Origin of the sequence: Tundrisphaera macrotermitis (assembly GCF_051175315.1) — a bacterium.
Classification (GTDB): domain Bacteria; phylum Planctomycetota; class Planctomycetia; order Isosphaerales; family Isosphaeraceae; genus Tundrisphaera.
In genome coordinates, this window is record NZ_CP195100.1 from 1147427 (window position 1) to 1205097 (window position 57671).

Annotated in this window: 42 protein-coding genes (2 of these 42 running past the window's edge); 22 read left to right on the top strand and 20 right to left on the bottom strand. The window is 69.1% G+C overall.

Going from position 1 to position 57671, the window contains the following annotated elements; genetic code table 11:
* Nucleotides 1-679: the 3' end of a M1 family aminopeptidase gene (locus TA3x_RS04960; RefSeq protein ID WP_435018999.1), read on the top strand. 2234 nt of this gene lie to the left of the window's left edge; 679 of the gene's 2913 nt are visible here — the last part of the coding sequence; its start codon lies beyond the left edge, outside the window; it ends in the stop codon at nucleotides 677-679.
* 2 nt (nucleotides 680-681) lie between these two features.
* On the opposite strand, the gene TA3x_RS04965 is transcribed toward TA3x_RS04960, so the two are convergent.
* The gene (locus TA3x_RS04965; protein ID WP_435019000.1) at nucleotides 682-1263 is read right to left on the bottom strand and encodes an RNA polymerase sigma factor; all 582 of its coding nucleotides are present in this window, start codon (nucleotides 1261-1263) and stop codon (nucleotides 682-684) included.
* Nucleotides 1264-1539: 276 nt separating this feature from the next.
* On the opposite strand from TA3x_RS04965, the gene TA3x_RS04970 reads away from it, so the two are divergent.
* From TA3x_RS04970 to TA3x_RS05005, 8 genes are all read left to right on the top strand, one after another.
* Nucleotides 1540-2001: a response regulator gene (locus TA3x_RS04970; protein WP_435019001.1), complete on the top strand. Its 462-nt coding sequence runs from the start codon at nucleotides 1540-1542 to the stop codon at nucleotides 1999-2001.
* A gap of 38 nt (nucleotides 2002-2039) precedes the next feature.
* The gene (locus TA3x_RS04975; protein ID WP_435019002.1) at nucleotides 2040-3233 is read left to right on the top strand and encodes a class I SAM-dependent rRNA methyltransferase; all 1194 of its coding nucleotides are present in this window, start codon (nucleotides 2040-2042) and stop codon (nucleotides 3231-3233) included.
* A gap of 30 nt (nucleotides 3234-3263) precedes the next feature.
* The gene (locus TA3x_RS04980; RefSeq protein WP_435019003.1) at nucleotides 3264-4271 is read left to right on the top strand and encodes an MBL fold metallo-hydrolase; all 1008 of its coding nucleotides are present in this window, start codon (nucleotides 3264-3266) and stop codon (nucleotides 4269-4271) included.
* An 87-nt stretch (nucleotides 4272-4358) separates the two neighbouring features.
* On the top strand, nucleotides 4359-5678 hold the full coding sequence (locus tag TA3x_RS04985) for a hypothetical protein (RefSeq protein ID WP_435019004.1): 1320 nt from the start codon (nucleotides 4359-4361) through the stop codon (nucleotides 5676-5678).
* Between the two features lie 88 nt (nucleotides 5679-5766).
* Nucleotides 5767-8184, top strand: coding sequence for a hypothetical protein (locus TA3x_RS04990; protein ID WP_435019005.1), 2418 nt, complete (start codon nucleotides 5767-5769; stop codon nucleotides 8182-8184).
* Nucleotides 8185-8191: 7 nt separating this feature from the next.
* The gene (locus TA3x_RS04995) at nucleotides 8192-8500 is read left to right on the top strand and encodes a hypothetical protein (RefSeq protein ID WP_435019006.1); all 309 of its coding nucleotides are present in this window, start codon (nucleotides 8192-8194) and stop codon (nucleotides 8498-8500) included.
* A gap of 43 nt (nucleotides 8501-8543) precedes the next feature.
* Complete coding sequence (locus TA3x_RS05000) at nucleotides 8544-8777, top strand: hypothetical protein (protein WP_435019007.1); 234 nt, start codon at nucleotides 8544-8546, stop codon at nucleotides 8775-8777.
* A 2-nt stretch (nucleotides 8778-8779) separates the two neighbouring features.
* Complete coding sequence (locus TA3x_RS05005) at nucleotides 8780-9241, top strand: type II toxin-antitoxin system VapC family toxin (protein ID WP_435019008.1); 462 nt, start codon at nucleotides 8780-8782, stop codon at nucleotides 9239-9241.
* 116 nt (nucleotides 9242-9357) lie between these two features.
* On the opposite strand, the gene TA3x_RS05010 is transcribed toward TA3x_RS05005, so the two are convergent.
* Both TA3x_RS05010 and TA3x_RS05015 read right to left on the bottom strand, forming a co-directional pair.
* Nucleotides 9358-9660 carry a hypothetical protein gene (locus tag TA3x_RS05010; RefSeq protein ID WP_435019009.1) on the bottom strand — a complete coding sequence of 101 codons (303 nt, stop codon included), beginning with the start codon at nucleotides 9658-9660 and terminating at the stop codon, nucleotides 9358-9360.
* Complete coding sequence (locus tag TA3x_RS05015) at nucleotides 9657-10955, bottom strand: serine/threonine protein kinase (RefSeq protein WP_435019010.1); 1299 nt, start codon at nucleotides 10953-10955, stop codon at nucleotides 9657-9659. The genes TA3x_RS05010 and TA3x_RS05015 overlap by 4 nt, the downstream gene beginning before the upstream one ends.
* Before the next feature lie 504 nt (nucleotides 10956-11459).
* Here TA3x_RS05015 and TA3x_RS05020 point away from each other — a divergent pair.
* From TA3x_RS05020 to TA3x_RS05030, 3 genes are all read left to right on the top strand, one after another.
* Entirely contained in the window at nucleotides 11460-12575 is a 1116-nt protein-coding gene (locus TA3x_RS05020) for a 3-isopropylmalate dehydrogenase (RefSeq protein ID WP_435019011.1), read from the top strand.
* Nucleotides 12576-12725: 150 nt separating this feature from the next.
* Nucleotides 12726-13358, top strand: a complete 633-nt coding sequence (locus TA3x_RS05025) for an HNH endonuclease (RefSeq protein ID WP_435019012.1) — start codon at nucleotides 12726-12728, stop codon at nucleotides 13356-13358.
* Nucleotides 13359-13504: 146 nt separating this feature from the next.
* Complete coding sequence (locus TA3x_RS05030; protein WP_435019013.1) at nucleotides 13505-14461, top strand: DUF1559 domain-containing protein; 957 nt, start codon at nucleotides 13505-13507, stop codon at nucleotides 14459-14461.
* A 100-nt stretch (nucleotides 14462-14561) separates the two neighbouring features.
* On the opposite strand, the gene TA3x_RS05035 is transcribed toward TA3x_RS05030, so the two are convergent.
* From TA3x_RS05035 to TA3x_RS05060, 6 genes are all read right to left on the bottom strand, one after another.
* On the bottom strand, nucleotides 14562-14858 hold the full coding sequence (locus TA3x_RS05035) for a 4Fe-4S binding protein (RefSeq protein WP_435019014.1): 297 nt from the start codon (nucleotides 14856-14858) through the stop codon (nucleotides 14562-14564).
* Nucleotides 14859-15008: 150 nt separating this feature from the next.
* Nucleotides 15009-15623 (bottom strand): peptidylprolyl isomerase, encoded by a 615-nt coding sequence (locus TA3x_RS05040; protein ID WP_435019015.1) that lies wholly within the window; start codon nucleotides 15621-15623, stop codon nucleotides 15009-15011.
* Nucleotides 15624-15801: 178 nt separating this feature from the next.
* Nucleotides 15802-20421, bottom strand: coding sequence for a tetratricopeptide repeat protein (locus tag TA3x_RS05045; RefSeq protein WP_435019016.1), 4620 nt, complete (start codon nucleotides 20419-20421; stop codon nucleotides 15802-15804).
* A 367-nt stretch (nucleotides 20422-20788) separates the two neighbouring features.
* On the bottom strand, nucleotides 20789-22987 hold the full coding sequence (locus tag TA3x_RS05050) for a hypothetical protein (protein ID WP_435019017.1): 2199 nt from the start codon (nucleotides 22985-22987) through the stop codon (nucleotides 20789-20791).
* 104 nt (nucleotides 22988-23091) lie between these two features.
* Nucleotides 23092-24261 (bottom strand): potassium channel family protein, encoded by a 1170-nt coding sequence (locus TA3x_RS05055; protein WP_435019018.1) that lies wholly within the window; start codon nucleotides 24259-24261, stop codon nucleotides 23092-23094.
* 238 nt (nucleotides 24262-24499) lie between these two features.
* Complete coding sequence (locus tag TA3x_RS05060; protein WP_435019019.1) at nucleotides 24500-26071, bottom strand: trypsin-like peptidase domain-containing protein; 1572 nt, start codon at nucleotides 26069-26071, stop codon at nucleotides 24500-24502.
* Between the two features lie 257 nt (nucleotides 26072-26328).
* On the opposite strand from TA3x_RS05060, the gene TA3x_RS05065 reads away from it, so the two are divergent.
* Nucleotides 26329-27360, top strand: coding sequence for a radical SAM protein (locus tag TA3x_RS05065; RefSeq protein ID WP_435019020.1), 1032 nt, complete (start codon nucleotides 26329-26331; stop codon nucleotides 27358-27360).
* On the opposite strand, the gene TA3x_RS05070 is transcribed toward TA3x_RS05065, so the two are convergent.
* The 3 genes from TA3x_RS05070 to TA3x_RS05080 form a co-directional block, all read right to left on the bottom strand.
* Complete coding sequence (locus tag TA3x_RS05070) at nucleotides 27306-28508, bottom strand: alpha/beta hydrolase (RefSeq protein ID WP_435019021.1); 1203 nt, start codon at nucleotides 28506-28508, stop codon at nucleotides 27306-27308. The two genes, TA3x_RS05065 and TA3x_RS05070, sit on opposite strands and share 55 nt — an antisense overlap.
* 214 nt (nucleotides 28509-28722) lie before the next feature.
* Nucleotides 28723-29253 (bottom strand): thiol peroxidase, encoded by a 531-nt coding sequence (tpx, locus tag TA3x_RS05075; protein WP_435019022.1) that lies wholly within the window; start codon nucleotides 29251-29253, stop codon nucleotides 28723-28725.
* Between the two features lie 109 nt (nucleotides 29254-29362).
* Nucleotides 29363-30400: an SMP-30/gluconolactonase/LRE family protein gene (locus TA3x_RS05080; protein WP_435019023.1), complete on the bottom strand. Its 1038-nt coding sequence runs from the start codon at nucleotides 30398-30400 to the stop codon at nucleotides 29363-29365.
* Nucleotides 30401-30680: 280 nt separating this feature from the next.
* Here TA3x_RS05080 and TA3x_RS05085 point away from each other — a divergent pair, with 280 nt between their 5' ends.
* Genes TA3x_RS05085 through TA3x_RS05095 form a run of 3 tightly spaced genes read left to right on the top strand, consistent with a single transcriptional unit; the run spans nucleotide 30681 to nucleotide 33895 of the window.
* Nucleotides 30681-32480: an ATP-binding cassette domain-containing protein gene (locus TA3x_RS05085; RefSeq protein WP_435019024.1), complete on the top strand. Its 1800-nt coding sequence runs from the start codon at nucleotides 30681-30683 to the stop codon at nucleotides 32478-32480.
* A gap of 54 nt (nucleotides 32481-32534) precedes the next feature.
* Nucleotides 32535-32858 (top strand): Rieske (2Fe-2S) protein, encoded by a 324-nt coding sequence (locus TA3x_RS05090; protein ID WP_435019025.1) that lies wholly within the window; start codon nucleotides 32535-32537, stop codon nucleotides 32856-32858.
* 41 nt (nucleotides 32859-32899) lie between these two features.
* Nucleotides 32900-33895: an NADPH:quinone reductase gene (locus TA3x_RS05095; protein ID WP_435019026.1), complete on the top strand. Its 996-nt coding sequence runs from the start codon at nucleotides 32900-32902 to the stop codon at nucleotides 33893-33895.
* 15 nt (nucleotides 33896-33910) lie between these two features.
* Here the strand turns inward: TA3x_RS05095 and TA3x_RS05100 are convergent, their stop codons facing one another.
* Nucleotides 33911-34522 carry a hypothetical protein gene (locus tag TA3x_RS05100; protein ID WP_435019027.1) on the bottom strand — a complete coding sequence of 204 codons (612 nt, stop codon included), beginning with the start codon at nucleotides 34520-34522 and terminating at the stop codon, nucleotides 33911-33913.
* A gap of 149 nt (nucleotides 34523-34671) precedes the next feature.
* Here TA3x_RS05100 and TA3x_RS05105 point away from each other — a divergent pair, with 149 nt between their 5' ends.
* Nucleotides 34672-35622, top strand: a complete 951-nt coding sequence (locus TA3x_RS05105) for a 6-phosphogluconolactonase (RefSeq protein WP_435019028.1) — start codon at nucleotides 34672-34674, stop codon at nucleotides 35620-35622.
* Between the two features lie 735 nt (nucleotides 35623-36357).
* Here the strand turns inward: TA3x_RS05105 and TA3x_RS05110 are convergent.
* Entirely contained in the window at nucleotides 36358-37065 is a 708-nt protein-coding gene (locus TA3x_RS05110; protein WP_435019029.1) for a hypothetical protein, read from the bottom strand.
* A gap of 166 nt (nucleotides 37066-37231) precedes the next feature.
* On the opposite strand from TA3x_RS05110, the gene TA3x_RS05115 reads away from it, so the two are divergent.
* Nucleotides 37232-38080 carry an IS5 family transposase gene (locus TA3x_RS05115; protein ID WP_435022289.1) on the top strand — a complete coding sequence of 283 codons (849 nt, stop codon included), beginning with the start codon at nucleotides 37232-37234 and terminating at the stop codon, nucleotides 38078-38080.
* A gap of 326 nt (nucleotides 38081-38406) precedes the next feature.
* Here the strand turns inward: TA3x_RS05115 and TA3x_RS05120 are convergent, their stop codons facing one another.
* From TA3x_RS05120 to TA3x_RS05135, 4 genes are all read right to left on the bottom strand, one after another.
* The gene (locus TA3x_RS05120; protein ID WP_435019030.1) at nucleotides 38407-40368 is read right to left on the bottom strand and encodes a redoxin family protein; all 1962 of its coding nucleotides are present in this window, start codon (nucleotides 40366-40368) and stop codon (nucleotides 38407-38409) included.
* A 90-nt stretch (nucleotides 40369-40458) separates the two neighbouring features.
* The gene (locus tag TA3x_RS05125) at nucleotides 40459-42246 is read right to left on the bottom strand and encodes an OprO/OprP family phosphate-selective porin (RefSeq protein ID WP_435019031.1); all 1788 of its coding nucleotides are present in this window, start codon (nucleotides 42244-42246) and stop codon (nucleotides 40459-40461) included.
* A 163-nt stretch (nucleotides 42247-42409) separates the two neighbouring features.
* Entirely contained in the window at nucleotides 42410-43273 is an 864-nt protein-coding gene (locus TA3x_RS05130; protein ID WP_435019032.1) for a ZIP family metal transporter, read from the bottom strand.
* 188 nt (nucleotides 43274-43461) lie between these two features.
* Nucleotides 43462-43665, bottom strand: coding sequence for a small basic protein (locus TA3x_RS05135; RefSeq protein ID WP_435019033.1), 204 nt, complete (start codon nucleotides 43663-43665; stop codon nucleotides 43462-43464).
* 216 nt (nucleotides 43666-43881) lie between these two features.
* Here TA3x_RS05135 and TA3x_RS05140 point away from each other — a divergent pair, with 216 nt between their 5' ends.
* Together TA3x_RS05140 and aroC are read left to right on the top strand one after the other, a co-directional pair.
* Nucleotides 43882-44769: a phosphoribosylaminoimidazolesuccinocarboxamide synthase gene (locus TA3x_RS05140; protein WP_435019034.1), complete on the top strand. Its 888-nt coding sequence runs from the start codon at nucleotides 43882-43884 to the stop codon at nucleotides 44767-44769.
* Nucleotides 44770-44774: 5 nt separating this feature from the next.
* A complete protein-coding gene (gene aroC, locus TA3x_RS05145) occupies nucleotides 44775-45944 on the top strand; it encodes a chorismate synthase (RefSeq protein WP_435019035.1) in 1170 nt (389 codons plus the stop codon).
* A gap of 17 nt (nucleotides 45945-45961) precedes the next feature.
* Here aroC and TA3x_RS05150 read toward each other — a convergent pair whose 3' ends face one another.
* Together TA3x_RS05150 and TA3x_RS05155 are read right to left on the bottom strand one after the other, a co-directional pair.
* Nucleotides 45962-47077, bottom strand: a complete 1116-nt coding sequence (locus TA3x_RS05150) for an AAA family ATPase (protein WP_435019036.1) — start codon at nucleotides 47075-47077, stop codon at nucleotides 45962-45964.
* Between the two features lie 10 nt (nucleotides 47078-47087).
* Entirely contained in the window at nucleotides 47088-47699 is a 612-nt protein-coding gene (locus TA3x_RS05155) for a hypothetical protein (RefSeq protein WP_435019037.1), read from the bottom strand.
* A 207-nt stretch (nucleotides 47700-47906) separates the two neighbouring features.
* Between TA3x_RS05155 and TA3x_RS05160 the strand changes: the two genes are divergently transcribed.
* Both TA3x_RS05160 and TA3x_RS05165 read left to right on the top strand, forming a co-directional pair.
* Entirely contained in the window at nucleotides 47907-56075 is an 8169-nt protein-coding gene (locus TA3x_RS05160) for an MG2 domain-containing protein (protein WP_435019038.1), read from the top strand.
* A gap of 162 nt (nucleotides 56076-56237) precedes the next feature.
* Nucleotides 56238-57671, top strand: partial view of an MFS transporter gene (locus TA3x_RS05165; protein ID WP_435019039.1) — the 5' portion only. Its footprint extends 132 nt past the window's final position; the window shows 1434 of its 1566 coding nt (coding positions 1-1434); it begins with the start codon at nucleotides 56238-56240; the stop codon falls past the right edge of the window.

Here is a 57671-nt window from a genome sequence, read left to right on the forward strand (position 1 = left end):
GTTCTACGAGTTCTACTACGGCTTCGGCAATGAATTCTGGCAGGGAGATGACGGCCGCCCGGTCGACAAGCCGTTCGCGGCGGTCGGGGCCCGGTTCCGGCTCAATACCCTCTATCCGGTCTGGAACCCGGAGGGGGGCCGTTTGATCGACGCGACCGTGGAGTACGGCGACCGCGCGATCGGATCGACCTTCGACTACGTCCGGATGTCGCTCGAATATGGGATCGTCCGCTCCCTGCCCGCGAACTGGGGCTACCTGTCGCGGACCCGGATCGCGGTACGCGGCTACGGCGGGCTCGGGTTCCCGGACAACGTGCCCTACTTCCGGCTGGGCGGCGGCCGGAGGCTGCGGGCCCTGGACCTCCAGCAGAATATCGGCAGTTCGGTCTGGCTGGGGACCGTCGAGTGGCGATTCCCGCTCTGCTCCGACCTCGAATATCGCGCCCTGGACCGGTTCGTCGGCCTCCGGAATGTGCTGGGGACGGTGTTCTACGACGTGGGCCAGTCCTACCTCCAGGGGGAGTTCAGCCCGGTGGTCCACGGCGTCGGGTTCGGGATCGGCGTGGACGTGGCCCTGTTCTCGTTCATCGAGCGGGCCGTGGCCCGGATCGACATCGCGCAGCCGATCGGGACCGGCAATGGCCCGGTCCTCTGGTTCGGCCTGAATCAATCATTCTGAGGTCAGACGGCGTTGCGCGACTCGCCGATCCGCTTGAGGTGGCGTCGGGCCTTGGCCAGGATCGGGCCGACCGAGTTCTCGGGGATGCCGAGTTGCTTGCCGATCTGGCGGTAGTTCAGGTACTTGAGGTGGTAGAGCCGGACCACGTCGGCCTCGCGCTCGGGGAGGTGGGCCAGCATCCGCTCGACCTCTTCGGCGGCGATGATCGGCTCGGCCTCGCCCCCCTGGTCGTCGTCGACGCTGGAGCGGTGCGCCGTGGAATGGCCGAGCTCGGCCTCGCGGAATCGCTTGATGACCTCGCGGACGCAGACCCGTCGCGCGACCACCGTCAGGTAGGTGGGCAGCGAGCTGACCCCCTTGAACTGGCGGAGCACCTGATAATCGTCGTCGACAATCGCCAGGAAGATCTCGGCGGCCAGGTCCTCCACGTCGGCCTCGGATAGTTCCACGCTGCGGGCGTGGCCGACATGCCGGATCACGTGGTAGATCAGGCCCATGTAGCGGTCGACGAAATCGTTCCAGGCGCGCGGCTGATGGCGCAGGCAACGGTCGAGCAATTGTCGATCGATCTCGCGCAACGGCACGGACGGGCCTCCTCATCCGGGCGACGCGACGGGTCCAGGTGATCCGCCGAGGGGGACTCGGGTCGATTGTCGACGCCGGTTTAACGATTTTATCCCATCGAACTCAAGGAGCAAGAAAACCCCGGCGAGGATGATGGTTCGTCGGACGATCGCCCGGGGATGGGTCTCGCCCCGATTCCGGTTCCGACAATCCCCCCGGCCGGTTAGAATCGGCTGGATCGAAAGGGACGGGCCGGCGCGATGGGACCTGTCCCCACTCGTTTGGGAGGTGTCGCCTTGGATCTTCCGCAAAATCCCCCGAAAATCCTGATCGCCGACGACAACGTCCAGAACGTCGAGCTGCTGGAAGCGTACCTCAGCGGGATCGATTGCGAGATCCGGACCGCCATCGACGGCGAGGACACGCTCCGCGTGGTCGAGGAGTTCCGCCCCGACCTGCTCCTGCTCGACATCATGATGCCGCGGCTGTCCGGCTTCGAGGTCTGCATCAAGCTACGGGCCAACCCCGCCACGCGTGACCTCCTGATTTTGATGGTCACCGCGCTGGACGAACCGGCCGACTTCGAGCGCGGCGTCCAGGCCGGCACCGACGACTTCTTGACCAAGCCGGTCAACAAGGTGGAACTGCTGTGCCGGGTCAGGAGCCTGCTCCGGGTCCGCCACCTCAAGAGCCAGCTCGAACGGACCCTGGCGTACCTCTCCGAGGTCGAGACCGCGAGCCGCGTCGCGGCCCCGTGATCGTTGTCCCCTCCGCCTTGACCGAAAGATCGCACCCGATGCCCAGTCCGCCCCGCGTCGTGATCAAGCCCCGACGCGCCCGCCCGTTCTTCGCCCGCCATCCCTGGGTCTTCGCCAACTCGATCGAATCGGTCGAGGGGGCACCCGAACCCGGGGACGAGGTCGCCGTCGTCAGCCATGAAGGGAAATTCATCGCCCGGGGCCTGTTCAACCCCCGGAGCGCCATCCGGGTCCGCCTCTACCGCTGGGAAGACGCGCCGATCGACGATGCGTACCTGGCCGGGCTGATCGACGACGCGCTCCGGCTCCGCACCGACATCCTCAAGCTCGAAGGCCCCGGGACGGCCGCCCGCCTGGTGTTCAGCGAGTCGGACGGCCTGTCCGGGCTGATCGTCGATCGCTTCGACCGCCATTTGGTGGTCCAGTTCACCAGCCTGGCCCTGCACGCCCGCCGCGACTTCCTCCTGGCCCGCCTGGTCGAGCGGACCGGGGCGGAGAGCGTGACCCTCCGGGGGGAGAAGGGGATTCCGTCCCAGGAAGGGCTCAAGATCGAGGACGGCGTGGCCTTCGGCACCGCCCCCGACGGTCCGATCGAGATCGTCGAGAACGGCGTGACCTACGCCGTCGGACTCGGCACCGGCCAGAAGACCGGGTTCTACCTGGACCAGCGCGACAACCGCCGCGCCGCGTCGGCCCACGCCGCCGGCAAGAACGTCCTGGACCTGTTCTGCTATACCGGGGGCTTCTCGCTCCATGCCCTGCTGCAAGGCGGGGCGGCCTCGACGCTTGGGTTCGATTCGTCCAGCAACGCCATCGAGCTGGCCCGGGCCAACGCCGTCCGCAACCACGCCGGGTCGGCCCGGTTCGAGGTGGCCGATGTCTTCGATGCTTTGGAAACGCTCAAAACCTCCGAGCAGACCTTCGGGCTCGTCATCTGCGACCCGCCCAAGTTCGCCCGCCACGCCCGAGACGTCGAGGACGCCGTGCGCGGCTACCTCCGGCTGAACCGGGCGGCGATCCACGCGGTCGAGCCGGGCGGGATCTTCGTGACCTGCTCGTGCTCCGGGCTGGTGGGCCGCGACCTGTTCCTGGACATGCTTGGGCAGGTCGCCGAGCTGTCGGGCCGGCGGATCCAGATCCTCGAACAGCGCGGGCCGGCGGCCGACCACCCGGTCTCCGCGTCCTGCCTGGAGTCCGACTACCTGAAGTGCGTGATCGCCCGCGTGCTCTGATCGGCGGCGGGCCCGGGGGATGTTTCGAGCATGGCGAAGTCGTGGACCGCGTCGGAGATCGCCCTGGTGAACGGGTCGACGGGTGATCCCGGCCTGTTCATCGACTACCCCGGGCGCGACGACGCCATCCTGTTCGATGCGGGCGACAACGCCCGGCTCGACGCGGACCGGCTCGGCGACCTCGGGGCCGTGTTCATCACCCACCACCACGTCGACCACTTCATCGGACTCGACCGGATCGTCCGCGCGAACCTGGACCGGGACAAGACGCTCCGGATCTACGGGCCGACCGGGACGATCCGCCGGGTTTTCGACCGGATCAAGAGCTACCTCTATCCCGACTTCGGGTCGATGAAGTTGGTGCTCGAACTCCACGACGTCGAGGCCGGCCAGATCAAGGCCGCCACCTTCGGCGACTGGAAGCGGTTCCCCGAGCCCGAGCCGACCCTGATCGAGTGGGAAGGGCCGACGCTCCTGGAGATCCCCGAGTATCGGGTCGAGGCGGCCTTCGCCGACCACACGGTCCCCTGCCTGGCGTTCGCGCTGGTCGAGATGTCGGGCTTCCACCCGGACCGAGCCCGCATGCAGTCCGGGCCGCTCCGCCCGGGGCCCTGGGTGGGCCGGGTCCTGGCCGGGCTCCGCGCCGAGGAGCCGGCCGACACCCCGATCGAGATCGACGGCGGCCGCTGGACCCTGGGCGACCTGGCCGCCCGCTACTTCGGTCGGACCCCCGGGGCGCGGATCGCCTACATCACCGACACCTGGATGAGCCCGATCGTCCGGCCCGACCTCCTCCGCCTGGCCCACAAGGCGACCCGGCTCTATTGCGACGCCTACTACGCCTCGAAGCACCTCAAGCAGGCCGAGAAGTACCGCCACATGACGGCGGCCGGAGCCGCCGAACTGGCCCGCGACGCCCGGGCCGAGTCCCTGGTCCTGATCCACTTCGCGGCCCGCTATCAGGGGGCCTATGAGACGCTGCTCGACGAGGCCCGGGCCATCTACCCGGCCGCCTCGGCCGAGATCCCGGCCCGCTGAATTCCGGGAGCATCGGCCAAGATTCCGGGCGAGACGGCGAATCATGAGGGTGTGACGCCGGGGACCGAAACGCCAGAAGGTGAGGCCATGAGCATCGAGCTGACCGGGGACGCTACAACCGAAGAACCGACCCGGGATGATGAGGCCGCGACCGGGGACGATCCGGGCGATCGCAAGCCGGCGGCCGAGATCACCGCCAGGGACGCCTGCGAGCGCCTCCGCCGGGGCGAACCGATCAGCAACGCGCGGATCGTCGGCCTCCACCTCCGGGGCGACTTCGACCTCCCGATCAAGCTGAGCCGGGTCGAGCTGATCAAGCCCCGGTTCGAGAAGGCGCGCTTCGCTGGGTGCGTGGAGCTGGATCGGTGCAAGCTGATCCGGCCGGTCTTCGGCAAGAAGGCGGTGTTCGCCCAGGGGCTCGACCTCCGCGGCTGCCTGCTGGTCGCGGCGATGTTCCGCGAGACGACCGTGGCCGGCAAGGCCCTCCGGTGCGACGGGATGCGGACGCTGGGGACGTTCACGGCGGTGGCCTGCCGGTTCGAGTCCGAGGTCCGGTTCTGGGATGCCCGGTTCGACGGCTGGGCCGAATTCACCAAGTGCCACTTCCTGGCGAGCGCCGACTTCCGGAGCCTCCACGCCGAGCAGGGGTTCAAGCTCCTCGAATGCCAGTTCGCCGGCGACGCCCTGTTCCGTGGGGCCTCGTTCCCCAAACGCTGGGACGCCGAGAAGTCGCGGTTCGAAGGGCTCCTGGACCTGTCCCGGGCCAAGTTCCACGACTTCGCCTATCTGGAGGCGATCGAGCAGGGTCCGGGCCACCGGATCGCGTTCCACAACGCCCTGGCCGAGCGGATCCTGATCCGCCCCGAGCAGGTCGAGGGCCGCCTGGCCAGCGAGCAGGCCGGCGAGTACGAGACGGCCATGCACGAGTATGGACTCCTGAAGAAGAACTACGAGAACCTCCATCGCTACGAGCAGGAAGACTGGGCCTTCTACCGCTTCAAGGTCAATCAGCGCCGCTGCTGCCAGCGGTCGTGGCGACGCCCGTGGAGCAAGTGCTCGCAGGGGGCCGACTTCCTGTTCCTGGACCACGGCTGCGGTTACGGGACCAACCCGGCGAGGGCGGTGCGTGCGGCATTGCTGATCATCGCCGCATTCGCGGTGATCTACATGATCGGCGTCGAAGGGCTGAACGTCGAGAAGCCGCCGTTCGGCGACGATCCGAAGACCCTGCCCAACCGCGTCATGATCGGGTTGCTGACCAGCGTGTCGGTGTTCACCTCGGGGTTCGGGAGCCTGAAGGATGCGGCGCGAGGCTGGATCAACCTGCCCCTGATCGCCGAGTCCCTGCTCGGGACCCTGCTCTGGGGCCTGTTCATCGTCGCGTTCAGCCGCAAGGTGATCCGCTGAGGCAGGGCGCAAGATCGGGGGATGACCGGACGCGGGGGATCGGTTAGGGTGCGGCCCGGACCCGACCCCCGCGATGGAGCCCCCGGCGATGACGCCAAGACGCGAGTTTTACGCCTTCATGATCGCCCTCGCCGCGATCGTGGTCGGCTTCTTCCACGAATCGCTGCTGCTGGGACGCGTCCTGAGCCCGGCGGACGTCCTGTTCGCTTCCGCCAGCTTCCGCGAGATCAAGGGCCCCGGGTACGAGCCGGCCAACCGGCTGCTGATGGACCCGGTGTTGCAGTTCCAGCCCTGGATCGAGTTCAACCGGGAGTTGGTCCGGTCGGAGCGGCTCCCGCTGTGGAATGACCGGGCGGGGTGCGGGGCCCCGCACCTGGCGAACGGGCAGGCGGCGGTGTTCGACCCGTTCCAGCTGTTCGCCTACCTCGGGAGCCTGCCCGAGGCGTATGGCCGGATGGCGGCGGCGCGGCTGTGGTTCGCCGGGCTGGGGATGTTCCTGCTGGCCCGGGCGTGGGGGCTGGGGGCGTGGGGCCGGTGGTTCGCCGGGCTCACGTTCCCGTTTTGCGGGTTCCTGGTCGGGTGGCTGCTGTACCCGGTCACCAACGCGGCGATCTGGCTCCCCTGGTGCCTGCTGGCGACCGACGGGGCCTGGGATCGGCCGTCGTGGCGGTCGGCCGGGCGGATCGCCCTGGCGACGGGCGGGACCTTGTTGGGCGGGCACGTCCAGACCGCGGCGCACGTCCTGCTGGCGATGGGTGTTTATGCCGCCTGGCGGGCGTTCAGGCCGGGCGGGTCGTGGCGGCCGGCCCGGTGGTGGGTGGTGGGCGTGGCGTTGGGAATCGGGATCGCGGCGGTCGAGATCGTCCCGCTAGGGGCCTACCTGGCCCGGAGCCCGGTCTGGGGGGATCGCGACCGCGAGCGGGTGCCGGCCTGGGCGCTCGCGCGGCCTCGCCCCCTGGATGCGCTCCGCACCGCCCTGCCCTACCTGTATGGGAGCCATCGTCGCGGGCAGCCCAACCTGGCCAAGGCGGTCGGGGTCCACAACCTCAACGAGACGGCGGGCGGGTTCGCCGGGCTGGCGACCTTGATCTGGCTCGCCCCCCTCGCCTGGTCGGCCCGCCGCGACAACCCCCGGGTCCGGTTCCTGGCCGGGCTGACCCTGTTCGGCCTGCTGGCGGCGTTCCAGTTCCCGCCGGCCGACAACCTGCTGCGGGCCCTGCCCGTCCTGAAAGTGACCGACAATCGCCGGCTGACCCTCTGGGTCGCCTTCGGATTGGCGCTGCTGGGCGGGATCGGGCTCGACCGCCTGTCCGAGGTCCGGCGCGGGGGGCTCTGGAGGAAGGCGGCGATCGCCTGGCTGGCGGCGTCGGCCGTCCTGCTGTGTGCGGCGCTGGCGATCGGCGGCTTCGCCCCGACGATCCGCGCGCGGGCCGAGGCCCACTACCTCCGCGCCGCCGAGGAGACGCCGGGGGCCGACCCCGCCGCCTATCGGGCGATGGCCCGACTCCGGGCCGACGAGACGCTTCGGTTCGTGCCGGTCTACCTCGGCCTGGCTGCGGCGCAGGGGATCACCCTGACCGTCCTGATGGCCGCGCTCCGGCGTCGATCGATCTCCGACGACGCCGGTCGTGCGATCCTGCTGGGGATCACCGTGGTCGACCTGTTCGGCTTCGGCTTCGGGCTGAATCCGGCGATCGACCCGGCCGACGACCGACCGGTGCCCCCGGTGATCGCCGACCTTCAACGGACCGTGGGGCGATCCGGGCGGATCATCGGCGTCGGGGCCGAACTCCCGCCCAACGTCCTGATGCGTTACGGGCTGGCCGACGCCCGGAACTACGACTCGGTGGAGATGGCGCGGAGCCTAGACTGGCTGGCCCCGCTCTACCCGCCCGGCCCGACGGCCCGGACCAGCCGCAGGACGATCACCTGGGCGCGGGTCGCCGGGGCCCGCGACCGCCTCCGCGAGGCCGGGGTGGTCGCGGCGGTGGGGGCCGACGAGCCGCCCCCGGGGCTGTTCGCGCGGGTCGATCGGGTGGGGTCGACGTGGGTGGCCCGGCTCGATGCCGAGCCCCTGGTGGGCACGATCGGCGATGCCACGCTGGGCGAGGTGGCGGGCGGGGACGGGCGTTGGCGGATCGCCGTCGACGTCGGCGAGGCGGGGCCGGCGCGGGTCGTGGTGCGTCAAACATTCGACCCCGGATGGCGGGCCGAACTGGACGGCGAACCCGCGTTGGTGGAGGCGCATCGCGGGGCGTTCCTGGCGATCGAAGCCCCGCCCGGCAAGCATGCCATCTTGCTCACCTATGAGCCCGTTGAGGTGAAAATCGGCGTGATTTTCTCGGCATTGTCGCTGGCGATGGGGGTTTTCGCCTTGACGCGTTCCGGCCCCTTCCGATCTAGTGGAATCGTTGTCCAACCGCTTGGACGGACCCAGGCGAGCGGGTTAGAATCGGACTCTCCCCACATCCCGGACGACCCGACCGGCGAACGCAACGAAGGATGAGACGCTGATGGTCCACTTCACGTGTGATCTTTGCGGCAAGGATCTGACCGGCTCGGCCGATCCCCGCTACGTGGTCAAGATCGAGGCCTACGCCGGCTTCGACCCGACCGAGATCACGGGGGCCGACCTCGACGACGACCACATGGAGGCGATCTCCGAGATCCTCTCCCGCGACGAGGGCCTCAGCGCCGAAGAGCTCGACGCCAAGGCCCGCAAGGGCTTCCGCTTCGACCTCTGCCCCTGCTGCCACGAGAAGTTCCTCAAAGACCCCCTCGGGCGCGAATATGCCCGCCCGTTTGATTTCAGCAAGAATTGATCCCAGATTTCTTCATGGCGAGATTCAAATGGGAGGCGGAGCGATGGGTCAGGCCACGAAGAAGTCGAATCGCCTCCAGACCGACGAGAAAGGGCGGATCATCTGGCCGGCCGAGACCGAGGAAGAACGGCTGGCCCGGATCAAGTCGGCGTTGGAAAGCATCGAGGCGATCAAACTCATGACTGACGATGATCCTCCCGGCGCCTCCGACCTCGTATTCTGGAAGGCCATGGATGAAGACCGGCCCGATCGCCCCCTCTTCAAGGATCTCTACTGACGGTGGCCCGATTCATCCTCCAGGACGCCGGGGTCGTCGGGCTCCTTTGCTCGGCACCAAGCCTTCCCAATGTCGCATCCGCGCTGGAATGGCTCTCCCGCCGGGTGGCCCGCGACGCGAAGATCGTGCTCACGGACCTCACCGACTACGAGGTGCGTCGGGAACTCGATCGACTCGGGGCGATCAAGAAATTGGGCCGTCTCGAAAGACTTCGCGATGAGTCCCTCACGATCGGGGTCTCCCACGAAGCCTGGGTCAAAGCGTCCGAGTTCTGGGCCATCACCCGACGAGAGGGGAGGCCGACCGCCGACCCGCACTCCCTGGATGGCGACACGATCCTGGCCGGGGTCGCGGCGACAGTGGGCCCACCAGGCGACTCGGTGACGATCGCGACGACCAACGTCGGCCATCTGTCGCGATTCCCCGGGATCGACGCCCGCTCGTGGGAATCGATCGAGGCCTGATCAGGGGGTAAAGTCGGGTGGACTTCGCCTGCCATCCTGGGCCCGAGCGGTGGGCGCTGCCCACCCGACATCGATCGCGGGCATCGGTAGAGGTGTGATCGCTTGCAGGTCGCAATTCACCCGCTGAGCCGCCACATGATGCAGCCGCAGGGGGGCGGGGCCCGGAAGGCCGCCTGGTCGATCCGGTTCAAGGGCCAGTAGAAGCCGGCCAATGCCTGGTGGAGCGAGAGGTCCTGGGATGCGGCGGCCTCCGCGGACGGGACGTAGAGGAAGCCGTCGAGGCCGAACTCGGGGGCCTCGGCCATCCCCCGGCGCGAGAGCCAGCCGTAGCTGGCGACATAGGCCAGGAGGAGTGCGGCCGACAATCCGCGCACGATGAGCCGCCGCGTGCCGACGCGGAGCCAGGCTTGCCGCATCATCGAGTCAGCAGGACGAGGATGTTGGTCAGGATCGACAGGCCGAGGAAGCCGGCGAGGGCGGCGATGATGGTGTTTCGGCTGTTGACGTATCCGGCCATCTGAACGCGCTCGGATTCGGAGACCGGGACGTCGACGACGGTGTCCTCGGAGAAGTCCCCCTCGGCGAGCCCGGCGAGCGAGTCGCTCTTCTGCCCGGCGATCATCGGGCTCTCGCCCTGGAGCAGGCACTTGAGGTCGAGGATCAGGTCGTCGGGGCTGCGGTAGCGGTTGTCGCGGTTGCGGGCCATCATCGTCTCGACCACCACGCCGACGCCGCTGGACAGGCGAGTGTTGATGTGGTCGGGCGGGACGAGGTGAGCGTTCTTGTCGACGTGCTTCCGCATGACCTCCTGCGGCGTGTCGCCCGGGTAGGGGACGCGGCCGGTGACCATGTGGTAGAGGGTGGCCCCGAGGCTGTAGATGTCGCCCCGGATGTCGACGTCGACCTGCCCGCGGACCTGCTCGGGGCTGATGTAGTAGGGGGTGCCGATGGCCATGCCGGCCTCGGCCATCGCCCACTTCTCGTCGGCCGTGAGCCGGGCCAGCCCGAGGTCGGCGAGCTTGACGTCGCCCCCCTTGGTCAGGATCACGTTCTCGGGCTTGATGTCGCGATGGATCAGCCCGCGCTCCTGGGCGTGCTTCATCGCCTCGGCCACGGCCAGGACGATCTTGATGGCGACCTTCTCGTCGAAGACCTTGTTCTTGTCCAACTCGTCCTTGATCGTCGGCCCCTCGACGTACTCCATCACGAAGTAGTGGTGGCCGTCGACCTCGCCGGCGTCGATCGCGTTGACGATGTTGTTGTGCTGGAGCTTGGCGGCGATCTTGGCCTCGCGCTCGAACCTTTTGATGAACTCCTTGTTCACCGCGAGCGCATCCAGCAGGACCTTGACGGCGACGATGCGGTCGACGCTGGTCTGCTTGGCCTTGAAGACCAGGCCCATCGAGCCCTTGCCCAGCCGTTCGATGATCTGATAGCCGGGGATCTCCAGCTTCCGCCCGCCCTCGCTGCCGACCTCCTTGAGGAGGCGCTGCATCTGGTTCCGGGTGAGGACCTTGGCGTCGACCATGATGTCCATCAGGCCGCGCTGATCGTCCTTGGCGGCGAGCTTGGCGCGGAGGGCCTTGCAGGCCTCGACCTCCTGGGGCGTGGCCAGCCCGCGGCGGAGGATCGACTTCTCCATGTTGAGTTCGCTGACGCCCGACAGGCCCCGGGCGTCCTTCGCGGGCGGATTGCTCTCGGTGGATGTCGCCATCGGGGCGTCTCCCGGGGGGCTGCGATTGACTGGCTACGGAATCGGAAAGGCAAGCGGCCGGACGCCGCTCGATGCGAGAGATGGATCGGAGCGGGCGAGGGGCCGGGATCGGGCCGGGAGATGACCCCGGCTTCCCTTCGCGCATCCGCGAAATCTAGTATGCGGCGGCGGCCCGCATTGTCAACGGATTTCCCCCCGCGGCGTGACGACGGGCCGACGCGTCACGCGGGGGGCGGGCCGTCGGCGATGATCCCACGCCGCAAGGACTTCCGGCCAGATTAGGCGATTCGGAGACTTGCTCGCCACAGCATCGCATGGCCGGACGGCGATTGTTTCTCCTCGCCTGGCCCGCGGCGGGGCGCCCGGTTTGCATGCGGCCGGGCCGCCTTGACGCTTGACACACGATTCCTGGCGGATACAGTCGGGTCCGGTGATGGGAGGCGGCGGCCCGCCGATGCGCGGGCCGCGGGCAGATCGTTGTTCGATTCGGGTGCGGAGGCGGACTTGGCGACGATTGGCGTGATCGCTGGCGATGGTGTCGGGCCGGAGGTGGTCCGCGAAGGGTTGGCGATCCTGGAGGACGTCAAGGGGCTCGACGGGCTCAGCTTCGACCTGCCGACCTTCGACATCGGCGGGGAGCGATATCTGAAGACGGGCGAGGTTCTGCCCGACTCCGTGCTGGAAGACCTCCGCAAGTGCGATGCCCTCTACCTGGGGGCGGTGGGCCACCCCGGCGTGGCCCCGGGGATCCTGGAGAAGGGGATCCTTCTCCGGCTCCGGTTCGCGTTCCACCAGTACATCAACCTCCGCCCGGTCCGCCTGTTCCCCGGGGTCGAGACCCCGATCAAGGGCAAGGGCCCCGAAGACATCGACATGGTGGTGGTCCGCGAGAACAACGAGGACCTCTACGTCGGCGCCGGCGGGTTCACCCGCAAGGGGACGCCCGAGGAGGTCGCCATCCAGACCTCGATCAACACCCGCGCCGGGGTCGAGCGCTGCCTCCGCTATGCCTTCGACCTGGCCCGCACGCGCGGCAAGTCCCGCACGTTCCCCGGGCTGGCGGCCGGCAAGACCGGGCTGGTGACCATGGTCGCCAAGACCAATGTCCTGACGTTCGCCCATGACCTGTGGGCCAGGACGTTCGCCGAGGTCGCGGGGGACTACCCGGAAATCCAGACCGACTACAATCACGTCGACGCCTGCTGCATGAGGATGGTCGTCTCGCCGGAGCGGTACGACGTGATCGCCACCACCAACATGTTCGGCGACATCATCACCGACCTCGGGGCCGTGCTCCAGGGCGGGATGGGGCTGGCCGCCTCGGGCAACCTCAACCCCGACCGCACCGCCCCCAGCATGTTCGAGCCGGTCCACGGCTCGGCCCCGGACATCGCCGGCAAGGGGATCGCCAACCCGATCGCCGCGATCCTCTCCCTGTCGATGCTCCTAGAGCACGTCGGCGCGCCGAAGGGTGCCGCCGCCGTCCGCGCCGCGGTCTCCCAGGTGCTGGCCGCCGGGACGCCGAAGACCCCCGACCTGAAGGGCACCGCGACCACCGCCGAGGTGGGCCGCGCCGTCCGCGATGCCTTGGCCGCGCCCCAGGAGGGCCGAGCGACCTGATCGCCCGAGCGAGTTCGCGGCCGACGCCCGCCCGGGCCCGGCCGCCGATCTCCCGAGGGCACCGGCGGGATCCACCGATCCCGCCCCGACGACCGTTCGCGTGCGACCCACCCCGAACAACCGTCCCCGCCCCTCGGGAGAGCCTCGTTCATGAGCCTCGCCGCCTGCCCTCCCCTCGAAGCCAGCGTCCTGGTGCTCAACCGGGGCTACCTGGCCATCCACGTGATCCCGGTCCGTCGCGCGTTCTGCCTGCTGTTCAAGGAGTTGGCCGAGGTCGTCCTCCTGGACGACGGCCGCTACCAGACGCACGACTTCCACAGCTGGCGCGAGGTCTCCGAGGCTCGGGCCCGTTTCAAGGACCCCGACGACGACTTCATCCGGACGATGAGCTTCGAGATCCAGGTACCCCGGGTCATCCGCCTGCTGACCTACGATCGGCTGCCCCGGACCCGGGTCAAGTTCAACCGCCGCAACCTGTTCGCCCGCGACGGCAATCGCTGCCAATACTGCGGCAAACGGTTCCCCGCCGCCGAGCTGAGCCTCGACCACGTCATGCCCCGGAGTCGGGGCGGCGGCATGGACTGGGAGAACATCGTCTGCGCCTGCCTTCGCTGCAACGTCCGCAAGGGGGGCCGAACCCCCGCCGAGGCGGGGATGAGGCTGATCAAGGCCCCGGTCCGCCCCAAGACCAGCCCCTCCCTCAGCCTGAAGCTGGCCCATCGCAAATATCAAAGCTGGAAGATGTTCCTGGACGAGGCATACTGGACCGTCGAGCTGAAATAACGCTCCGCCGGGCGAGGTGCGGCGGCCACAGGGCCGCAATCCGCGCGGGGAGATGTTGGCAGGCTTGCATGCGATGGAGTACCCTGAAGGGGAGTCGTCCTACGTTCGTACGCTCCCCCCCTCCCACCGTGCGTGAGGATCGTCCCATGCGTCGAAGGTTCAGCGAAGGTCCGAGGTCGGGGTTCACCCTGATCGAACTGCTGGTCGTGATCGCGATCATCGGCGTTTTGGTCGCCCTCATCATGCCCGCGGTCCAGTCCGCGCGCGAGGCGGCCAACCGGACCCAGTGCATCAACAACCTCAAGCAGCTCGGGCTCGCCTCGCAGGAATACCACGACTCGTTCGGCAATTTCCCGGCCGGGTGGTATTGCGACAGCGTCAATGACACGTTGAACTGCGTGCCGACCGGTGCCACGCCCGCCATGTGGAACGGGATGACCGGGCTGTTCCTCAAGATGGAGCAGGGCAACCTCTTCAACGAGCTGAACTTCTCCCTGCCGCCCAACGAGATCAGCAACGTCACCGGCGTCCGCCGCACGATGAACGTGTATGTCTGCCCGTCGAATCGCCATGCCCAGGCCACCACCGGGACCACCGCGAACTCGACCACGACCGCCTCCAAGGCGTTCGGCCCCTCGGACTATCGCGGCAATCTGGCGGCGGGCTACAACCCGGACATCGTCCCCGCCTATGCGGCGGGCAGCACCGACCCGACCAACACCACCGACAACGCCACCCCGGCGCTCCCGGTGCTGGGGATCTACGACAACGGGACGACCTACCAGAATTCGACGACCAGCATCGCCGACATCACCGACGGGACGACCAACACCATCCTGATGGGCGAGACGATCATCGGCACCTGGGCCCAGGGAACCGACTGCTGCGTCCGGACCACCGTCGACCGCACGATCAACAAGCCGATCGTGAGCAACGGCAAGAATTCCTACACCTACTGGTCGAGCAAGCACCCCGGCCTGGTCAACTTCCTCAAGTGCGACGGCAGCGTCAGCACCGTCACCAATCAGATCAACAAGACCGTGCTCGTGAAGATGATGACCCGCGCCGGCGGCGAGGCCCTCTCGGACGACCAGATCCGCTGAGCCCGGCCGGCCCATCCCGATTCGAAACGAAAAAGCCCCGATCAACCTCGGGGCTTTTTTCGTGCGATGGATCGTCGCCGCCCGGCCGGGAGGGCCGGGGTCAATCCTTCTTCTTGCAGCCCGGGCCTTCGAGGGCGGCCTTCTGGTCGGTGATGACCGGCCACTTGGGGGCTTCCTCGGCGTTCAGGGCGATGCAATCCTTCCACTCGTCGGGGACGTTATCTTCCAGGAAGATCGCCTCGACGGGGCATTCCGGCACGCACGCCTCGCAGTCGATGCACTCATCGGGATTGATGTAGAGCATCGTGGGCCCCTCGTAGAAGCAATCCACGGGGCAGACGACGACGCAGTCGGTATATTTGCAATCGTTGCACGGATCGGCGACGACGTGGGCCATTCCCTGCTCTCTCCTGTTCAATGACCGTCGTTCGAGGGACGGTCGGGGGATCGGCCTCGATCGGCCCGGCGGCCGAGCCGTTATCTTAGGGCATTTATCGAGGGAGGGTCAAGGGCGCGGACCCCCTCCCCTCCATCGGCCGGGATCGGGTCAGGACTTGACCTTCCGCTTGATGCTCTTGATCGTCACGACCTTGACCGGGACGTCGCCGTTGGGCAGGCCGCGGGCGTCGAGCTTGGTGGTCGTTTGGACCTTGGCGATGGCGTCAACCACCTCCATCCCGTCGGTCACCTTGCCGAAGGCGGCATAGCCCCCGCCGTAGTTGTCGAGGTTGGCGTTGTTGCCGTGGTTGATGAAGAACTGAGAGGTCGCCGAGTTGGGGTCGCTGGTCCGGGCCATGGCGATCGTGCCCCGGGCGTTGCTGATCCCGTTGCCCGACTCGTTCTTGATCGGCGGCATCGCCCCTTCGGTCTTCTCCTGGAGTCGGCCGTTCACCTCGGTCATCCCGCCGCCCTGGATCATGAACCCGGGGATCACCCGGTGGAAGATCAGGCCGTCGAAGAAGCCCTTGTCGACGTACTGGAGGAAGTTGGCCACGGTGGTCGGCGCCTTGGCGCGGTCGAGTTCCACGGTGATCGGGCCGGCCGAGGTGTCGATGACGACCACCGGGTTCGGGTCGGTGTCCTGGGCCGGGGCGGGCGTCGCGGCGGCCCCGGCGAGGGCGGCCAGGGTCAGGACGTTGGCGATCATCGAGCGTCGTCGCATGGCGTGGGGTGAACCTCAAATGGGGAGAGGGACGAGATCCCGTCTCGTCGGGGCGGACCGGAGCCCGAATCTAGCACGACGCCCTCGGCGATGTCGAGCCGTGACGACGCACGGCCGGCCCACCCCGTAGGATGGCCGGCCGTGCATCGAGATCCGGTCGCGGGCCGCGGGGCCCGGCTTACTGGACGGGGTTGGCGAGCAGGGTGTTCAGCTCGGCGACCATCGGGGCGGGGAGCCGGTCGCTGCCCGCCTGGGCCACCCGCAGGTGGTCGGCGGCCTTGCGGGCCTTGCTCTTGTCCGAGGCCATCAGCCGGCCCATGTGGAAGTTCAGGACCGGGTGGTCGGGCGACTTGCCCAGCCCCTTCCGGTACGACTCCTCGGCGTCCTTGGCCCGGCCCATCTTCTCCTGGATCGAGCCCAGGGTGTCGAAGAACTCGCCGGGCAGGCCGTTCGGGTCGACCCGCTTGAGCAGACCCTGGGCCAGCTCCAGCGCCTCCTGGCTCTTGCCCAGGTAGCTGTGCAGGATCCACGCCTTGTTGTTGACCGCCTCGACGGCGTTGGGCTGGGCGGCCAGCACCTTGTCATACTCGGCCAGGGCCCGGCCCAGGAGGTTGCGCGACTCGGACTGGTCGGCCTGGGCCTCGGACAGCGAGAGCAGGAGGTCGCCGAGGCCCAGGTGGGCGACCGGCGTGTCGAGCTTCGCGGCGGCCTTCTCGGCCCAGGGCAAGGCATCGGCCAGGCGGTTGGCCTGGTGCAGGCCGGAGGCGATGGCCAGCATCCGTTCCCCATTGGCATCGGGCTCGCCATACTCCTTGGCCAGGGCCCGGGCCTCGGCCAGGTCGGCGGCGGGGGGCTCGACCCCCTTGCCCCGGGGCTCGCCGAGCAGCTGCACGGCCAGCTTCAGGGCGGTGGTGTCGTCCGGGTTGGCCTTGAGGGCCTGCTTGAGCACGGCCACCGCCTGGGGGCGGGCCTGGCCCATCATCTGGATCTCGGCCGAGAGCCAGTAGGCGTCGGCGAAGGCGGGGGTGGCCTTGATGGCGGCGGCGAGCATCGCCAGGGCCCGGGCGCGGTCGGCCTGGACCTGGGCGGGCGACCCGCCGCGGGTGGCCAGGGCCCGGGCCTCGATCAGGAGGGCGGCCTTGCCGGTGCGCCCCTCGGGCTCGCCCTCGGAGACGATGTGGGCCTGCTGCACGGCCTCGTCGATCTTGCCGGTCTGGAGGTTGAGCTTGGCGAGCTGGAGCCGGGCCTCGGTCAGCCGGGGGTTGCGTTCCAGGGCCTCGGCCAGGGCGGCGGCGGCCTCGCGGGGCTGTCCCTTGGCCTGGAAGACCTGCGACCGGAGCATCGGGCCGGCGGGCGACCCCTTGGCCAGGCCATCGACCTCCTGGGTCAGGGCCAGCGACCGGGTGTAGTCGCCCCGGCGGAGTTCCAGCTCGCCTTCCAGCTGCGGGAAGTTGGGGTCGGACTTGAACCGGGGGCGTGCCTCGCGGATCAGCGACGCCTCGCGTTCGTTGAGCCGATTCTCGGCCTCCTTGTCGCCGGCCCGGCCGGCCTCGATCGCCTGGGCGGCGACCAGGCGGACCTGGGCGATCGCCAGCGAGGCGTCGTCCGGGGACTCCTTGAGCAGCTCGGCGGCCAGCCGCTCGGCGTCCTCGAAGTCGCCCCGCTCGCGGTGGAACGACATCAGCATCCGGCGATAGGGACCCTTGGGCTCCTCCTTGGCCTTCTCCTCCAGGAAGGTGGCCGCGGCCTTGACCCCCTGGGTCTTGGCCAGGAGCTGGCACTTGGCCTGCACCAGCTCGGCGGCATCGGGGTCGACCGCCAGCCCCTGGTCGAGGACGGCGATGGCCCGGGCGTAGCTCTGCTCGGTGGTCGGGGCCACCGTCTCGACGGCGGCCAGCATCAGGTAGAACACGGCCGGCGACTTGTCCCCCTTGGCGGCCGTGGCGTCGATCCCCTTGCGGATCGTGGCGATGGCCTCGGGCGTCTTGCCGGTCCGGGTCTGGATCTCGGCCTGGGTGACGACGGCCCCCGGGTTGCCCGGGTCGGCCTTGAGGACCGGCTCGATCAGCGCCAGGGCGGCGGCGTCATCCTTGTGGATCCGGTGATAGGTGGCGGCGCGGACCCGTTCCTCGGGGGTGGGCGGGGACTTGGGGTCGTTCACCAGGGACGCGATCTCGGCCTTGGCCGCCGCCCAATCCTTCTTGGCCTCGTGGGCGGCGATCAGCTGCCAGCGGACGTCGCGGGCGATTGAGCCGGCCTTGCCGTCCTTGAGCATCCCGCGGAACCGGGTGATCGCCGCGTCGAGGTTGCCGCTCTCCATCGCCAGGTTGGCCAGGGCCGACTGCGACGCGGCCACCAGCGGCAGGCCGTCGTCGACCTCCTTGATCGAGTCCTCGCCGGCCAGGGCCTCGAACACCTGGGCGGCCGCCTTGGGGTCGGCCCGGCCGTCGAGCTGGGCCTTCCAGAACTGGACGATCTTGTTGTTGGGGTCCTTCTTCAGGGCGGCGTCGAAGTGGGCCGAGGCGGCGGCGAGGTCCTGCTTGGCCAGGGCGAGCTGGGCGTCCAGCAGGTCGGCCGCGGCGGCGTCCTTCCACCGGGCCCGGATCTTGGCGATCCCGGCGGCAACGGCGTCATAGTCGCGGAGCTGGAGGTCGAGCAGGGCGAGCTGGACCAAGGGGGCGGAGTTCTGGCCCCGGTCGGCCACGGCGTTGAGCAGCTTGCGGGCGTCGCCCGAACGCTTGAGTTCCTTGGCCAGGATCTGGGCCCGCTGCTGGATGGCACCGACGTGGTCGGGGACGCGGGCCAGGAAGTCGGCCAGGACCTTGTCGGCCTGCTCCGCCTGCTTGGCCTTGACCAGCAGCCCGGCCTCCAGGACGGCCAGTTCGCCGCTGTCGGGGTACTTGTCGCGGGCCTTCGCCAGGCGATCCCGGGCGTCCTGCTCGCGGCCCATCTCGCCGAGGGTCAGGATCGCGAGCTGCTCGGCGGCGGGGCCGGCCTTGCCGCGTTCGACCAGCCAGTCGATCCGCTTGAGGGCGTCGGCGGCCCGCCCGAGCATGACCTCGATCTGGGCCAGCCGCAGTTCGACGGCGGGGGTGGCGTCCTGCCCCTCGGTGAACGCCTTGCCGTATTCCTCGATCGCCTTCTTGAGGTCCTCGGGCGACCGGCGGGTCTGGTGGATCTCGCCGCTCAGCAGGTGGAGCGTGCCGGCCATCGACTTGGGCAGGCGGCCCTGCTCGACGGCCTGGAGCATCCGGGCGACGATCGGCTCGGCGTCCTCGGGGTAGCCGGCCTGGACGACCGACCACGCGGCCCAGATCTGGTACTGCGGCTCGAGGTTGCCCAGCCTCTGGGCGAGCTGGAGGTACTGCCGGCCCATCGCCGGCTCCTGCGAGAGGATCAGGGCCACGCCGTAGCGGGCCTGGGCCTCGGCCAGGTGGGGGAGCTGGCCGGCGGCGACCTTGAGGTGGCCCAGGGCGGAGGCCCGGAGCTTGGCCTGCTCGATGCGGGACGACTCCTTGGTCTGGACGTCGGCGACGAGGCCGGCCTTCTCCAGGTCGATCGCCCCCTGGAACAGGTGGCCGAGGGCCTGGAACCGCTCGTGCTTGCACTCCAGCAGGGCCTTGATGTGGGGGGCGGCGTCGTCATAGCGGCTCGTGCTGGCGACGTTGCCCAGGATCGACTCGACGGCCAGGGCGTGCAGGCCCATCGCCGTCTCGGTGCCGGCCTGCTTGGCCGCCGCCGGGGACTTCAGGCCCTGGGTCACGACTTCCATGCACTGCTCGCGACGCTCGCGGAAGCGGAGGTGATCCGCATAGGCGAGGTAGACGCTCAGCTCGGCACCGCCGGGGATGGCCAGCGACTTCTGGAAGATCTTCTCCGCCGCTTCGTCGATCGAGCCGGCCAGTTCGGTCAGGTGATCCCGGGCCGACGGCTCGGTGATCCCCAGGCCGAGCAGCGACCGCTGGGTCTGCTCCAGCAGGACGCTGATCCGGGGGATGCGGGTGTGCGGGATCTCGCGGTCGGAGGCGGCGGCGATCGCCTCGGCGATCAGGGCGTCGACGCGGGGCCGGAGGTCGGCCGTCGCGGTCGTGGCATCGACGTCCATGGCCCGGAGCCGGAGCAGGGCCAGGCGGTCGGTCGGATCGGCGTCGGCCGGCAGCGTCGCGGCGCGGGACCTCTCCAGGATCGGGGCGAGCTGGGCCTGGTCCTTCGACAGTTCGGCCACCCGGGCGGCCACCCAGTCGGTGCGGATCCGGCGGGGCTTCTCGGCCTCCAGGGCCGTCAGGTGGCGGCGGATCTCGGCGATGTTGGGCACGCCGTCATCCAGGGTCAACGCGGCGAGGGTGAAGTGGGCCTCGGCGTTGTTCGGCTCGATCGAGAGGATCTCCTTGGCCCGGATCCCCTGCTGCACGACGTCGTCCCGGCGGATCGCCTCGGCCAGCAGCTTGCGTCGCGGCGCGGCCCGCCGCGAGTCGTGCTTGGCGGCGCCGGCCAGGTAGCCGAGGTAGAGGTCGCGGAGGGCGGCCTTCTTCTCCTCGGGGGCCGTCTTCAGCTGCTCCTCGTACATGCCGGCGACTTCCTCGTGGATCGCGGCGTTGCGGCCGTCGAGCTGGAGGGCGCGGTCGTAGTCGGTCTTCGCCTTGTCATATTCCTTGGCCTGGCGCTCGGCGCGGGCTCGTGCGAGGATGTCGCCGGGGCCCTTCCCGCCCATGACCATCGCCATCGCCATCAACCCGAGCACGGCCACTGCTACGAACAGGCCGGAGAGGATCAAGAGGGGTTTCCAGCGGACCGTCATCGGGCTCTACTCCTTGGCTCGGGGGGCCGGGTGCCGCGTCGCGCGGTGGTTCCCCGGGGGCGACCATCCCGGTCGCGGCCCGGGGCCGTCGCCATGCGTCATGGATGTCTATCAATCGGCGGGGAGGGGTTCTTCGGGCCGACCCTCGAGGACCTGCGATCCTTCGCGAAGGGGCCGGAGAGCTGTCGACCGGCCGAGCGCCCGTGCGGGCGTCGACGTCGGCACGACCCGGCCTGACACGCCTCCCAGGTGGACAGTCGAAATTGCGGAACGCCGTCCGACAGGAGACGCCCCCCTTCGCCGGGACATCACGGGACGGGGCGGCCCCCTCGCTCCATCCGACGCCGCCGGCCAGCCCCAACCCTCTCTAGGTGCGAGGGTTCCGACCCGGCAGGGGCAACATCACCAGCGCAACCAGGGCCGCGAGCCCGAGGGCCGAAAGCGCCAGGCCGTCGCGGAGGCTGGACGGCCGGAAGGTGAACTCCGCCCGATGTTCCCCCGGCCCGACCATGGCCCCGAGGAAGTCGCCGTAGGCCCGGAGCACGGGCGCCTCGCGGCCGTCGATCGCCAGACGCCAGCCCGGGTGGAACGACTCGGCCAGGACCAGGCAGCGTCGGCCGTCCGACCGGGTGGCGACCCGGATCGAGCCCGGCCGGTCGGAGAGGATCCGGGCCTCGCCCGGCGCACCGCCGTCCAGTTCCGGCCGGGGCGGCTCGTCGAGGACGACCACCTCGGCCGGATCGATCCGGCCGACGGCCGCCCCCGGGTCGTCTGAGACGACCGATCGGGCGACGAGCCGGGCCCTCGGCAATGGGTCGGCGACAGAGGTCCACCGGCCCGCCTCGTCCTGGACCCAGGAGGCTCCCGCGATCCGGAGGGGGCCCGCTCGGTCGTAGTCGAGCGAGCGTCGGGGGGTCAGGGCCATGTAGCCGCCGACGACGCGATGGCCGGACATCAGCCCGAGGTTGGGCCGGCGGTCGGTCGCGATCCGCCCGGGGGCGAGATCGGGCGGGTGCGGGGCCATCGTGGCGACGACCGCCGGGACGCCCATCGTGGTGTTGATCCCGAGGTAATCGCGGGCGAACACGAGCTGATCGGCCGCCGCGAACAGGACGAGCGCCGGCAGGGCTGCCCTCACGCTTCGCGCGGCGGCCACCACCCCGGCCGTGGCCGTCCCGATCAGGATCGGCCCGAGCAGGATCCCCTTGGACGACGACACCCACGCCATCGCCCCGGGATCGGCCCGGGCCCCATACCACAGGCCGATCGTGACCGCCGTCGAGGCCGCCAGAGGGATCAGGATCGGCCAGAGCCGCCGCCAGCGCGGGGCCTCGCGGAGGTCGGCGAGGTCGGCGAACCCGACCGCGGCCACCGCGGCGAGGGCGAAGTGGGCGATCCCGACGAATCGGGTCGGGCCCCGGAACAGGTCGCCGAACGGGATGAGTTTCAGGTAGAGCCCGTAGAGCGGCGTGTAGCGCCCGAACGCCAGCGCCAGGGCCACCCCGCCCACGACCGCCGACCAGGCGATCAGCCCCTTCCGATCCTCCCTGCCCCCCCGACGGACCAGCAGCCAGGCCATGAGGACCCACGGGAGCGACCCGGTATAGAGGCAAAACTCCTGCCGGAGGCTGTCGTCGTCCCCCTGCCAGCGGCGCCCGGTGCCGTCGCGGTCGCCGAGCGAGCGGGCCTTGAAGAAGTAGGGGGCGACGAACTGGGAGGCGTTCGCGGGGTGGAGCGAGAACGTCATCGAGAACGCATCCGACCCGACGGCCCGGACCGAGCCCGACTTCACATCCAGCGTCGGCAGCAATTGCACGCCCGCGATCATCACCCCCACCAGCTTCGCCACGGCCCACCCGGCGACGCGAGGCCCTCGCCCCCGAGGCGACCGGCCGACCCGCCAACCGAGGTAGGCCAGTTCGACCAGCCCCGCGAAAAAGACGATCTGCGGCTGGCCGCACAGGAACGCCGAGGCCGTCAGCAGCGCGAGGGCGGCAAACCCCCGGCGGACCTTACGTAAGTCGGCATCCAGGCCCACGTCGGCCGACGCGAGGAGCCAGGGAAGGTGGACGAACGGCTCCAGGTAGTTGAGATGGAGGTAGCGGATCAGGTTGAAGCCGCAGAAGGCGAACAGGAGCCCGCCGAACGCCGCCCCGGCACCGTCGAGCCCGCGGCGGCGGAGGAACCAGGCCATCCCCGCGAAGGCGATCGGGTAGTTGAGCAGCCACTCGGCGTTCAGGCCGACGTCGACCGGGAGGGTGGCGTAGAGCAGGAGGTGGAGCGGGTGGGCCATCCCCGCCTGCCCCTCGCCGTGGAGGTAGAACCCGCAGAACACGCCGGGGCACCAGGCCGGATTCTCCCACGCGGCCAGGCACCGGCCGTAGAAGTCGCGCAACGGGAGGTGGAAGTCCGCGAGGTCGGCCGTCGTGAAGACTTCCCGCCGCATCATGGGCAGGGCCAGATAGGCCAGCACGATCAGGGCCGCGCCCACGCAGAGGCCCGGCAGGTACGGCCGGGGTCGTCGGTCGGTGGCATCGGGGGCGGTCGGCGGGTCCGGGGCGGGCATGGCGATCGGCCGTTGGTCGGGGACGGGAGGCCGGGATCCGGCGGACGAGGTAATCTACATCGTCCGCCCTCCCCACGCGAGCCGGTCGCGAGCGGCCGGGCACCTCAGTCCGCGACCTTCTCCAGCCCGACCGTCGGCAGGGGGAGGGACTGGCTGGGGAAGACGCGGCTCAGCAGGATCAACTGGTCATCGGCCCGGAGTGGGCCGGCCTCGCCGCCGATGGGATTGATCATCATCTCCTCGCCGCGCTGGATACCGATGATCAGGCACGACCGCTTGTCCTCGCGATAGCGGGCGAACAGGCCGGAAAGCTCGGAAAAGACGGTGCCCACCAGGGCCTCCGGGGCGGGGAGCAGGTAGATTTCGTTGGCGTCGCGGCCGACGGTCAGGAGTTCCTGGTAGAAGCGCGTCATCCCGTGGAACAACGAGGCCCGGGCCAGCATGCGCAGGCCGAGGTCGTCGGAGGAGATGATCTCGTCGGCCCCGGCCCGCTTCAGGTGGCTCCGGTTCGCGAGGTTGCGGCACTCGACGGCGATGTTGGGCTGGTGGTCCCCCTTGCAGATCGCCCGGATGGCGACGCAGGTGATCAGCGTCTTGCCGTCGGCGTGCTTCCCCTCGCGATCATCGGCGAGGACCACGACCGAATAGGCGTCGGCGACCTTGGCCCGGCGGAGGATCACGTCGTTGCTGGGCTCCCCCTTCACGATGTAGACGTCGCTGAAGGCGGCCTCATCCTGCTTGTCGGGCAGCTCGATCTCCTCGGGCCGGTCGTGGATGATGACCACCGGCCGCTTCTGCTGGATGATCCGGCTGTGGACCTCGCGGATCCAGTCGAGGCCGCGCGGGGCCCAGTTGCACAGGACCAGGTGGTCGCTCATCTGGAACTCGGTCACTTCGCGCCTCCGGAGGTATTTCTCGACGAGCAGCGATGCCACCACCGCGGTGAAGAAGCTGACCAGGCCCACGCCCACGATCGACAGGACCATCGCGAGCAGCCGACCGGGCACGGTCGTCGGGGCGTCCTCCAGCCCGCTGAAGAGCAGCAGCCAGACGTTCCACAGGGCGTCGAACGGCGTCTCGTAGCCCGGGTTGACGTGCCGTTCCGTGAGGAAGAGGGCCAGCGCCCCGGAGAACCAGATCAGCAGGGCCACCAGGGTCAGCAGCCCGAGCTGATTGCGGCTCCACGCGGCCATGGATCGCACCAGCGGGCGGAGCGTCCGCGATTCCAGGATCTTGGTGATCTGGTGGAGGAGTTGCCGGGTGGATTTCGCCATGTCGACCGGCCGTCGGGCGGGCCGGGCCTGCTGGATTGGGAGGACATCGGGTCGGGGCCGGCGATCTGGGCCCGGAAGCAGTCTACGCGATTCCCGGGCCGACTGAGGTCGGGGCGCACCGAATCCCGATCCGGGGCCGGCCCGCCAACGAAAAAAGGCCCGATGGCGCGGGGCCATCGGGCCGGGGCGATCGTCGGAGGCCGGCGGGGGGAGAGGACCTGCCGGTCCGATCGAAGGCTTATTTGCTGGGCTTGGCCAGCGGGATGAAGGTGGCGGCCCCGTCCGGCGTCTGGACGTGGACGGTCAGCTCGTTGGCGTTGGCCGCGATCTCCTCGAACTGCTTGGGCGATTCGATCGGGGTGAGCTTCTTGTCCTTGAGGACGCTGGTGATCAGCAGGCCGGCCTTCAGGCCGTTCGAGTCGGCCGGGCTGTCTTCCTTGACGTCGCTGATGACGACGCCCTTGGCCCCCTCGGGGTAGCCGAACTGCTTGGACAGGTCGGCGGTCAGCTCCTGGACGGTCAGGCCGAAGCCGTCGACGGCGGCCTTGGCGGGCTCGGGCTTGCGGGCTTCCGGACGGTTGCCGCGGCCGGCACGCTCGGCACGGGCGGACAGCAGGGTCTCGGCGGGGGCCAGGGTGACCTTGGCGGTCATCTCCTTACCTTCGCGGAGATAGGTCAGGGTGAACTCCTTGTTCGGCTCGCTGGTGGAGACCAGGTTGCGGAACGAGGGGACGGCCACGGCGGGGGTGCCATCGAAGCCGGTGATCACGTCGCCCACCTTCAGTCCGGCCTTGGCGGCGGGGCTATCGGGCAGGACCGAGGCGACCAGGACGCCCTTGAGCTTGGAGTCGTAGCCGAACTGCTTGGCCAACGCCGGGGTCAGCTGACCGAGGCCGATGCCCAGCAGCACGCGGTTGACCTTGCCGTCCTTGATCAGGCGTTCGGCCAGGTTAGCGGCCATGTCGATGGGGATGGCGAAGCCCACGCCGGCGCTGGAGCGGGTCGAGGTGGCGATGACCGAGTTGATCCCGATCACGCGGCCTTCGAGGTCGACCAGCGGGCCGCCCGAGTTGCCGGGGTTGATCGCCGCGTCGGTCTGGAGGAAATCCTCGTAGGCGTCATCGCCCAGCATGTGCGAGTCGCCGCGGCCGATCGCCGAGATGATGCCGGAGGTCACCGACTGGTCGAAGCCGAATGGCGAGCCTACCGCCAGGACCCAGTCGCCGACGCGGACCTTGGAGCTCTTGCCCCGGGGCAGCGGGCGATAGTCGGTCGCTTCCACCTTGATGACCGCGACGTCGGACTTGGGGTCCGTCCCCACGACCTTGGCCGAATATTCTTCGCCGTCGGAGAAGGTGACGGTGATCTTCTCCGCCCCTTCGACGACGTGGTTATTGGTGACGATATGGCCCTTGTCGTCGTAGACGAATCCGGAGCCGGTGCCGTTGGAGCGGCCTCCGCCGCCGAACTGCTGCTTCTCCAGCCGGCCTTCGGGGCCGAAGAACTGGCGGAGCATGTCCTCCAATTCCTTGGGGCCCATGTTCGGGTTCATGTTGCCGTGCGGGTCGACCGGGCCGCGGCCATTCGGGAGCCGGGCCGAACGGTTGCCGTGCACGACGCTGATCTGGACCACCGACGGCTTGACGAACTCGGCGACGGCGTTAAACGCATCACTCAGGGCCCGGGCCTGCTGCTGCCCCTCGGGGGAGATCTGCGGGGCGGCGGGCACGGCGCGGGTCACGCCCCGCGAGCTGACGAGGGCGGCGGTGGAGAGGACGATGGCCGCCCATGCCAAGGCATTCCGTTTCATATCGAAAGGCTCTCCTGGAAAATGAAGGGGCGTCTGCGGGGACGCTCTCGAACTCGACGTCCGGGTCGAGCCCTCGGCGACTCGACCAACCCCAGTTTTACGATCCGGCCGCGACGAAGGTTTGACCCGTCCCGACTTTTTTTCGGATCGGATCCGCCAGGGTCAGTGTAGGCGACGGGGGCGGATTTCGCGTACTTTAAGGTTCTTCGCGGAAACTTCGAGAACATTTTTTCCTTCCGAACGGGCCGGCGGCATCCATGTGGGACCCACGCGACCAGACGCCCGACGACTTCCTCCGGAAGGCCCGCGAGGTCGGGGTGCCCGACGGCGCGGCCCGGCGGTTGATCTCGGCCGTTATGGGCCACGGCGTCCACGAGGTCGCGACGTGGGGGCGAGCGTTCCAGGTGCCCAAACTCCTGGGCGATCGCGTCGGCCCCCTGCCCCGGCTGAGCATGGATGCGTCGGTGACCTCCCCCGTGGACGGCTTCCAGAAGCTCCGGTTCCGCACCGGCGACGGGCTGGCGATCGAGACGGTTTTGATCCCGCTGGAGAAGCCTGGCGCGGTCAGCCTGTGCCTGTCCTCGCAGGTGGGCTGCGCGATGGGATGCGCCTTCTGCGCCACGGCGAGGATGGCCGATCGCCGCAACCTGGCGACCTGGGAGATCGTGGACCAGTGGGTCCAGGCCCGGGACCTGGCCCGATCCCAGGGTCGTCGCGTGACCGGGGTGGTCTTCATGGGGATGGGCGAGCCGTTCCTGAACACGCCCCGGGTCCTGGCCGCCGCGGAACTGCTCCGCTGCTCGTTCGGGGCGGCGATCGCGGCCAAGGCGATCACGATCAGCACGGTGGGCATCGTCCCGGAGATCCTCCGGTTCACCGATGAGGGGCACAAGTTCCGCCTGGCCATCAGCCTGGGCGCCGCCACCGATGAGAAGCGGGCGAGGCTGGTCCCGGTGGCGGCCCGCTGGCCGGTGGCCGAGGTGATCGCCGCCGCCCGCCGCCACGCGCTCGCCCGCCGGGATCGGATCACCCTGGCCTATGTCTGCATCGGCGGGGAGAACACGTCCGAGGACGACGCCCGCGCCCTCGGCGAGTTGATCGGCGATACCCCGGTCCGGCTCGACCTGATCGACGTCACCGATGCGACCGGGCGGTTCCGGCCGCCCACGCCCGAGGAGATGGGCGACTTCCGCGACGCCCTCACCCGCCACGTCGGCCAGCCGGTCGTGCGGCGCTATTCGGGGGGCAAGGACATCGCGGCGGCTTGCGGGACGTTGGCCGGGGCCTGACGGACCTTCCGGAGACGGCCTTCGCCCAGCCGACCCGCCTCGATGTCGCCCCACGACGTATAGGCCGCGATCCGATCCGAGACCACCGGGAAATCCAGGGCCTGGGTGAACAGGGTGTGGGCCATCCCGCTCAGCTTGAAGTGGTCGATCTCCTCGACCTTGTCCGCGAGCGGGCCGAGGCGGTGGCGGTCGAGCCAGGTCAGGCCCACCCGGCCGATCGCGCCGCCGTTGCCGGTGTAACGCCCGAAGGTGTAGACGGCCAGCGCGTAGTCGCGGCGGTTGGGCAGGTTGAGAAGGGCCTCGCAGGTCGGCAGCGTCTGCTGGAGACGGTGGCCGGGGTCGAGCCAGTCGTGGGCCGCGGCTGCGTCCAGGGCGATGCAGCGGATCCGGAGGTCGCGCCGACCCGAGGAGAGCTGGCACGACGGCTCGCGGAGGAACCGGGGCAATTCGGCGCCGGACAGGAGATGGGTGGTCGTTAGGACGATCCGCCCGCCGTCGCTCTGGCCCATCAGGCAGATCCGCGACTCGGGAGGGCTCGCCTGGAGGATCCGCGCCAGGTGATAGCCGGCCACCCGAGATCGCCGGGCCTTCTCGTTGAGGTCGACGATGATGTCCTTCAGCGACCGCTCGCTGGGCCAGTCGAAGATCACGAACAGGGAGTCCGGGGCGAATCCGCCCTTGGCTTCGAGCTTGGCGCGGACCTCGATCCCTTCCTTGATGGCGTCGCGATAGCCGTAGCCGTTGCCGTGGATCAGGATGACGACGGGCCGACCCGCCATCTGCTGGAGCAACTCCTCGGGCTCGGCCCCGTGCAGGGGCCCGCCGTGCTCGTCGAGCCGGGCGACGGTCAGGCCGGTCCAGGGGTTGGTGCCGAGGATCTGCTCGCACGCCCGCGTGTGGACGACCCAGGTCTCGATCGACGTCCCCGGCGACTGGAGGTCCGGGTCGGTGTCGTTGCGCGGCGAGTCGACGATGAGCCTCCCCGACAGATCCGGGCCCTTCCCCCACGGCTTGGGCTGCGGCTTGGCCTGGGGGGCCCGCGCCAGGTAGGGCGTCAGGCATCCGGGCCCGCAGAGCATGGCCACGAGGGCGAAGAAGGCCCAGAAGCCGGGCCGCGCCCGCGGTCGAGTCGGTTCACTGCGTGACATGGGGGGTGGATCCGATCCCGCCGGATCGCCCCCTTCCCTGGGGACGATCATCCTCCTCATCGTCTTCGGCCGAACCGGACCAGGAACTCCAATCGATCCCATCGGACGGATCCGAATGATCGGCCCTTCGAAACGGAAAAGAACCGCACCCGGCCGGGGCGCGGGGCGGTTCCTCGATGGCTTCGGATCGGTCGGGGACGCCGACCCCGATCGGTCAAGCGCCGGCGGCCGACTTGATGGCGGCGATGGCCGTCTCGTAGTTGGGCTCGGTGGCGATCTCGGGGACGATCTCGACGTGGGTGATCGTGTCCTTGGGGTCGACCACGAAGATGGCGCGGGCCAGCAGCGGGATCGGCAGTCCCTGGATCAGCACCCCGTAGTGCTCGCCGAAGCTGTGGTCGTGGGCGTCCGACAGGTTGGCGATGTTGGCGATCTGGTTGTCGGCGCAGAACCGCTTCATGGCGAAGGGGAGGTCGAGGCTGATCGTGAAGGCCTGGACCTTGTCGCCCAGGGCATTCAGCTCGGTGGCGAACCGCTTGGTCTGGATCGAGCAGACCGGGGTGTCCAGCGACGGGACGACGCTGAACAGGCGGACCTTGCCCGCGCTGTCCTTCAGCGTGACGGCCCCCAGGTCGCCGTTGACGCAGGCGAAATCGGGGGCGGGGTCGCCCGGCTTGAGCTTGGGCCCGACCAGGTCGATCGGGTTGCCCTTCATCGTCACTTCGCCCTTGCGTACGTCGGCCATCGGTCACGGTCCTCGGCGGGATTTGGGTCGGTCGCGGGGGGGCCCGGTGTCGGGACCCGACACCGACAGGGTAGCCGCCGGCCGACCCGCCCCGCAAGCGGAGAGTCCGTCAGAAGCCCTGGCCCTTGGTCGTCGTCTTGACCCGCGCCAGGTACATGTCGGCCGCGATGAACAGGGTCGATCCGTCCTCGCCGCCGAACGCGACGTTGCCGTTGGGGACGCCCGTGACCAGGGTCCCCAGGTGGGTGCCGTCGGGGTCGAACACCAGGACGCCCCCCGGCCCGGTCGCGAAGACGTTGCCCGCCTTGTCCACCTTCAGCCCGTCGGGCAGCCCCTTGAGCGTCTTGGTCCCGCGCGTGGCGTCGAAGAAGACCCGCCCGTTGGCGACGGTCCCGTCGTCCTTGAGGTCGAAGGCCATCCAGATCGCCCGCTCCGAGTCGGAGTTGGCGACATACAGCGTCTTCTCGTCGGGGGAGAGCCCGATGCCGTTGGGGTGGGACATCTCCTTGGTGATCAGCGTCACCTTCCCATCCTTCGCCAGGCGGTAGACCCCGTTGAACGGGATCTCCTTGAGCGGGGACTTCTCTCCCCCCTCCAGGCCGTACGACGGGTCCGTGAAGTAGATCGAGCCGTCGGAGTGGAGCACGGCATCATTCGGGCTGTTGAATCGCTTCCCCTCGAAGCGGTCGGCCAGCGTGGTGAACGACCCGTCGGCCTCCAGGCGGGCGATCCGGCGGTCGCCGTGCTGGCAGAGGATCAGCTTCCCGTCTTTGTCGAACAGGAGCCCGTTGGACCCCGGCTCGCCGCCGCGGGGCTCCTTGCCGGTGTACCCGCTGGGCTTGAGGAAGACCGAGGCCTCCCGATCCCCGGACTTCCATCGGTGGACGACGTTGCGGGGCACATCGGAGAAGACGACCGACCCGCCCTTGCGATCCCAGGCGGTCCCTTCCGACCAGTCGAAGCCCTCGGCCAGAATCTCGATCTTCGCCCCGGCGGGGATCAACTTGTCGAACCGGGGGTCGTTGCGCTCGATCCCGCCCAGTGACTTGGCGGCGACGGGGGCGGCCTCCTGGGCCGAGACCAGAGGGGCTAACCAGAGGCAGGCCGCGATTCCGGCCGCGTGGGCCCCGGTGATCGTTCGATACATGGCGGTCGATCTCGTGAACTCGGGTGAGTGTAGGAGGGCCGATCGACGCGACGGCGCCTCGTTTCAGATCCGCAATAGTCTCAGATGCCGGACCACGCGTCGAGTTTCCTGAATCCGGACGACGCACCCGCGATCCGCCGATCGTGGGCCGAGGGCCCGGGGGACCGGGTTGCGCCGGAGGCGGGTCCGGTTTCTTGCGGCGATGGTCGGTTCCGGGGCGGGAGGTTACACTGGGGGGGCGGTCGATCTGGCAGAGGGGCGGTGGTCGAGGGGGTCTGCGATGGCGCTGGTCAGCATGCGGGGGGTGGGGATCGCTTTCGGCGGGCCGAAACTCCTCGACGGGGTCGACTGGCAACTGGAGCACGGCCAGAGGGTCGGGCTGGTCGGGCGTAACGGGGCGGGCAAGACGACCTTGATGCGGCTCCTCCACGGCGACGTCTCGCCCGACGAGGGGGAGATCGTCCGGTCCCAGGGTGCCCGGATCGCCCGCCTGCCCCAGGACGTCCCCGCGGGCCGGGGCGGGTCGGTGTACGACGAGGTGGCCGCGCCCCCCGACGACGGCGACCGGGCGGCGCACCCGCCCGAGGCCCACGTCATCGAGAAGATCCTGTCCCGGATGGGGCTCGATCCCGACGCCGCGTTCGCCTCGCTTTCCTCGGGGATGAAGCGGCGGGTCCTGCTGGCCCGGGCGCTCGCCTCCGAGCCCGACGTCCTACTGCTCGACGAGCCGACCAACCACCTGGACATCGAGTCGATCCGCTGGCTCGAAGACTACCTGATGCGGTATGGCGGGACGCTGGTCTTCGTCACCCACGACCGGACCTTCCTGTCGCGCCTGGCCACCCGGATCGTGGAGGTCGACCGCGGCCGCCTGTTCGACTGGTCGTGCGACTACCCGACCTTCCTGGAGCGCAAGGAGGCGGCGCTGGCCGCCGAGGAGCGGCAGAACGCCCTGTTCGACAAGAGGCTGGCCCATGAAGAGGTCTGGATCCGCAAGGGGGTCGAGGCCCGACGCACCCGCAACGAGGGGCGTGTCCGGGCCCTCAAGGCGATGCGCGAGGCCCGCCGCGAGCGCCGGGACCGGGTCGGATCGGCCAAGGTCCAGGTGCAGGAGGCCGACCGCTCGGGCGCCCTGGTCCTGGAGGCCAAGGGGGCGTCGCTCCGCTATGGCGAACGCACCGTCATCGCCGACGCCACCACGACCGTGATGCGCGGCGACAAGATCGGCATCATCGGCCCGAACGGGTCGGGCAAGACGACCCTGATCCGGCTGCTGCTCGGCCAACTGCCCGCCACGTCGGGCACGGTCCGCCAGGGGACCAACCTGGAGATCGCCTATTTCGACCAGCTCCGCGCCGCGCTCGACGAGGAGCGGACCGTCCAGGACAACGTCGGGGAAGGCTACGAGAACGTGGTCATCAACGGCCAGCCCCGGCACGTCCTCGGCTATCTCCAGGACTTCCTGTTCGCCCCGGAACGGGCCCGGACCCTGGTGCGGGTCCTGTCGGGCGGGGAGCGGAACCGGCTCCTGCTGGCGAAGCTGTTCACCAAGCCGTCCAACGTCCTGGTCCTCGACGAGCCGACCAACGACCTCGACGTCGAGACGCTCGAACTCCTGGAAAACCTCCTGGTCGACTACCAGGGGACGATCCTGCTGGTCAGCCACGACCGGACGTTCCTGAACAACGTGGCCACCAGCGTCCTGTCGATCGACGACGCCGGGCGGGTCCGCGAGTCCCCGGGCGGCTACGACGACTGGCTCCGCCGCACCGAGGCGGAGGCCTCCGCCGCCGCGTCCGCCGCGAAGGCGGCCTCGGCCTCCGCCGCCGCTCCGGCTTCGGCCCCGGCCAAAGCCCGCAAGGCGAGCTACAAGGAAAGGAAGGAGCTGGAAGAACTGCCGGCCAGGATCGACGCCCTGGAACGGGAGCAGGCCCAGATCCACGACGCAATGGGCCAGCCCGAGTTCTATCAGAAGGAGTTCGCCGAGATCAGCAAGGTCAACGCCCGCCTGGAGGCGATCGCCGGGGAACTGGCCGCGGCCTTCGAACGGTGGGAGGCGTTGGAGGGGCTCGAAGGCTGATCGTCGTGTATGATGGGGTGGACGATTCGGGTGGCATCCGGTGGAGGGTTCGAGGTGGCGGAAGGCACGTATCAGACGGTCGCCAAGGTCGGCGAGATCCCCGACGGGGGCGCGATCCCCGTCGAGGTCGAGGGTCGGCCGATCGCCGTGGCCCTCGACGCGGGGACGTATTACGCGGTCGATGACACCTGCCCGCACCAGGGCGCCCCGCTGTGCGACGGCATGGTCGCGGACAAGACGATCACCTGCTCCTGGCACGGATGGCGATTCAGCCTGGAGGATGGCCGCTGGCTCGACAGCCCCCGGATCAAGATCGGCACCTATCCGGTCCGGGTCGTCGACGGCGAGATCCAGGTCCTCGTCCCCCCCGAAGCCTGAACGCCCCACCACCACCCAGACCCTCCCAGGATCGAGCCAACATGCGAGCCGCGTTCATCGAGCACACCGGCCCGGCCGACGTGATCCAGGTCGGCGACCTGCCCCGCCCGGAGGCGGGCCCCGGCCAGGTGCTGGTCCGCGTGCGCGTGGTCGCCCTGAATCCGATCAACACCTACATCCGGTCGGGCCTGGTCACCATGCCCATGACCTTCCCCTACGTGATCGGCAGCGACTTCGCCGGGAAGGTCGAGGCCGTGGGGGCCGGGGTGAAGCGGTTCAAGGTCGGCGACCGCGTCTGGGGCTCGAACCAGGGCCTCCTCGGCCGGCCCGGCGTCGCCGCCGAGTATGCCGCCGTGGACGAGGAGTTCGCCTATCCGACCCCGGACGGGCAGACCGACGCCGAGGCCGCCGCTCTGGCCCTGGTCGGGATCACCGCCCACCTGGGGCTGTTCCGCTCGGCCCGCCTCACGGCCGGGGAGACGGTCTACGTCCCGGGCGGCTCGGGGGGGGTCGGCTCCTGCGTGATCCAGATGGCCAAGGCGGCCGGGGCGCGGGTCGCGACCTCGGCCGGCAGCCCGGAACGGGCCGAATTGTGCCGCAAGCTCGGCGCCGACCTGGCCCTCAACTACAAGGCCGACGACATCCCCGCGCGGCTCCGCGAGTTCGCCCCGGAGGGGATCGACGTCTGGTTCGAGACCCAGCGCGAGCCCCACCTGGAGATCAACATCCCCCTGCTCCGCCGCCGGGGCCGGATGCTCCTGATCGCCGGCCGGACCGCCAAGCCGATCCTCCCGCTGGGATCGTTCTACCCGCGCGATTGCTCCCTGCTCGGCTTCGCCATGTTCAACGCCCTGGCCGACGAGCAGGCCCAGGCCGCCAAGGAGATGCGCCGCTGGGTCGAGGCCGGGAAGCTGAAGCCCCTGATCGGCCAGACCTTCACCCTGACCGACGCCGCCCAGGCCGAACTGTTCCTGGAAGAGAACACCGCCAGCGGCGCCGGGACGCTCTCCGGCAAGGTGCTGATCCAGATCGATTGATCCGACGCGGGCGATTCAGCCCAGGAAGCGGATCTCCCGGGAGAGCCTGCGACGCCAGTTCTCCCGGAGCGCGGCCAGGCCGGCGACCACGCTGAGGAGCCCCCCGACCTCGATGCCGAGGATCGACCCGCCGACCCAGGCGAAGCGGAGCAGTTCCGCCTCGCCCGGCGGGACGCCCCGGATATTCATCCGGAACCATTCGGGGCTCAGGCTCGCCAGGCCGACCGCCGCGGCACCGCCGATCGCCCAGGCCAGCAACGCCCCGGCCAGGATCCCCAGGAGGTGGGCGAGGGCGAAGCCGAACGAACATCCCGCCCGCGTGATCCAGGCCACGCCTCCGACGAACATCGGGGAGAGTCCCGCCCCGATCACCATCCCCTCGAAAATCCCCTGGACGATCCCGGCCGAGGCGATGTCGGCCACGCCCCGCCAGCCCATGATGGCCGCGAAATACTGCGGGCTCACCCGGACGTTGATCGCATTGGTCGCCGCGCCCGCGACGACGGAGGCGAAGAACCCGCACGTGGCCAGCCCTGCCAGGCCCAGAAGTCCCAGGTTGTGCGGGGTCGGGGGCCGGCCGGGCGACGCGGGGGCCGCATAAGGGTTGAACGCGGGCGGTCGGTTCATCGAGGGCTCCGGCAAGTTCGGCGGCCAGGGCGTGCGTCGCCGCCGCCGCTCCGCTATCATCGTCCGATCGATCGGACCCGATCCGGCCCCCGACCGTCAAGGGGCCGCGGCCACGATCCCACTCGACGATTGCCGGGGCTCGCCTGCGCATGGACCTGATCTCGACCATCGATGGCTCGATGATGGATGGCTTCTTCCCCCGGGGATGGGACCTCGCGAAGATCGACGCCTGTTGCAGCCACCCGCCCGGGGCGATCGCCGACCGTCAGCCGTGGTGGCATCCCCAGTTCGACGTCAAGCCCTGCGCCACGGTCGAGGATTTCGACGTGAAGCTCGGCCACGAGATCGCGATGGCGATCAAGGGGGCCCGCGACCGAGGGGTGAAGGCGGCGCTGATCCTCCCCGTCGGCCCGATGGGGATGTATCGCTGGGCGGTCTACTTCCTCACCGAGTGGGGGGTGCCCTGCGACCACGTCCACGGCTTCAACATGGACGAGTGGAGCGACCGCGACGGCAACACCCTGCCGGGCGACCACCCCGGCTCGTTCCGCAACGCGATGGAGGGGGCGTTCTACGGCCCGCTCGGCAAGCTCACCGTGCCCGAGTCCCAGCGACGGTTCGCCACGCCCGACCGCCTGCCCCACTTCGGCGAGGAGATCGGCGCGTTGAAGGCGGGCGGGGCCGAGCTGACCGTGATCTTCGGCATCGGCCGGGTCTGCCACATCGCCTTCTGGGAGCCCCACTTCGCGTCCGAATACGCCTCCGCCGAGGAATGGAAAAAACAGACCCACCGGCTCGGAGCCCGGCTCCACCCGCTCACTATTGAGCAGAACGCCCTGACCAGCTTCCGGAGCCGGACCACCCTGGTCCCCGCCTTCGCCAACACGATCGGCCCGGGCCTGTTCCTCCAGGCCGACCGGATCATCGGCGGGGCCGACGGCATCCTCGGCCGGGGGATGCAGTGGCAGGGGATGAGCCTCTGGATGACCCTCCGCTACGGCCCCAACCCCTGGGTCCCCAGCTCGTTCATGCCCACCCTGCCCGGCCGCCTGTTCTACCTCGACGCCCTGGCCGGCCCCCTCGAACCGGATATGAATTGAGCGGATGGGATCGAGAGTGAAAGAGGATGGGGAGCAGAAGGCTCCCCGTTCTATTCCACGAACGCTAACCCTCAGATTATCTAAGGTAGTCTAAAAACAAGAACTGACACCGACTTGCCCCCACTAAACTAAGTACTATCAAAACCTAAAGCTCGTAACACGCTCTAATGCGGCCCGGGTGAATTTGTGGCTTCAGAAGCCAATCTGAGTTCTGGGCTGAGCGGGCGGAACTTCTGCCTCGAGGAATGTCACTTTTTGCTTTGTGATATTATATCGCTCCAGAAGATGCACGGAATCGGACATCCCGGCTTGATATGCATGCACCCTGATTGTGACGATTGTTCCCATTTCTGTTGGGACAATCGAGTCGATGATGCCTCGCCAGCCCGAGACAACAATCGAGGTAGGAGAGATGACAGTTCTGAAATAGTTCAAACGGGCAGGCGGGGCGGCTAGCCGCGCGTTATTGAGCCGGTCTTGAGCTTGTTGAAATAAGGGCTGAAGTTGGAGTGGGGTCATCTCGTGGTCGTAGGCGACGACCAAGGCGAGGTCGGCCTTTGGGCTAGGTGGGTAGACGCGGACGCTTTTGTCTGGAAGCGGGGGGAGCGCGTGTTGCCCCCGGGCCTCGCTAACGAGCCCCATGAGTAATGTCGCCCCGAGGAAGGCCAAGCAAGCTTTGAGACTTTGCATAAATTCTCCCTTGTGATGGACGCGACCAACCTAGTACTTAGAGACTTAAAAAGCAATAGACGTTTGCGTCCCTGTGGAGGTAATGACAAAGTCGTAAGATGGGTTCAATTCTTTAGACACCGGGTTGCCATTGGCATCGGCCCAGGTTATCCGGTTCTTCTGCGTGTAAGACCCAAACCTACCAACCGGGTTACCGGGTTGCTGAACAGCACATTTGAAATCACAAATTGCCAAGTCATAAGTGTTGGAATAGGGCGGTCCATAGTTATTTGTCAAGACCGGCATTCCCAGAAAAAAACTTGTATGGTTTCCGTTAGCAGGTATCCAACCGCTATCCTCCGTCACCAGCGTGAATGTAGCGTTGCGGGCATTTGTGATCCTCTCCTGCACAGTCCCATTGAAGTATGGACCAATCGTCTTATTGTTAGATTTCAGGATGAAATTTATCCAATACCCAGGCTCCCCACCATTGCTTGTTGAGGTCGGGTTGCCTGCTGTGGGCCCAGGAACCTGTGTCGCCATATTCGCCAAAACTCCCGTCCCCTCGACATGATCAATTTCGGGGGGGGCGATAGTGACTGTTTTGGTCTTCGGCTCCGGAGCGGGTGGATTTGGATTGAGATTAGGGTCACTGATCGCTTGAAACGTAAATACCGCTCGAATTTCAAATGTTCCCGGTGTTGTGAATACTGCCGTTCCCGGACCGAACAGAACTTGCCATGATGAAGGTGGGGTGCAATCCGTCTGACGCATCGACCAATCGACATTTTGCACGGGCGCCGATGTGGTTGATGGCGTTGCTTCATAGTATGTGAATTGGCCGAGTTGTTCGATCCAGGCTGGATTAGGGCGTGTCTGGCAATAGCCTCGGCCCATACGATTGGAGTGGACGGATCACCCCACCAGCACCCTCACGACCTTGGCTCAACTCCGACACGCCCTCTCCGACGAGCATTACGCCGCCATCGAGCCGCTCCTGCCCACCAACGCCCGGCCCGGCCACCCCTGGAAGGGGCACCGCCGGGTGATCGACGGCATCCTCTGGATCCTCCACACCGGCTCCCCCTGGCGTGACCTGCCCAGGCCAACCTACGGCCCATGGCAGACCGTCTACGAGCGGTTCAACCGCTGGGCCAAGGACGGGACCTGGGCCCGGCTGCTCGAGGCCCTGCATGTGCGGCTCGACGCCGCCGGCAAGATCGACTGGGACCTGTTCTGCATCGACGGCTCCTCGATCCGGGCGAGCCGCGACGCCGCCGGTGCCTCGCCGACCCACGGGACGGCCGCCGAGCCGGCCGACCACGCGTTGGGCCGCTCTCGCGGCGGCTTCGGTTCGAAGATCCACCTGATCTGCGACGGCAAGGGCCTCCCGATGGCGGTGACGGTGACCGCCGGCCAGCGGCACGAGGCGACCCAGTTCGAGGCGGTAATGGGCCGGGTACGCGTGCCCGGCCGGAGGGGCCGACCCCGGAGCCGGCCCAGGAAGTTGGCCGGCGACAAGGGCTATAGCTCGCGGAAGATCCGCCGATCCAACCGTCGCCGGGGGATCGCCTCGGTGATCCCGACCAAGTCCAATGAGAGGCGGGTCCGGGGGTTCGACAAGGCGTCGTATCGCCGTCGCAACGTGGTGGAGCGTTGCATCGGGTGGCTGAAGGATCGGCGGCGGGTTGCGACGCGGTTCGAGAAGCTGGCGGAGAACTTCGAGGCGATGGTCAAGCTGGCGATGCTTGAACGGTTGCTGAAGGCACTATTGCCAGACACGCCCTAGTATTTTGGGTCGGCGACACTATGATCCCTTGCGCTAGCGAGGAAGAGGATGAGGCCAACAAAACCACGCAAATCGACGCGCAAATCTTCAGGGGAAGTTGCATGAAGTGCCTCAGTTGTGGAACTAGATGTGAAACTGGAGGAATGTGTCGATTCGGCAACATAATCCTAATGCCTGGCGATGTCAATTGAGAATTTTAAAATTTCAAAACGGGTGGATACCTAGGGAAAAAGCGGCGTCAGTTCTATGCCTACCGACGGATAAATGACGGGGGCCGCGCCGACCGGAGCGGCCCTCATCGTGACTCCATGAGACTTTGACGCGGGTCAGGGCCGTGCGGCCTTCTCGGCCTCCGCCTTCTTCCTTGCAGCGGCGGCCTTCTTCATGGCTTCCTCGCCGGCCCGCCTGCGGTCGTTTTCCTGCTGGCGGAAGATCTGGCCAAGGTCGTCGGCCTCGCCGGGGCGGGTGAGGTCCTGGCCCTTCTTGACCACGCCCAGGAAGCCGATGCACATCTCGTCGGTGGTGGCCTCGCCCCAGCGCACGTCCTTGAGCGGCCGGTTCTTGTTGGCGGGGGCGTCCGCCGAGTTGTCGTAGTGGGCGCGGATCTTGAGGACCGTCCCCTTGGGCAGGTCGAGCGGCTTCTCGAAGTAGTAGGTGTTCTGCCAGTTGAAGTCCCAGTCCGGGATCTGGATCAGGTCTTCGTTGCGGCCGTCGGGGTAGGTGACCGTCATGGTCATGTCGCGCCCGAGCATGTGCATGTGGGGCGTGACGGCCAGCGCCGTGACGTCGACGGGCATCTCCCAGCCCATCTGGGGGACCGTCCAGCCGGCGTCGACCTCGTGGTTCTTGGCCCCGGCGGGGACGCGCATCCTCGCGTTGAGGGCGGCATTCCAATGGAGCACCTGCTTGACCGGCACCTTGGAGAAGTAGAGGCCGATCCGCGTGCGGTCGGTTTCCGGCTTGCCGCTGGGGTGGTAGTGGATCTGGGTCACCACGTCGGCCCCCCGGGGGAGGCTGCGGCCGATCCCGGCGGGCAGGATGGCCGGCTCGTTGCCGGGGGCCCAACCGCCGAGGTCGCCGTGGGTCTCCACGCCCGGCCCGGAGAAGCAGGAGTATCCGGGCCCTTCGTCGGCCGCGTCCTTCTTGCGTGCCATGCCCGAGACGTCCACATAGCTGAGGATGTGGTGGACCACCTTGGGGTTGCCCGGCCGGTACTCGATGCCCGAGATGAACGTGTCGGCGGGGAGGTTGGTCGGCATCACGAAGCAGCGGTAGATGTCGTCGCCGGTGGCCGGGATCTCGAAATCGACGGGGAGTTCCAGGACCAGATCGGGCGTGCCCAGGGCCCAGTCCTCGGGATAGGCCGGGGGGGTCGGCATGTCGGCCGAGTTGCCCTCGGGGGCGCCGGACTCGGCCCAGGCGGCCAGGATTGCGATGTCGGATTCGGGCAGGGCCTTGGAGTGCTTGAAGGCGGGGCCCACCCCGGGCGCCGGCTTCCACGGCGGCATCAGGCGGTCGGAGGTCACGCGGACGATGTCGTCGGCCCGCTTGCGGGCGTGCTCGTAGGTGACCAGCGGGAACGGGCCGACCTGGCCGGGCCGGTGGCACTGCTGGCAGTTCCGCTGGAGGATGCCGGCGACGTCGCGGGTGAAGGTCGGCTTGGCCACGCCCTCGGCCCTGGGCGGGATCGGCACCGGGCAGCCCACGGCTTCGACCCGGGGCCGGGCGACTTCGCGGTTCTCCAGCACGGCGAGGCAGGCGTCTTCGAGTTCGTGGGTCGCCGGGGTCGCGTTCCGCTTGCCGCGGGCGGCGAACTGGTCGTCGACCCGCCCCTGGTAGCGGATCGCCCCCTCGGCGTCGATCAGGGCCGCCTCGGGCGTGACCTTCGCGCCGAGTGCCCGGGTGATCGACCCGTCGCGATCCTGGGCGACCGGGAATTTCAGGCCATATTCCCGGGCGTGGGTCGCGACCTCGTCGGCCTTCAGGTCCGGGTCGACGCAGACGCCGACCATCCGGATCGGCCGGCCGGCGAACCGGTCGGCCACGGCGTTGAAGGTCACGCTGTAGGCATTCGAGATCGGGCACTCGGTCGAGTAGAAGATCACGGCGGTGGCCCCGCCCGGCTCGGCGATGAGCGGGATGGCGCGGCCGTCGATCCCCTTCACCTCGCGGGGCAAGGCCCGCCCCGTCTCCTCGGCGCGGGCGGCTATCATGGTTCCCGCGAGGCCCAGGAGGGTCAGGCCCAGCGCCAGGGTCCAGATCCGACTTCGCTCTGACGTCGCTATCATCGAGACGATCCCTCGGGGTCGGCCAGGTGGAGTTTCCCCGATTATAACGGTTTGGCCAGGCCCCTCACGGCGAATCCCCCGGGTCGCGGATCAGAAGTAGAGTTGGAACCGCATCAGGAACAGGTCCGAAGTCTTCTGCAACCCCCGGGCGCTGTACTGGACCGGGGTGCCGAAGACGGCGTGATTCCAGTCGAACGTGAACTTGAGGTACTGGTTCAGATACCAGTTCACCCCGACGTCCGTGGTGTAGAGGTCGCGGGTCCAGCGGTTCGGGTCGGCGAACCCGCCGGAGAAGATGCTCCGGTCGATGTCCAGGGCATTGAACCGGCCGGACAGTTCGATCGCCCCGAGGCCGAACTTGCCCTTGCGGATGTCGAAATCCTTGAGCGGCTTGACCACGTTCCGGCCGCTGACCGTCTCGCCGGTGATGAAGTGGCCGGCCTGCACGTAGAAGCTCTGCACCCCCACCCGGGTCCGGTCGAACAGGTCCGCGGCGGGCGCATAGCTCTGGTATCCGCTCTGCCACTCGGCGATGAGCGAGGTGTGCTTGTAGTACCAGGCGGCGTGGAGGTCCCAGAAAACCCGAGGGCCGGACTCGCGGGCGGTGGCGTTGTAGCCGAGGAACGGGACGCCGATCGAGGCGTTGCCGGTCGTCGGGACGATCGTCCTCAGGACGCTCGGCAGTGGGGGATTCGACTGCGAGCCGGCCATCACCGAGCCGCCGAAGACGAAGTTTTCCAGGGGCGAATCTTCGAGCTGGGCGAACGGCCGCCAGTTCAGGTAGGCGAGGACGTTCTTCTGATCGCTGTTGACGTCGAGGAACGAGTTGCGCGAGTTGTTGAACAGGCCCACGGCATAGTCGAGCGGGGCCGTCTTGTTGAACAACCGCCCCCAGAGCTGAAGCCCGAGCGACCGGTTCAGGGCGAAGTTATTGAAGAACAGGGACCGTTCCGGGCTGATCAGGCCCTGGATCGGCTCGGTATAGAACTCATACGTGAATGGCGTCTTGAAGCGTCCGACCTTGAACTGGATCCGGTCGTCGTAGTGGAAGTTCAGGAAGACGTCGAGGATGCTGAAGGTGTCGAAGCCGTTCTGGAACGAGAGGAAATACTCGTAGGGCTTGCCGATCCGGCCGCTGAACATCCACCACTGGCGGGGGAAGGCGAAGGTGTCCTTGGGCGTGTCGAGGGCATCGCGCCCCGTCCCGGTGTTCTGCTCGTAGAATCGGCCGTCGAACTGGGTCAGGTTGTGGAACTGGAGGACGAACTCGTCGTCCTCGGTCTTGACCTCAAAGCCCGGTCCGAACTTGCCGTTCAACGGCGAGCTGATCGTGGTCGCGGGCATCCGGAACCGGGGCGACGGGGGAGGGTTGGGGGGGGATGACTGGCCGGGCGCCAGGACGCCCCCCGACTGCGACGGCGCGGCGTTGGGTTCTTCGCCCCGCGGCCCCGACCCCACCGGGACGGTGTTCGTCCCGCCCGGGGTGTTGTCTTCCGCCGCGGACCCGTCGTTGTTGCCTGAGGCCGGCCCCCCGGGCTGTCCCGCGGCCGGCCGCCCATCGCCCCCGCCCGAGGCCATCCCCCCGCCTGCCGCACCCGGCACGCCCGAGACGGTCGCTCCGCCCGGCGGGGACTGGCTCATCTGGATGGAGAGTTGCTGGACCATCTGCTCCAGCTGGAGGATTCGCGCTTCGAGGGCCAGCTCGCGAGTGGTCGGGGGGGCAACGCCGGGCTCGATCGGGGTCACCGCCGGGGGAGGCCCCGGATCGGGGATCGGCGGGATCTGGGCCTGCGTCCGTGCGACCCCCGCCCAGAGCAGGCCGGACAGGATCACGACCCCCATCGGCCGGCATCCCGTCCTCATGATTCGGCGAGCCATCGCGCATCCTCTCCCAGGGTCGACCGCACCTTGGTGGGTCCGGCCGGTCGAGCCCGCCCCTCACGACTGAGTTAGGCGTTATATCGGCTCGGAGGAGGGGAGCATCCCAATCAATCGCCCGATTGGGCCGAGTTTGACGGGCATGACGATTGGCGAAGGGGAGTCATTCGAACCCGCCGGCGGCCGCCATCAGGACGACCCCGAACAGGAGGGCGGCCGAGAGCTTCCACCGATCATGGGCGTGGAACTGGAGTTCGGGGAGCAGGTCGCTCAGGGCGATGCAGAGGAAGGTCCCCGCCGAGAACGCCAGGGTGTCCGCCGTCACCTGCTGCGACGCCGCCGCGTCGAGCCAGCCCAGGCCCCAGGTGAACACCAGTGCCCCGAGGGGGATCATCATCGCGAAGCCGAAGTTGACCAGGTGGACCCGGAACCGTGGGACGCCCGCCCGGAGCATCAGGCTGACGATCGTCAGGGCGTCGGCCGGCTTGTGGACCAGGGTGGAGATGAACACGCCGACCACCCCGGCCGTGATCCCCGACGGGGATTTGGCCCCGACGGCCACGGCGCTGGCCAGCGCCACGCCGCCGGTCAGGGTGTGCAGGGCCAGGCCGAACGCGGCGACCCCCCAGTGCAGCGATGTCCCCTTGGTCGCGGCGCCCGGCATGCCGGGCGCGTCCGGGACGACCAGCCCCGCCGAGTGCCCCTGGCCGTGGCCGCCCCGATGCTCGTGGGGGTGCGTCGGGCAGGGCTCGTGGGGGTCGGCCGGCGCCTCGTGGTGGTGGAAGGCGAAGAACCGCTCCAGGAAGAACAGCGACAGGAGGCCCGCCGCCGACCACCGGAGCGTCTCGGCCGAGCCGAGTTCCACCGCCTCGGGCATCATGTGGAAGAACGTCGCGCCGAGCATGGCTCCGGCGGCGAAGCTGAGGTAGAGCTGGAGCCGGGTGTGGGTCAGGACCGTGGATAACGGCAGCAGTCCGCCCAGCAGACTCACCAGCACGATGGCCGCGCAGAGGCCGGCGAGCAACATCGACAATGCCTCGACGCGCGATCACGCGGGATGGAGGACGGGCGGATCGGCGACGCGGTCGCGTCCGCCCCGCGGGCCGAAACGAACGGCACCCGTTGTGGGCGACGACCATCCGGGACGGCCAAAACGACGAGGGCCGGCGTCACGCCGACCCTCATGGGACTGATCGAGATCGGCCCGGGCGAGTCTCAGCCCTGGGAGCCGTCCGCCCGCTTCGGGCCCGACTGGCCGGGGGCGAGGCGGCGATACTTGGTCTTGGGGAGGTTGTAGACGCCCTTCTCCGGGGTCCACTTCTCGTCTTCCTGGAGCAGGGCCATCCGCTCGGGCCGCGTCAGGACGTTGCGCGAGCGGGCCATCCCGCCGGCGGTCTTCAGGCTCTTGTCGATCGACATCTACCAGCTCCCCACGATGCGGCCGCGGCCGGGCCGGCATCCTTGCGACGGGTCGGCCGGGTTCCAACACGGCACCCGCTCCCATCCGATGACCAACGACTCTAGCCGCATCCCCGCCCCGATGCAAGGCCGATCGACCTTGCTCGAAGGGGCGATTCGAGATACAGTCGGATTTCGGTCGAAGGCACGAAGGCGCGGGCGGAAAGGGGCCGGGGCGTGGCAGAGCAGAAGACAGCCCTGGGGGACCTCCCCGTGCGGCGCGGCAAGGTCCGCGATGTGTATGATCTGGGGGACCGGCTCCTGCTGGTCGCCAGCGATCGGATCAGCGCCTACGACTGGGTCCTGCCCACGCCGATCCCGGACAAGGGCCGGGTCCTCACCGGTCTGAGCGACTTCTGGTTCGACCACCTGGGCGTCCCCGACCACCGGATCTCCGCCTCGGTCGACGCCGCCGGGCTGGACCTGCCCGCCGACCTCCGGGCGGAACTCGAAGGCCGGTCGATGGTCGTCCGCAAGTGCCAGGTCGTGCCGTTCGAGTGCGTGGTCCGGGGGTATCTGGTCGGCAGCGGCTGGCGCGAGTACCGGGAAAGCCGGACCGTGTGCGGCATCCCCCTGCCCCCCGGCCTCCGGGAAGGGGCGCAGATCGACCCGATCTTCACCCCGGCCACCAAGGCCGAGGCGGGCCACGACGAGAACGTGAGCTTCGCCGTGATGGCCGGCGCGATCGGCGAGCGGGAGGCCGCGACGCTCCGCGACCTCAGCATCCGCATCTATGAGTCCGCGGCCGATCATGCCAAGGCTTGCGGGCTGATCCTGGCCGACACCAAGTTCGAGTTCGGCCACGAACTGAAGACGGGCGAACTGCTTTTGATCGACGAGGTGCTGACGCCCGACAGCTCCCGCTACTGGCCGCGAGACGGCTATCGGCTGGGCGGCTCGCAGCCATCGTTCGACAAGCAGTATGTCCGGGACTGGCTCGACGCCTCGGGTTGGGACCGATCGAGCCCGCCCCCGGCCCTGCCCCCGGATGTCGTCCGGGCCACCCGCGGCAAGTACATCCAAGCCTACGAAATCCTGACCGGGCGAACGTTCCCCTGGGTGTGACCTCCATGCTCCGCTACCTGACCGCCGGGGAATCGCACGGCCCTGCCCTCACCGCGATCGTCGACGGCTTCCCCTCGGGCGTGAAGCTCGACGTCGAATGGATCAACGAGGAATTGAAGCGTCGCCAGGGCGGCTACGGCCGCGGCAAGCGCCAGACGCTGGAGACCGACCGGGTCTTCATCGACTCGGGCACCTACCAGGGCGTCACGATCGGCGACCCGATCACGCTCCGCCTGGTGAACAAGGACGCCAAGCTCGAACGGCTCCAGGAGCCGGCCGCCCCGCGCGGCGGGCACGTCGACCTGGCCGGGTCGATCAACTACCACACCGGCATCCGCCAGGTCCTCGAACGCGCCAGCGCCCGCGAGACGGCGATCCGGGTGGCCGTGGGCGCCCTGGCCAAGAACCTGCTCCGCGAGGTGGGGATCGAGGTCTTCGGCTACGTCCGCGAGTTGGGCGGGGTGGTCGCCCCGAACTGGCCCGATGCCCCGTTCGATCAGGCGGTCCGGGACGCGAGCCCGGTCTACACCCTGGCGCCCGACGCCGATGCGGCGATCATCGCGGCGATCGACGCCGCCAAGGCCGCCGGGGATACCCTGGGCGGGGTGGTCGAGGCCGTGGTCACCGGCTGCCCGATCGGCCTGGGCAGCCACGTCCAGTGGGACCGCAAGCTCGACGCCCGGCTGGCGATGGCGGTCATGAGTATCCAGGCGATCAAGGGGGTCGAGATCGGACTCGGCGGCGAGGCCGCCCGCCGCCCCGGCTCGCGGGTCATGGACTCGATCGACTACCAGGCCGACCACGACCCGGCCGATCGCCGGTTCGGCTTCCGCCGCCCGTCCAACAACGCCGGCGGGCTCGAAGGGGGCACCAGCAACGGCGAGCCGATCGTCGTCCGCGCCTTCAAGAAGCCGATCAGCACCCTGGCCGCCCGCGGCCCGTCGATCGACATGGCGACCAAGGCCGCGCGGCCGGCCGCCTACGAACGCTCCGACGTCTGCGCCGTGCCCGCGGCCAGCGTGATCGTCGAGAACGTGGTCGCCATCGAGGTCGCCTCGGCGCTCCTGGAACGCCACGTCGGCACCAGCCTCGCCGCCATCCGGTCCTCGCTGGCCGCCATGCACGAACTCGGCCGCCGCCACCTCGCCGAGAACTGGACGCCCCCGGCCCGCTGATCCGCCCGCCGGGCCGTTCAGATCTCGACGTTGCTGAGCAGGCGGGCGACCCGCCCCTGGAGGTGTCGGCGGGCGGCATCGTCGGAGACCCAGGCGGCGCGATCGGAGATCGTGGCCAGCCGGTCGCGGGCCCGGGCGATCGAGGCCAGCGAGGGGAGCCCGGTGCCCAGGCTCTTCTCGACCTCGTCGATCTGGCGGGCCAGGTCCTCGGCATCGACCCGCTCGGCGACGTGCGCCAGGGGATGGGCCTCCGCCTCGTCGCGATGCGGGGCCAGCACGCCGTCGATGAAGGCCGTGAGCGGGTCGATCTGCTCGACCCGGTCCCAGACGTACCGCAGAACCCAGAGGTCCGTGGGCACCGCCCGATCCCGCCCGCTCAGGAGTGCCGAGGCCGCCACCAGCTTGAGCATCTTGATCGACCGGCGGTCGGAGATCGCCACGCCCAGGTCGCGGATCCGGAATACGACCTCGGCATAGCGTTCCATCACGCCCGACAGGTCGACGTCGTGGACCCGGCGCGACAGATCCCGGAGGTCGTCGGCAGTCACCGACGAGCCGACCTCTTCCGACCGCTCAAGGGCCCAGCCCGCTTCCAGGAGCCGGGGCATGGCGTCGCGGCGGAGCTGGCCGACGTGGCAGCGGATCAGGAACCGGTCGAACAATGCCCCCAGCGCCTCGTCCTCGGCCAGCTGGTTGGACGCCGAGAACAGGCTCAGGAGGGGCAGCCGGATCTTCTCCGCCCCCCGGCGATAGACCCGCTCGTTGAGCACCGTGAGGAGTTGGTTAAGGATCGCGCTGTTGGCATTGAACAGCTCGTCCAGGAAGGCGAATTCCGCCTCGGGCAGCATCCCGGTCGTCACGGTGGCCACGGTCCCCTTGCGGAGTTTGGCCAGGTCGACGGGGCCGAAGATCTCGTTGGGCTCGGAGAAGCGGGTGAGCAGATATTCGAAATAGCGGCCCTTCACGGCCGAGGCGAACCCCCGGATCAGCGCCGACTTGGCGGTCCCGGGCGGCCCGAGCAGGAAGAGGTGCTCGCCGGCCACCGTCGCCAGCGCGATCAGGTCCACGACCTCGTCGCGGCCGACGAATCGCCGCTTCATCGGCTCGACGACCTCGCCCCTCAGCCTCGCCACGATCCCGCCATCATCCACCGGGCACCCCCAGTTCCTGGAGTGTCTTCAACCACTCGACCCGCTCCCGGATCGGCCCGGATGGGGGGAGCCAGGCCTCCCGAGGCCGCAGGGCGAACCGCTCGGCATAGAGCAGCCCGAGGCCGGGATGCCCGCCCAGGTCGCCCGGGTCGCCAGGCCCGTCATCCAGGCCCGCCAGCACGCCCGACAGGGGCCATCGGATCAGCGTCCGCATCAGGACGGCGGCGAGCCGGTCTCCGGGGTCCCGGGCCAGGGCCCGGCGGAGCAACGGTGGCGCGAGCCGGAGGACCACGTCGGCCGACAGGTGGTCGCCGGCCGTCCTCGGGGCCAGGCCCAGGGCCAGGGCCCGCTCCATGTCCTCGGCCGGCGCCGACCGATCGGCCAGGAACCAGCAGGCGCGATGGAACCAGGCGGCGATCGCGACCGCCGTCCCCGGCTCGAAGGGGATCGGAGGACCGGCCACGTCGAGCGCATGGATCGCGAATGCCCCGACCAGGCGATCCGAGGCCCGCGCGAGATCCTCGGCGTCCGTCCCGGGCGGTTCGCGGAGGACCGCCCGACCGTCGTCGAGGAGGCCCCGGAGGAAGTCGTCCAGAGATCCCATCAGGGCCAACCCAAGAAAAACCGCCGCCGCCCGTCAACAGAGGGAGAAATCCTCGACGCGAGGATCGGACCAGCGTAACGTGTCCTCACCCCTCGGACCATGCCCGACGCCGCGAATCGGGAACGATTGCGGGGTTGCGACGTCCAAGCGTTCGGGACGCGGGGGCGTGCCCACCTCTCTGGAGACCACGCAAAGGAGCCTGATTCGATGACGATCCACCCGTGCGGCAAGGGGAAGCGGTGGGGGGCGGCCCTCGCGGTCGTCGCGATGACGGCGGCCGTCGCCCCGGCCCAGGATGAGGCCAAACCGACGGCCAAGGTTGCCTCCAAAGGAGTCCTGGCACCCATCGCGCCGGTCTTGCCCGGGCCGGTGGTCGCCGCGATGCAGGAGGGGAAATACGCCGAGGCGATCGCCGCGTTCGACCGCCTGATCGCCGACGGCAAGGCCCCCGCCGAGATCTCCTACTTCCGGTTCCTCCGGGGCGTCGCCCAGAAGCTCGACGGCAAGCCGGACGCCGCCCGCACCGCTCTGGCCGAGGCGCTCAAGGCCGACCCCGATGGCGCCTGGGCGGCCAAGATTCGGTTCGAGCTGGCCGCCGTGGAACTGGCCGCCGGCCGGCCCGCCGAGGCGGAGGCGCTGGCCCGCATCGAGGCCGAGTCCCTGCTGGCCGTCCCCCGCAAGGACCGTTTGGCGGAGGTGTACCACGCCTTCGCCCGCCGCCTGCTCACCCCGGACGATCCCGTGACCCGCCCCGATCCGGTCGGTGCCTATGCCCTGCTGAGCAAGGCCCGCGACCTGGCCAAGGGGGAGGCCACCCGCGCCTCGCTCCTGTTCGCCATGGGCCGCGCCGCCCAGAAGGTCGGCCAGGGCACGGCCCAGCCGGAGCCGACTCCGGCCCCCAACGCACCCGCCGCGACGATCAAGGCACCGGCCATCGATGCGATCCGCGATTTCAAGGCGTATCTCGACGAGTATCCCAAGGGGGCGGATCGGCTCGCGGTTCGGTTCCACCTGGGCGAGGCCCAGCTGGCCACAGGGCAGAATGACGCAGCCCGGCTGACCTGGACCGACCTGGCCCGCGACATCGCCAAGGACGCCCCCAAGGAGGCCCTCGACCTTCGCGCCAAGTCGCTGTACCAGATCGCCCGGACCTACAACGTCCCGACGCCGCCCGAGCCCCAACTCCCGCTGGCCATCGCCGCCCTAAAGCGGGCGTTGGCCGAGGCCCCCGCGCATCCCCGGGCCGTCCGCGCGGCGTTCGAGATCGGCGAGACCTACCGCAACCTCGGCCGGGCCGATGCGGCGATCGCCGGGTTCGAGGCGTTCCTCCGGGGCGACGGGTTCCGGGCCGAGACCGACGAGGCCAAACGCGAACTGGCCGACCTGACGATGACCGCCACGTTCCAGATCCCCCAGATCCTGAGGGATCAGGCCCGGTTCGACGAGGCCATCAAGGCATACCAGGGCTACCTAGCCAGGTTCCCCAACGGCCCGCAGTCGGCCGACGCCCAGAGGGCGATCATCGACGTCCAGCTCGCCATCGCCGACGATGCGCTCGGCCGGGAAAAGTACGCCGACGCCCGCGCCGCGTGGGCTGCCTTCGCCGCCCAGAACCCGCTCGATCCTCGCGTCCCCCAGGCCCTGTTCCAGGTCGGCGAGAGTTTCGAGCGGGAGAAGAAGTTCGCCGAGGCCACGGCCGCCTATGAATCCCTGATCGGCAAGTTCCCCGACTCCGAGCCCGCCGCGCACGCCCAGTTCGCGGCGGCGTCGATCCTGGAGAACGAGAAGGGGGATCTGGTCGCCGCCATCGAGCGGTTCCGCAAGGTGGCCGTCGAGCCATGGAAGTCGTCGGCCGCCCAGCGGATCGCCGTGATGGAGAGCAAGGCCCTGACTGTGGTCACGCCCCGCGCGTTCCGCTCGGGCGAGACGGCCCACCTGAAAGTCGCGACCCGGAACCTGGAGACGCTGACGTTCTCCGCCTACAAGATCAACCCCGAAGCCTACTTCCGCAAGAAGCACGCCCTCGGCGACGTCGGCTCGCTGGACATCGGCCTGGTCGCCCCGGACGCCGAGTGGACCGTGCCGGTGCCCGGCTATGGCAAGTACAAGCCGGTTGAGACGACCTATGACCTCAAGGTCGCCGTGCCGGGGATCTTCGTGGTCAAGGTCAGCGACGAGAAGACGCTTCAGGCCACGGCGCTGGTGGTGGGCAGCGACCTGGACGCGATCGTGAAGGTGTCGCGGGACCAGGTCCTCGCCTTCGCCCAGGACATGAAGACGGGCCAGGGCCGCAAGGGGGCCCGGGTCCTGATCGCCGACCCGTCCGGGGTCATCCTCGAAAAGACGACCGGCGACGATGGCGTGCTGCTCTCCGGCTGGGACAGGCCCGAGCCGTTCCAGGGGGGGCCATCGCTCCAGTATCTGATCCTCGACGGCAACGACGCGGCCGGATCGGGGCTGGGGGTGCCCGACAAGGTGGCGCAGGGGCTCTCGGCCCGCGCCTACATCTACACCGATCGCCCCGCCTATCGGCCCGGCCAGGAGGTCGCGCTTCGGGGCGTGGTCCGCGAGGCGAAGGACGGGCAGTACAGCAACCCGGCCGGGGCCGAATATCGCCTGGAGGTGTTCGACAGCCGGGGCCGGCTCCTGATCGCCCGGCCGACCACCCTGTCGCCCTTCGGCACGTTCCACGAGGCGGTCCGGCTCGACCCGGCCGCCCCGGTCGGCACCTACCGGGTCCGGCTCTCGCAGCCCAACAGGGGGGACTTCTCGGGCGCGTTCGAGGTCCAATCCTACAAGTTGGAGAAGCTGACGCTCGACTTCGACCTGCCAAGGGCAATCGTGTTCCGCGGCGAGAACGTCAAGGCCACGCTGGTCGCCCGCTACCAGTACGGTGCCCCGCTCTCCGGCCGCGCGATCGAGGCGGCCATGCCCGACGGCCGCACGGTGCGCGGGACGACCGACCGCGACGGCAAGTTCCCGGTCGAGTTCTCGACCGAGGGGTTCGGCGAGGAGCAATCCCTGCCCCTGGTCGGCCGCCTGCCCGATGATAACGTGGCCACCGTCGCGCGGGTGATGGTCGCCATCAAGGGATTCAACATCACCGCGACGACCCCGCGGGACGTCTACCTGGACGGCGAGTCGTTCACCCTGACCGCCACCACGCTCGATGCCCTGGGCAAGCCGATCGGGCAGGAGCTGGCGGTGTCCGTCCTCCACAAGGTCCCGCAGGAAGGGCGGATCACCGAGCGCGAGGTCGCGAAGAAGACGCTGACCACCGACAAGGCGACCGGCAAGGCGACGCTGACGCTGAAGGTCGACGATGCCAGGGGGGGGGATTACCTGGTCCGGGTGGCGGGGACCGACCAGTTCGGCAACGGGGTCTTCGCGGATCGGCCGCTGACGATCTCCGGCTCGGAGGACGAGACCCGCCTCCGCATCCTGGCCGACCGCACCGCGTTCAAGGTCGGCGAGACCGCCCGGGTCAACCTCCACCGCCGATCGGCCGTGAACGGGACGGCCCTGCTGGCCTGGGAGGCCGACCGGATCCTGTCCTATCGCCTGGTGCCGATCAAGGAGGGGGACAATGAGCTGACCTGGACGGTCGACAACGCCCAGTTCCCCAACTTCACCCTGACCGCCACCGGCATGGCCGGGCAACGGCTCGACGAGGCGTCCCTGGACGTGCGGGTCGAGCGCGACCTCCGCGTCACGGTCACGCCGACGAAGAAGCAGATTGGCCCCGGCGAGGAGGTCGAGGTCGAGGTCGCGGCCGTCGACCAGCTCGGCCGGCCGGTCGAGGCCGAGGTCGGCCTGGCCCTGGTCGACCGCTCGTTGCTCCGCCTCTTCGAGGACAAGCTGCCGCAGATCGGGCCGTTCTTCTACGACCAGACCCGCACCGGCGCCTTCGCGACCACGGCGACCAACACGTTCTCCGACCACCCCGACACCCGGCCCGTCTCCGACGCCGTGGTCGAGGAGGCCGAGCGCCTGGCCGCCCAGGCCCGCAACGACGCCAGCCGAGGAGCAGTGCTCGAAGAGGCCAAACGCGAACAGATGATCGCCGCTCTCCCCAAAGGAATGGCAGACGGGCAGGGACAAGAACGAATCAGAGATCCCCGCTTCCGCATGGACATGGCAGCGCCCGCCTCGCCCGCACCGAATTTCGGGGCCGTGGGCGGCTCGGGCCTTGGTGGCCAGGGCACGAGTCTGGGAAGGATGGGTGGCATGGGAATGGGCATGGCGATGCCAGCGGCCCAACCCAGGGAAGTAGGTGTGCTCTCTGAGATGCAGAGCACCGATGCAGCGATGATCATCGGCGCAGATAAGGAGGGCACGGCCTATGGCTTTCCCATGGATTTCAGCGAGATGGTCCTTCGCAGGAGGTCGTTGTTCCAGATCCCCCGCGAGCAATACGTCGAGACGGCCTACTGGAACCCGTCCGTGGTGACGGGCAAGGACGGCAAGGCGAAGTTGACGTTCCGGGCGCCCGGGGCCCTGTCGGAATATGTCTTCTCGGCGCGGGGCGTGACCGGGGCGGATACCCTGGTGGGTCAGGCGACGGCCGAGATCGCCATCCGCAAGGACTTCTTCGTCGACCTCAAGCGGCCCGCCGCCCTGTCGCAGGGGGACAAGCCCCGATTCGCCGCCCGGGTCCACCACGCGGGCCTCAAGGGGGTGGTCACCCTGTCGCTGACGGTTTACGCCGGAGGTCGCGAGCAGGTCTATCCCAGGACCCTGGAACTCAAGGACGACGGGGTCGACGAGGTGGCTTTCGAGCCGTTCGAGGTCCCCGACGACACGGCGGTCCGGCTGACCCTGAAGGCCGCGATCGGCGACGAATCGGACGAGCTGACGGCCGAGATCCCGGTGCGGCCGTGGGGGGTGCAGGCCCTGGCCTCGGCGTCGGGCACCGCCAGCGACGACGCCACGGCATTCGTCGCCCTGCCGGCCGGGCGGACCTACGAAGATCTGGAGATGATCATCGTCGTCTCGCCCACCCTCCGCCGCCTTTTGATCGAGCTGGCGCTGGGGCAGGACGTCTATCCCCTGTTCGATTCCCCCCAGAACCGCTGCATCTGGCCGCCGCCCAGCCCGACCACGGCGGATCGGGCGTCGGACCTGCTGGCGGCGGCGTCGGCGCTCCGGTATCTCCGCGAGACCCGGGCGCCCGAGGCCCCCGAGGCGTCCCGGCTCGCGGAACGGGTCCAGGGGCTGGTGTCCGAGCTGGTTTCCACCCAGAACGACGACGGCGGATGGCCCTGGATCCTGCCGGCCGGCAATCAGACCCGGCCTGCCAGCGACCGGATGGCCTCGGCCCACGTCGCCGTCGCCCTGCGTGCCGCGTGGTCGGTCGGGCTGATGACCGACCCGACGACCCCCGACAAGGCCGTCGCCTACCTGGCCCGCGAATTCAACCGCGCCGGGGCCGACAACGAGGCCCGCGCCACCGTCCTCCACGCCCTCGGCGCCTGGGAGAAGGCCACCTTCGAGCAGGCCAACAGCCTGGCCCGCGCCAGGACGTCGCTGAACAACGCCTCGCTCGCCTACCTGGCCCTGACGTTGGCGGACCTCGATCGGGTGACGCTGGCCGGGGAGATCCTCGATATCCTGGCGACCCGGGCGGCCGATGAGCCGGTCCCACCGGGGGGCAAGCCCCGCAAGTACTGGCCCGCCAAGGGCCAGGGGCCGTGGCATCGCGACGATGCCGTGACCACGGCGCTGGCGTCTCTGGCATTCAGCCGAGCCCGGCCGACGTCCCCGGAGGTCGCGGCCTCGGCCGAGTGGCTCCTCGCCCACCGGGCCGGCGACGGCTGGCGGGCCCCCAAGTCGCGCGGGCCGGCCGTCGCGGCGCTGGCGGCGTACTTCGGCAAGGCGGATCAGGCCGAGGACCGCTACCGCCTGGTCGTCACCGTCAATGACGTCGAGGTCCACCGCGCCGAGATCGCCGGGCCGGCCGAGGGGAAGGCGATCGCCGTCCCGAGGAAGGCCCTGAAGGTCGGCGACGCCAACCGCGTCCGGTTCCAGATCGAGGGGCGTGGGACCTACGGCTATGCGGCCACCCTGACCGGGTTCGCCCGCGATTTCGCGCCCGACCAGAAGGCCGAGGGGAAGCCGTTCCGGGTCCTGTCCCGGGCGTACCTGCCGGCCGAGCCGGAGTTCGACGGCAAGCCGCTGCCGACCGGGTTCAACGTCCTGGCGTTCAATCAGACCCAGTTCACCAACACCGCCACCCAGGTCGGCCCCGGCGGCCGGGCCCGGGTGCGGATCGACGTCGCCCGCGAGATGCCCGCCGGCCAGCCCGCCTCGGAGCGCGACTTCCTGGTCGTCGAGGAGACGATCCCGGCCGGGACCACCCTGATCGACGGCTCGGTGAAGTCGGCGGCGACCTCGTTCACCCAGGTCGATAACGTCCTCACCTTCTATTACGCCCCCGACCGGCCGCCCGGCCGCATCGAGTACGACGTGTTCGGCTACCTGCCGGGCGAGTATCGCACCCTGCCGGTCAAGGTCCACGGCGCCTACGATCCGGGGGCGATCCACCTCGGCCAGCCGGGCTCGCTGAAGGTCCGCACCGCCGACGAGCCCGCCACCGACCCCTACCGCCCCACCCCGGACGAGCTGTTCGCCCGGGGCAAGGCCCTGTTCGACGCCGGCCGGCTGGCCGAGGCGGGCAAGGCCCTGGAGGAACTGTCCGACGGCTACGGCCTCAAGGACGAGATCGCCCGCCAGGCCGCGCGGATGCTGCTGACCGTCCACATCAAGGGCTACCAGGCCCGCAAGATCGTCCAGGACTTCGAGATCCTCAAGGAGAAGGCGCCGGACCTGGTGATCCCGTTCGACGAGGTTCTGGTGGTCGGCCGGGCGTATCGCGACATCGGCGAGCACGAGCGGGCGTACCTGGTGTTCCGGGCGATCGTCGAGGCCAGCTATCTTGAAGACGCCCAGGTCGGCGCCGTGCTGAGGGCCCGGGGCAAGGAGTTGGACGCGCTCAAGTTCCTGCTCGACCTCTGGCGCGAGTCGCCCGACACCGCGTCGATCGAGAGCGACCTGTTCGGCCTGGCCCAGCTGTTCGCCGGGGCCGCCGGCCGGGCGATCACCGACCCGACCCTCCGCGCCGACCTGGCCGAACGGGGCGCCACCCGGTCCGAGCTGCTGCTCCAGTCGATCCGGCTGATCCAGGCGATGCTGGTCCGGTCGCCCAAAAATCCCCTGGCCGACGAGGCCAGCCTGGCCCTGGTGGGCGACTACCTGGAACTGGAGGACTTCGAGTCCGTGGTCAAGCTGTCCGAGCGGTTCGCCCGGCTCTACCCCAGGAGCACGTTCCTGGACAGCTTCCAGTACAGCGAGGCCCTGGGCCGGTTCAACCTCGGCCAGTACGACCGCGCGGTGGACGTGGCCGGGGCGATCAGCCGGGCGACCTACAAGGACGCCTCCGGCGTGGAACAGCCCAGCCCCAACAAGTGGGAGGCGATCTACATCCTGGGCCAGATCTACGACGCCCGCCGCCAGCCGGCCAGGGCGGTCGAGTTCTACGACCAGGTGGCCGATCGATTCTCCGACGCCGCCGCGGCGGTCAAGGCCCTGACCCGCAAGGCCCTGTCGCTGCCGGAGATCTCCACGGTCCGCCCCGGGGCCGCCAAGGATGTCCCATCCAAGGTGAAGTTGGATTATCGCAACATCGCCGAGGTCGACGTGAAGGTCTACCCGGTGGACCTGATGCGGCTCTACCTCACCCGCCGCAACCTCGACCAGATCGCCGGGATCGACCTCGCCGGGATCACCCCCTTGCACGAGGCCAGGATCACCCTGGGCGACGGGGCCGACTTCGACGAGAAGATCCGCGAGATCGACCTCCCGCTCGCCAAGGAAGGGGCCTACCTGGTCATGGCCCGCGGCGAGAACCTGTACGCGTCGGGCATCGTCCTGGTCTCGCCCCTGGAGGTTGAGGTCCTGGAGGAGGCCGACGCCGGCCGGGTCCGCGTCACGGTCCGCGACGCCAAGACCAAGGCGTTCGCCCCCAAGGTCCAGGTCAAGGTGATCGGCACCGACAATCCGACCTTCCTGTCGGGCCAGACCGATCTCCGAGGCGTTTATGTGGCCGAGGGCGTCAACGGCCAGGTCACGGCGGTCGCCCGCAAGGACGCCGCCTATGCCTTCTATCGGGGGACGACACGCGTCGGGGCACCACCGGCCAAGCCGGCGGGCGAGCCCGGGGTGATCTCGCGGTTCGCGGATCCTTATGATGCTCCGAACCAGTCGCTCGGCAAGAATCTCAGCATCCAGAACCTGGACAACCAGAACCGCCAGATCGAGCGGCTGGAGAATCGTTATAAGGCCGGCCGGACCGGCATCAAGGCCGAGGAGGCGAAGTAATCCCGCCCCCGACGGCGGGGGCATCCCCCGGGGCCCGGTCGTGCGTCGGCCGGGCCCCCTTCCTGCGCGAACCGGCGCGGGCCTTGGCGGGTCCCGTAGAATGGGAATCGTGGCTCGATTCGGGACCGGAAGCGACTGCGGGGACCGCCCCAGGGACGGAACATGGCGGAGAGCGACGCGGCGGGCGTGGGCGGGATCAAGTCGCCGCCGAAGGGCATGGATGAGTCGGCCCGGCGCAAGGTGACGGCGGCGTTGATGCTGGCGATGGCCGTCGTGGCCATGGAGCAAACCGTGGTCTCCCCGGCGATGCCCAGCATCATCTTCTCGCTCAAGGGGCTGGAGATCTATCCCTGGGTCTTCTCGGCCTACCTGCTGGCGTCCACCGTGATGACGCCGGTCTACGGCAAGCTGGCCGACCTCTGGGGCCGCAAGAAGATCCTGCTCGGCGGCCTGGCCCTGTTCACCGTCGGCTCGGTCCTGGCGGGGATGTCCGCGTCCATGCCCGGGCTGATCGCCATGCGGGTGGTCCAGGGGCTGGGGGCCGGGGCCGTGGGCCCGGTGATCCTGACCATGCTGGGCGACCTGTTCACGCTGGAGGAGCGGGCCAAGGTCCAGGGCTGGTTCAGCGCCGTGTGGGGGGTGTCCAGCGTGGCCGGGCCGACCCTGGGCGGCTACCTGACCGAGGACTGGTCGTGGCGGTGCGTGTTCTACGTGACGGTGCCGTTCGCGGCGGTCGCCGCCTATGTCCTGGTCCGCCACGTCCACGAGGACATCCAGGCCGCCCGACACCCCCGGCCGATCGACTGGCCCGGGGCGCTGGGGCTGGGCGTCGGATCGGCCCTGCTGCTGCTGGCGGTCCTGCTGCCGGGGGCGTCGATGGCGCAGGTCCTGGGGCTGATCGGGATCGCCGCGGTGATCCTGGGCGGGTTCATCGCCTGGGAAAACCGTGCGCCGGACCCGATCTTGCCGCCCGACCTGATGACGCAGGTGCCGATCGCCGCGGCGATCGCCGTCAGCTTCGTGATCGGGGCCCTGATGTTCGGGATCGACACCTACATCCCCCTGTACGTCCAGGGCGTGCTGGGATGGGGGCCGAAGGCGGGGGGGTGGATCATCTCGCCGATGTTCCTGTCCTGGGCGATCAGCGTGGCGGTGGCCGCCCGGGTTGTGGTCCGGTTCGGCTTCCGGGCCACGGCGGTGGCCGGCCTTACCATGATCAGCGCCGGGGTTGGCGGGCTGGTCCTGGGGGCCCACTGGCCCCGGCATGCGATCGCGATCTTCTCGGCGTCGCTGGTGGTGATCGGGTTCGGGATGGGGCCGGGCTCGCTGAGTTGCATCCTCAACGTCCAGAACGCGGTGCCCTGGAATCGACGCGGCGTGGCCACCGGCGCCGTCACGTTCTTCCGGTCGATGGGCGGGGCGCTCGGGGTGGGCTTCCTGGGGGCGACGCTCGCCTTCGAGTTCTCCCGGCGACTGATCTCGGCCCACGCGGGGGACGTGGACATCGTGGCCGCACTCCGGCCGGAGACCCACCATCTCCTCACCGCCGATCAGCTCCGCGTCGTGCAGGGGGCGCTGGGCGTGACGCTCCGCGAC

Coding starts and splice junctions, on each gene's coding strand:
- TA3x_RS04975 (WP_435019002.1), top strand. CDS start 2,040: ATGCCCAGTCCGCCCCGCGTCGTGATCAAGCCCCGACGCGCCCGCCCG.
- TA3x_RS04980 (WP_435019003.1), top strand. CDS start 3,264: ATGGCGAAGTCGTGGACCGCGTCGGAGATCGCCCTGGTGAACGGGTCG.
- TA3x_RS04985 (WP_435019004.1), top strand. CDS start 4,359: ATGAGCATCGAGCTGACCGGGGACGCTACAACCGAAGAACCGACCCGG.
- TA3x_RS04990 (WP_435019005.1), top strand. CDS start 5,767: ATGACGCCAAGACGCGAGTTTTACGCCTTCATGATCGCCCTCGCCGCG.
- TA3x_RS04995 (WP_435019006.1), top strand. CDS start 8,192: ATGGTCCACTTCACGTGTGATCTTTGCGGCAAGGATCTGACCGGCTCG.
- TA3x_RS05000 (WP_435019007.1), top strand. CDS start 8,544: ATGGGTCAGGCCACGAAGAAGTCGAATCGCCTCCAGACCGACGAGAAA.
- TA3x_RS05010 (WP_435019009.1), bottom strand. CDS start 9,660: ATGATGCGGCAAGCCTGGCTCCGCGTCGGCACGCGGCGGCTCATCGTG.
- TA3x_RS05015 (WP_435019010.1), bottom strand. CDS start 10,955: ATGGCGACATCCACCGAGAGCAATCCGCCCGCGAAGGACGCCCGGGGC.
- TA3x_RS05025 (WP_435019012.1), top strand. CDS start 12,726: ATGAGCCTCGCCGCCTGCCCTCCCCTCGAAGCCAGCGTCCTGGTGCTC.
- TA3x_RS05030 (WP_435019013.1), top strand. CDS start 13,505: ATGCGTCGAAGGTTCAGCGAAGGTCCGAGGTCGGGGTTCACCCTGATC.
- TA3x_RS05035 (WP_435019014.1), bottom strand. CDS start 14,858: ATGGCCCACGTCGTCGCCGATCCGTGCAACGATTGCAAATATACCGAC.
- TA3x_RS05040 (WP_435019015.1), bottom strand. CDS start 15,623: ATGCGACGACGCTCGATGATCGCCAACGTCCTGACCCTGGCCGCCCTC.
- TA3x_RS05045 (WP_435019016.1), bottom strand. CDS start 20,421: ATGACGGTCCGCTGGAAACCCCTCTTGATCCTCTCCGGCCTGTTCGTA.
- TA3x_RS05050 (WP_435019017.1), bottom strand. CDS start 22,987: ATGCCCGCCCCGGACCCGCCGACCGCCCCCGATGCCACCGACCGACGA.
- TA3x_RS05055 (WP_435019018.1), bottom strand. CDS start 24,261: ATGGCGAAATCCACCCGGCAACTCCTCCACCAGATCACCAAGATCCTG.
- TA3x_RS05060 (WP_435019019.1), bottom strand. CDS start 26,071: ATGAAACGGAATGCCTTGGCATGGGCGGCCATCGTCCTCTCCACCGCC.
- TA3x_RS05065 (WP_435019020.1), top strand. CDS start 26,329: ATGTGGGACCCACGCGACCAGACGCCCGACGACTTCCTCCGGAAGGCC.
- TA3x_RS05070 (WP_435019021.1), bottom strand. CDS start 28,508: ATGTCACGCAGTGAACCGACTCGACCGCGGGCGCGGCCCGGCTTCTGG.
- tpx (WP_435019022.1), bottom strand. CDS start 29,253: ATGGCCGACGTACGCAAGGGCGAAGTGACGATGAAGGGCAACCCGATC.
- TA3x_RS05080 (WP_435019023.1), bottom strand. CDS start 30,400: ATGTATCGAACGATCACCGGGGCCCACGCGGCCGGAATCGCGGCCTGC.
- TA3x_RS05085 (WP_435019024.1), top strand. CDS start 30,681: ATGGCGCTGGTCAGCATGCGGGGGGTGGGGATCGCTTTCGGCGGGCCG.
- TA3x_RS05095 (WP_435019026.1), top strand. CDS start 32,900: ATGCGAGCCGCGTTCATCGAGCACACCGGCCCGGCCGACGTGATCCAG.
- TA3x_RS05100 (WP_435019027.1), bottom strand. CDS start 34,522: ATGAACCGACCGCCCGCGTTCAACCCTTATGCGGCCCCCGCGTCGCCC.
- TA3x_RS05105 (WP_435019028.1), top strand. CDS start 34,672: ATGGACCTGATCTCGACCATCGATGGCTCGATGATGGATGGCTTCTTC.
- TA3x_RS05110 (WP_435019029.1), bottom strand. CDS start 37,065: ATGCGTCAGACGGATTGCACCCCACCTTCATCATGGCAAGTTCTGTTC.
- TA3x_RS05120 (WP_435019030.1), bottom strand. CDS start 40,368: ATGATAGCGACGTCAGAGCGAAGTCGGATCTGGACCCTGGCGCTGGGC.
- TA3x_RS05125 (WP_435019031.1), bottom strand. CDS start 42,246: ATGGCTCGCCGAATCATGAGGACGGGATGCCGGCCGATGGGGGTCGTG.
- TA3x_RS05130 (WP_435019032.1), bottom strand. CDS start 43,273: ATGTTGCTCGCCGGCCTCTGCGCGGCCATCGTGCTGGTGAGTCTGCTG.
- TA3x_RS05135 (WP_435019033.1), bottom strand. CDS start 43,665: ATGTCGATCGACAAGAGCCTGAAGACCGCCGGCGGGATGGCCCGCTCG.
- aroC (WP_435019035.1), top strand. CDS start 44,775: ATGCTCCGCTACCTGACCGCCGGGGAATCGCACGGCCCTGCCCTCACC.
- TA3x_RS05155 (WP_435019037.1), bottom strand. CDS start 47,699: ATGGGATCTCTGGACGACTTCCTCCGGGGCCTCCTCGACGACGGTCGG.
- TA3x_RS05160 (WP_435019038.1), top strand. CDS start 47,907: ATGACGATCCACCCGTGCGGCAAGGGGAAGCGGTGGGGGGCGGCCCTC.